Source organism: Massilia sp. Masssp93 (genome assembly GCF_059491295.1).
The window spans coordinates 6,925,218-6,982,888 of record NZ_CP168502.1; the positions used below are offsets into that span (position 1 = coordinate 6,925,218).

The window sequence follows — 57,671 nt, forward strand, 5'->3', positions numbered from 1 at the left end:
ACGACGCTGCTCGTCTACCTGACCTCGGTGCACGAGGACGTCGAGCGCGCCTACGACCTGGAAAAGATCCAGGCCGTCGTGCGCCAGGCCGTCGGCCTGCTGCTGGGCACGTCCGGCGCGGCGGCGATCCCGTCCGACACGCTGGCCGGATGGAGCGTCGTGCGCGTCATGCAGGAGGTCGATGCGCAGCGCGACGCCTGGAACGACGCCGACCGCATCGCGCTCTACGTCAACTGGCTCGCATCCGGCCCGCACGGTGACGCGGTCGCCGGCCATTACAACCTCGGCACGCTGTATCACAACAGCGGCGAGGCGACGGCGGCCGAAGCGCAGTACCGCGCGGCGCTGCAGCTCGCCGACATGGCGGAAGCCCGTTACGCCCTCGGCGTGCTGCTGGAGCAGAGCGGACGCCTGGACGATGCCGTGAACGAATGGGAGGCGCTGCTGCCGGCCCCGGGCGCCGACGCGTCGCCGCTGGCCCTGCAGGCGCTGGCGCACCTGATCGACGCGGCGCGCCGCCGGCACATGGACGCCGAACTGCTGCGCTACCTGGCGCTGGGTGTCGCGTTCCAGCCGGACCAGCCGGCCCTGCGCGCGGAACTGGACGCGCTGCGTGCCGCGGTCGACGCACCGGCGGCCGGCGCGCACGATTCGCACGACGGCGCGGTGATCTACGTGGTCGCGGTCTGCTTCAACGAGGCGGCGATCCTGCCGTTCTTCCTGGACCACTACATCAACTTCCTCGGCGCGAAGAAAGTGGTCCTGCACGACGGCGGCAGCACCGACGGCACCGCGGAGATCGCCGCCCGTTATCCGGAGGTGGAACTGGTCGTCAAGGTCAGCGAAAAGCTGGACGACCGCGAACTGATGGCGATCCGCAACGAGGAATGGAAGAAATACCGCGACGATTGCGACTGGATGGTCGTGTGCGACGTCGACGAATTCGTATACCACCCGCAACTGCGCGCCAAGCTCGCCGAGTTCAAGCGCGACGGCGTGACCTTGCCGATGGTGGAAGGGTTCGAGATGCTGTCCAAGGAGCACCCGCGGCACGTCCCGGGCCGTTATATCTGGGAGCGCATCCAGACCGGCACGCCGAATCCGCAGTACTACAACAAGAACCTGATCTTCGATCCGAAGATCGAGATCAACTACCTGCTGGGCTGCCACACCTGCGCGCCGACCGGTCCGGTCAAGCGCAGCGAAGGCTTCGTATTCAGGAACCTGCATTACCGCATGCTGTCGCACGACCACATCGTGCAAAAGTCGCTGCGTGCCGCGGCGCGCCTGAGCGACTGGAACAAGCAGACGAATGCGGGCTTCCACTATCGCCAGAACGCGGTCATGCCGCGCGCGGACTACAACCGCATGTTCGTGCCGGCGTTTAACGTGGTGGCGCCGCGCCGGCGTCCGGCCCTGCAGCGACCGGTGTTCGCGCCGCTGGTGCAGCACCTGATCGCGCTCGACCATGATGCCGTCTGCGTCGAACTGGGCACCGATCCGGCCAACGGTTCGACCGAACTGCTGGCCTGGTACGTGCACAGCTATGGCGGCAGCCTGGTGACGGTCGAGCCGGAGGCGCTGCTGCGCCGCGACGCAGCCCATGGCCTGCGCACCCGCCTGCTCGGCCGCAACGTGACGGTGGCCGCGCCCGGCGAGCCGGTGCCGGCATCGATCGACCTGCTGGTCTGCAATGCCGCCGACTACCGCGGCGATGCCGACGACCGCGCCCGCTGCCGGCAGGCCGCGCTGGACGCCTTTGCCGCCATCGAGCCGCAGCTGTCCGCCGAGGCGGTGGTGGTGCTGGACGGAATCGAAGACATCTGGTTCGGCGGCAAGTTCCAACTGCTGGTGACGCACCTGCGCACACGCGGCTATGCGGCACGCAACAGCGGCCGTATGATTGCCTTTTCCAAGACTCCATTGAAAACCAACTGAAGAGGTGCTCGAGTGAACGAAGAAAAACAAATTCTGAACGCCGCCTGCCAGGCGCTGGCATCCGGCCTGCCGGAAAAGGCCGTGTTCCTGGACATCGGCGCCATGGGCGGCCCCCAGCAGGCCAGCTTCCAATACCTGGCGAAGCACAATCTCATCCACTATGTCGGCATCGAGCCGCAGGAAGACGAGTGCGAGAACCTCAGGCGGATGTTCCCGCAAGGTACGTTCCTCACCGATGCCGTCGGCAACGTCGACGCGGACGTGCCGCTGCACATGACGGTCTCGACCGCCTGCAGCTCGATCCTGGAGCCGAACTTCGAGGTGTTGAACGAATATCCGATCTCCACCTGCTTCGGCATCAACAGCCACCTGTCGGTGCACGTGACGCCGATCGAGACGCTGGTCAAGTCCGGCCGCATGCCGGCGCCGCACTTCATCAAGTGCGACGCGCAGGGCTACGACTACGAAGTGCTGGAAGGCTGCGGCGACGTGCTGGAGCACGTGCTGGGCATCGAGGTCGAGTGCCAGTTCAAGCAGATCTACAAGAACCAGAAGACTTTCATCGAGGTCAAGGCGCTGCTCGAGAAGCACGGCTTCATCCTGCGCGACCTGAAGCACCAGGGCGCGTTCGAGTACGAAGTGGTCGAGGTGAATGCGTTCTTCTCGAAGCGGCCGCACGAAGTGGGTGACAAGCTCCAGGCGCTGAAGCTGTGGGAATTCGCGACCGGCATCAACTCGCCGATTTCGTTCGCCCAGCTGAAAGCCAGCAACGGCCCGAATGCCATCTTCTCCAGGGTGACGCCGGAGATGGACAAGACGGTGATCTTCCAGTACTGATCAAACTGATCGCACGATCGACAAACGGGCCACTGGCCCGTTTGTTCTTTATGCGGCGAGCGCGCGCACCAGGTATTGATAGGGCAGGGCGTCCTGCTCGGCCAGCAAAGGATCGGCGCCGCCGGCTTCGGCCAGCTGGCGGATCGCGGCCACCACGGCCGGCGGCGGCTGCTGCGCGGTCACGGTCGTCATGTCGATGATCACGAACCCGCATTCCTGCAGGAGCGCGGCCAGCGATGTGCGGGTGAACAGGTGCAGGTGGCGGCGGTCGTGCAGGACGTCGTCGCGCTGGTTCAGGTTGCCCGACGCGAGCAGCAATTGCATGACCCAGTGCTGGGCGTTGTTGACGCAGGCGACCAGCTCGACCTGGCCCAGCGCCTGGCGGCGCAGGCGTCGCAGGAATGCCCACGGGTCGCGCAGCCGTTCAAGCGTTTCGGGGAACAGCCAGCATTGGGCGCTCGCCAGCTGCTGCCAGTCGCCGTCGTCGAGCTGCTCCGGGTCGCGCGTGATCCTGGATGTGCTCCAGCCGGCCGCCGTGCCGGCCAGGGGCGCCGGGCCGATCTCGATGAAGTGCGAGTTCGGCGTGCGTGCGCGCCACGCCTGGGCGAGCGTCGCGCCGCCCACTTCGGCGACGCTGTGCATGCCGGGACGCATCAACGCGAGCATGGTGCTTTGCTGCAGGCTCAAGTCGCCGGGCGCCGGCTCGGGCACGGCATGCGCCTGGCGGGCATGCGCGTCGTCGGCGGGCATGACGCCCGCGGGACGCTTGACCACGGTCTCCAGCTTGTCCTCGAAGTCGCGCACGAAGCGCGGCGTGTCGAACAGCGCGCTGGTATCGCGCTCCGCGCCCAGGCGCGCGCGCAGGCCGGCCAGGCGCGTGCGGTCGTGGGCCAGGGCCACGGCCAGCGCTTCGTAGTCGCGCAGGTCGTGCGTCACCAGTTCGGGCAGGCCGACCGCGTTCAGCAGGCTGCCGGCCATGCGCGAGCAGAAGGTCCGGCCGGCGCAGGTCAGCACGGGCAGGCCGGCCCACAGGGCGTCGCTGGCGGTGGTGCCGCCGTTGAACGGATTGGTGTCGAGGAACAGGTCGGCCACGCGGAACCTGGCCAGGTAGTCCGCGGGCGCCACGCGCTGCGCGAACAGCAGGCGCGATCCGTCCACGCCGCGCGCTTCGGCTTCGCGGACCAGGTTGGCGCGCGTGGCGTCGTTGTCGGCCACGATCCACAGGACGCCGTCCGGCACCTGCGCCAGGATGCGCATCCAGACGTCGAACACCTCGGGCGTGATCTTGAAGGTGCTGTTGAATGCGCAGAACACGAATTTGTCGTCCGGCAGGCCGCTCGCCGCGCGCGTGGGCGTGGGGCCGATCGCGCGGCGGCGGTCGTTGATCTGGAACGTGTGCGGCATCCGCAGCGGCTGTTCCGTGAAATACGGCTCCAGTGCGAAAGGCAGCACGAAGTCGTCGGCCACCACGTAGTCGATGTCGGGGATGCCGGTCGGGCCGGGAAACCCCAGCCACGTCAGCTGCACGGGCGCGGGACGCCAGCCGAGGATGTCGGCGCGCGCGCCCAGCGTGAGGCCGTGCAGGTCGACGAGCACGTCGATCTCGTGCGCGCGGATGCAGCGCGCCGCCTCCTCGTCCGTCATGCGGTCGATGCGGATGTAGTGGTCCATCGCGCCGACGACGCGCGCGCGCAGCGGCGAGTTGTCCTCGCGGCTCCAGGAGAACGCGTAGACCTCCACGCGCGCTCGGTCGTGCAGCTCGTACAGCTCGGCCGTCAGGATCGACACCGCGTGCGAGCACAGGTCGGACGACAGGTAGCCGATGCGGATGCGCTTATGGGCGTAGCCTTCCGCCGGCGCGAGCCGTTCGGGCGCCACCTGCACCTTGCGCTCGACGAAGTGGCGCGACGCGGCCAGCTGCTCGGCCGGGTCGGAGGACGCGCCCAGCGTCGCGAGGGCCGACGTGTGGCGGCGCTGTTCTTCCACCGTGACGCCGGCAAACGCTTCGTAGATCGGCCAGATGCACAGCTTCTGGCGCAGGTGGACCCAGTGCGTGATGACCTTCGACTGGTCCGGATCGAGTTCCAGGCTGCGCGTGAGGTAGTCCAGCGCTTCGGTCAGGCGCTTGCGGATCTCGCACAGGCGCCCCAGGTTGTTCAAGGTCTGCACGTGCAGCGCCGGCTTCGTCGCCACGTCCGGCACGTCGGACAGGATGGCCTGCCACGCCGCCAGCGCATCGTCCGGGCGGTTCATGCGTTCGTACAGGGTGCCGAGATTCAGGCGCGCCTCGACGAAGGCGGGGGCGATCGCGATGGCTTTCAAGTATTCGCGCTCGGCGCCCGCCTCGTCGCCCACGCTGCCGCGCGCGACGGCGAGGTTGAAGCAGGCCGCATAGGCTGCCGGCGACGTCGTGTGCGCGAGCCACGTTTCGTACAACCGGATGGCTTCCTGCGGCATGCCCAGTTCGGCCATCGTCTGCGCGCCCTGGAACAGCTCGCCGAGCGGCAATACGCCGCGTTCGGCCTGGCGGAACAAAGCATCGGTGTGCGCGGGAACATTCATCCTGGATTGATCTCTCGAGTCGGCTTCGGGAAGCGACATCATACTCTGTCGCTCCGGGCAAGCGAAGGTTTGTAGCCTGTGAGCAACCGCTTGCCGATGACTAGCATGCGTTTTGATGCACGTCTATCAATATTTGAATCTGCAACAACTTGTAATTAAAAAACGACAATTTTTTTCCCGCATTGATGGCCAGTTTCATAGGGAAAGCAAAATTTTGTTCAATTTCATATCTTTAACACAATAGTTAATTCGGGTGCTTTTTTTCGAAAAGGAATTGTTTTCTTGCTAAAGTGAAAAATCGTGCAGTTGGTAAAAAAACACGAAAGCACCGTACCCGTCGATGCTTCCATTTCAAGGCGAGAGACAATGACAACCCATCCGACTTCTTGCGTTTCCCATGCCCGACCCGGGCTGAATCAACTCGTTCTCGGTGTCGCCGCGGCGTTCGCGCTGCTGGCGACGGCACCGGCCATGGCCACCGTGGTCGACTTCGAATCCCTGAGCCCCGACGCCTTCTACCTCGGCGGCGACACGTTCACCGACGGCGGCTACACGCTCAAGGCGCTCGACAATCACGGCCCCAGCGGCAGCAGCGGCGCCGTCGGCCTGCTCGCCAACGGCATGGACCCGACGACCTGCTGGACGGGCGGTTGCCCGACCAACAACACGAGCCATTTCTACCTGGGCGTCAATGACGGCGGCGTCACGATCAAGAAGAACGACAGCGGCGCGTTCAACCTACGCAGCCTCGATTACGGTTTCGTCGCCCCCGTCGGCGGCCAGCCGAATTTTTCCTACGGTCAGCTGATGCTCACCGGTAACCTCGCGAACGGCACCTCGGTCGACGCGGCGTTCGACTTCGCGGGCACCGACGCCAGCGGCAATCCGCTGTTCGATACGGCCACGCTGCCGACGGCCTTCGGCAACGCGGCGCTGATGAGCCTGACGATCCGCGCCTGCCTGTTCGACGGTATCGGCGGCTGCACCGTCGCGCAGGACTGGTCCGATCCGACGATCTACCAGGCCCAGTTCGCCATCGACAACATCACGCTGGCCACGGTCCCGGAGCCGGGCAGCCTGGCGCTGCTGGGTCTCGGCATGGGCGCGCTCGTCCTGCGCCGCCGCAAGCCGGCTGCCTCGTCCAACCTCGCCTGATCGCCGGAGCCGACCATGAAACTGCGTCCCATCACTTCGGCCGTCCTGTTCGCGCTGACCGTCGCCGCGGCCACCCACGCCTATGCCGACGGCGAAATCCGCCGTTCCTACATCGTCCAGCTGGCCGACAAGCCGGTCGCCACCTATGACGGCACGGTCAGCGGCCTCTCGGCCACCAAGCCGGCCGCCGGGCAGCGCCTGAACGTCGACGCGTCGACCGTCCAGAACTACATCACCTACCTGGAGACGAAGCAGGCCGACGTCCTTGCCACCGTCAACAAGGCCCAGGTCACCAACGAATACAAGGTCGTCTTCAACGGCTTCTCGGCGATGCTGACCGACGCCGAGGTCCGCGCCCTCAAGAAGAATCCCGGCGTCGCCAACATCTCGGCCGACTCGATCCTGCAGCTCGACACGAGCTACACCCCGACGTTCCTCGGCCTCGACAAGCCGGGCGGCCTGTGGGACCAGGTCGGCGGCCAGGACAAGGCCGGCGAAGGCATCATCATCGGCATCGTCGACGGCGGCATCTGGCCGGAGCAGGACAGCTTCGCCGACCACGTCGACGAGAACGGCAACCCGAGCCGTGCCGGCAGCAAGCTGGCCTACGATGCGCCGCCGGCGACCTGGAAAGGCATCTGCCAGACCGGCGAAGGCTTCGCCGCCAGCGACTGCAACAACAAGCTGATCGGCGCACGGTATTTCAAGCAGCCGACGCAGACACTGCACTGGACCGAATTCCTGTCGGCGCGCGATTCCGTGGCCGGTGCCGAAGGCCATGGCGGCCACGGCGACCACACGGCCAGCACGGCCGGCGGCAATGCGCACGTGACGGCCATGACCAACGGCCTGTCGCTGGGCAAGATCACCGGCATGGCGCCGCGCGCCCGCATCGCCGCGTATAAAGTCTGCTGGACCGACGGCGTGACGGGCCTGAATGGCTGCGCCACCTCGAACAGCGTGGCCGCGATCGAGCAGGCCGTGAAGGATGGCGTGAACGTCATCAACTTCTCGATCGGCCCGAACGCGGGCGGCGGCGCGTTCAACGAACCGACCGAAGTCGCCTTCCTCGGCGCCGCCGCGGCCGGCGTGTTCGTGGCCGCATCGGCCGGCAACTCCGGCCCCGCGACGGCGCCGGTCGCGCACATCAGCCCGTGGCTGACCACCGTGGGCAACTCCACGCACAACCGCACGTATGCGGGCGACGTCGCGCTGGGCAACGGCGTGACCGTCACCGGCGCGTCCGGCAACGCCAACACGCCGTCGGCGCCGCTGATCCTGGCGAAGGATGCCGGCCTGGCGGGCGTCGACCCGGCCAGCGCGAACCTGAACCTGTGCTTCGGCCCGGCAGACGGCATCGCCCCGCAGCTGGACCCGGCCAAGGTGACGGGCAAGATCCTCGTCTGCGACCGCGGCAGCAACGTGCTGGTCAACAAGAGCGCGAACGGCAAGACGGCCGGCGCCGTGGGCGTCATCATCGCCAACACGCCGACCAGCGCTACGACGATCCTGAACCAGGCCCACACCGTCTCGACCGTCCACATCACGAGCGCGGACGGCCAGAAGGTCAAGGATTACTATGCCGCGACGCCGGGCGCCACCGCGGCGCTGAACAACCTGCGCGGCATCGTCGATCCGAACATCGTGGCGCCGCAGATGAACAGCAGTTCGTCGCGCGGCCCGAACGTGGCCAACGCCAACATCATGAAGCCGGACGTCACGGCGCCGGGCACGGACATCCTGGCCGCCGTCAGCGCCGACCTGACCCATGCCCAGCGCGATGCGGTCGCCGGCGGCGAGCCGGCACCAAGCAAGGACTTCGCGTTCTACACCGGCACCTCGATGGCGTCGCCGCACGTGGCGGGCATCGCCGCGCTGCTGAAACAGCGCCATCCGGACTGGAGCCCGGCCATGATCAAGTCGGCCCTGATGACGACGGCCTACGACACGTTCAACGATGGCCAGAACGGCGCAGTGCCCTGGGACAGTACGGCCCGGACCACCGGCACGCTGCCATGGGGCCAGGGCGCCGGCCACGTGGCGCCGTCCGTCGCCTCCGACCCGGGCCTCGTGTACGACCTGGGCACGATCGACTATGCGCGCTTCCTGTGCGGCCTCGGCATCACCAACGTGTTCAGCCCGGGCACCTGCTCGGCCGTCGGCTCGATCCAGCCGTACAACCTGAACCTGGCCTCGCTGACGGCGGCCAGCGTGCTGGGCATCCAGACCCTGACCCGCACCGTGACGAACGTCGGCACGGCGGCGGCGACGTATAACGCCAGCGCCGCGCTGCCGGGCTTCACGGTCGCCGTGCAGCCGGCCACGCTGAACCTGGCGCCGGGCGCGAAAGGCACGTTCACGGTCAAGCTGACCCGCACCACGGCCCCGCTGAACACCTGGGTGTACGGCAAGCTGACCTGGAGCGACGGCACGCACATCGTGCGCAGCCCGCTGACGGCGCGCGCCGCCACGATCGCCGCGCCAGCCACGGTGTCGAGCGAAGCGACGTCCGGCACCAAGCTGGTCACCGTCGGCACCGGATTCGGCGGCGCGATGTCGGTCGCCAGGTCCGGCCTGATCCCGGCCACCGAGTTCAACTCGACGGTCGTCACCGCGACGGACACGAGCAACAGCGCGTGCACGGGCGGCGGCGCCACCGGCGTGAACGTGCATACCGTCACCATCCCGGCCGGCACGACCGCGGCCCGTTTCGCCCTGTACGACAGCGACACGAGCGGCGGCGGTGCGTCCGACCTGGACCTGGTGGTGGCGCGCGGTACGACCGTCGTCGGCTCCAGCGGCGGTTCGACGGCGAATGAAATGGTCACGCTGAACAACCCGGCGGCAGGCGACTACAAGGTCTGCGTCGTCGGCTACGCGCCGGTGGGCGGCAGCGCCACGTACAAGCTGTCGACCTGGGTGCTGAGCCCGACCGCGACCGGCGGCAACTTCAAGGCCGTGGCACCGAGCATGGTCGCCGTCGGCGGCACCGCGTCGGTGGTGGTCTCATGGTCCGGTCTCGCGACCGGCAAGCGTCATCTGGGTTCGCTCACCTACCTGGCCGGAGCGACCCCGGTCGGAACGACGATGGTCGAAGTCGACACGACCGACCCGATCCCGTTGTTCCAGAACGCCGGCAACAAGCAGGCGAAGGTCGAGTAATCGTCGGATTACTGCTCGACTTGAGGCCGCCACGAGCGGCCTTTTTTTATAACGTCGTCCCGTAGGGTGGGCGGCCCGCCGCCCACGCGTGACGCAGCATGAACGCAGACGTCCGCGCGGGCTCGGGGAGCCCGCCCTACCGGGATAGATGTTTAGTGCGCCCTGTGTTTCAGCGCGCCACGGGCGCCATGCCGCCCGGACCGGCGCCGGCGGCGCGCAGCACGCAATGGCCGGCGGTGCACGCCGCGCCCGGATCGGGGACGACGGAGCAGGTCGACATCATGCCCTTTTTCGTGTCCTCGGCGCTGCGCGCGGCCGCGTGTGCGGCCACGAGCGCGCGCAGGCGCGAGCCGTCGCTATTCTTGCTGGACCAGGCCAGGTAGCGCTCGGGACCGCCGCAGGCCTTGTGGCCGACGCCGATCGTGTGGCACTGGGCGTCGGTGTCGCACGCGGCATCGCCGCGCTCGGCCTCGATGCGCGCCAGCAAGGGCGCGCTGCCATTGGATGCGGCGGTAGCCTGCGGCGCATCGCTGCGGCAGGCGCTGCTCGCCAGCAGCAGGGCCAGGCCGGCCAGGCGGGCGAGGGTGCGGGATGGGATGAGCGGGTTCATGGCCCATGATCGCGTGCGCGGCCGCGCTTGGCAAGGGGCGCACGCCTGGCGTCACGGCGAAGTCATAATCGGCAGCCGTAGGGTGGGCACCCCGTGCCCACGTATACGCCCGTCACGGCGAAGTCATAATCGCCAGCTACAGTGCCAGTCATCGATATGGCCGGCGGGACAAGCGCGATGGGTGGGCGTCTGGTGGAGCAGGAAGGCAGGACGGGCAAGCGCATCCTCGTGCTGAGCGTGCCCGCGGGCGCCGGGCATACCCGCGTCGCGGAAGCGATCCGTGCCGGGGCCGAGGCCCAGCCGGGCGGCGCCGAGGTGATCCACCTGGACGCCACCGCGTACGCGACGCCGCGCCTGCGCAAGGTCTACGCCGACCTCTACATCATGCTCGTGCGGCGCGCGCCGATTGTATGGAGCTGGATCTACCAGTACACCAACGGCGCCGCGCCGGACGGCTGGGCCCACCGGCTGCGGCGCCGGATCGAGCGCCGCGACAGCGCGCCCCTGCTCGGAAAGATCGCGGCGCTGCGCCCGGACGCCATCGTCTGCACGCATTTCCTGCCGGCCGAGATCCTGTCGCGCGAAGCCGCGGACGGCACCTTGCCGTGTCCGGTGTGGGTGCAGGTGACCGACTTCGACCTGCACCGCATGTGGGTGCACCGGCACGTTGCCGGCTATTTCGCCGGCAACGACGAGGTCGCCTTCCTGATGTGCAAGCAGGGCATCCCGGGCGACACGATCCACGTCACCGGCATCCCCGTCATGCCGGCATTCACGCGCCAGCTGGAGCGCGCCGAATGCGCCCGCGCGCTCGGCATCGACCCCGGCCGCATGACGTTCCTGCTGATGGGCGGCGGCGCGGGCCTGGGCGGCCTGTCCATGCTGGCGCAGCGCTTGCTGGCCATTCCCGGCAATTTCCAGCTGATCGTCCTGGCCGGCCGCAATGCCGACGAGCTGGCGGTGCTGCAACGCCTGGCGGCCGCGCATCCGGGCCGCCTCGTGCCGCAGGGTTTCACCGATCGGGTCGAACGCCTGATGGCGTGCGCCGACGTGGCGATTACGAAGCCGGGCGGGGCGACGACGGCGGAATGCCTCGCCATGGGCCTGCCCATGATCGTGAACGCGTCGATTCCCGGACAGGAAGAACGGAATGCCAATTTCCTGCTCGAGTATGGCGCGGCCATGAAGGCGTTCGATGCGCCGTCGCTGGAATACCGCGTCCGCTACCTGATGGCCCATCCGGACGAGCTCGAGACGATGCGCCTCCGCGCCCGCGCGCTGGGACGGCCGCACGCCGCCGCCGCCGTACTTGCCACCGTCCTTGCCGCCGCCCCGAAACGACCCGAACCCATTGATGCCTTTGTTTGAACTCTCCCATGCCGGCCAGTTCGTCGCGACGCTGGCCGCCGTCGTCGTGGCCGCCTATTTTTTCGCCCGGGTCGAAGTCGAGATCGAAGGCGAGGCGGGCTGGGCGGCGAATCTGCCCACCTGGCGCATCGACGACCATCCGTTGCTCGACATCTTCTGGGGCGGCCGCACGCTGACCGGCTACCACGCGTGGATGTTTTCCTTCATCGGCGTGATCTTTCATTTCCCGCTGGCCTTCATGGGGCAATGGTCGCTGGCGCTGGAAGCGCGCGCGCTGGGCGCCGTCATGCTGTTCTGGATCGTCGAGGACTATCTCTGGTTCGTCGTCAACCCCGCCTTCGGCTGGCGCCGCTTCAAGCGCGAACTGGTCCCGTGGCACAAGCGCTGGTTCGCCGGCGCGCCCGTCGACTACTGGACATTCGGCGTCGTCAGCGCGCTGTTGTTCTGGTACGCGTACTGATCGTTCCCGCGCCGCGCCGCGTGCCGAGGTCGAGCGCGTGGCGCACGCGCTGGCACAGTTCGCCCGGCGTGCGCGCAATCAGCTCGTGGGGAATCTCGAATTTTTCGGTCAGCCGGTCGAAGTCCTCGAAACCGTACGACACCATGAACGGATGCATGCCCGTGCCGATCGCGGCCGCGAAGTCCTTGTGCTCGTCGCCGCAGACATAGGCCCGTGCCGGATTGATGCCGAACTGCTCGCGGAGCGCGCGGAACTGGCTCGTCTTCTTTTCGGAGAGCGGAATGTGGACGAGGAAGTCGAGCGCGTCGATGTCGACGTCGTGGCGCTGGAACAGCTGGCGCAGCGTCTCCAGCGGTTCGTTCGTGATGTTGCGCGTGACCATGCCGACGACGACGTCCGGCGCCGCGACCAGTTCCCGCACGAGATCCGGAATGCCTTCGTACATGGCCGCTTCCTGCCGGTAGACTTCCGTGAGGCTGTCGACCAGCCTGGCGCGGCTGTTCTTGCGCAGGTTCTTCTTGATGATCGACGGGAATTCCTTCAACCCGCCCAGGTATTTGAAGAGGTTGTGGCGCTTCTGGAAGCTGGCTTCGTCGCCGATGTCCAGCCCGTGCCGCGCGAAGGCCGTCTCGATGGCGGAAAAAGCGTCGATGGTGGTGCCGTCCGCGTCGAGGATCAGCAGGCGTTTCCTGGATTTGTACATGGGGGTCGTGGCCGGATTCCGTTGCCTCATCATACCCGTGGGCATGTTACCGGCGTATGACGCGGTGCCGGCCGTGCGGTCCGGAATCGCCGTTCGTGGTGAAATGGCGCGTCGCCCACGGCCATCAAGCAGCACGAGGTGGCCGCGTCGCCGGCGCATCCGGAATATCTCGTCGTCAGCGACAAGACCGGGGCGGAGGCGGCCCACAAGGGGAGTGCGCTCAAGAAGGTCTGAACGACGGCATCATCGCGGGCGTGTCCTCATTCAGTCGCGCTCGATGTCCGCGTTCGCGTCGTTGCGGATGAACCCGGCGTCGTGGATCGCGAAGACCCGGTCCGGGATCGCCTTGTGGTCGACGCTCGTCACGCGCCACACGATGCGGCCGTCGGCGGCCTGGATCAGCAGCGGCAGCTTCGCCGTCGCGCTCCAGCATACGTGCGTCGTCTGCGTGCCCTGGACGAGGGCGACCCATTCGCAGGCGCCGATGGCGTGCGCGGCGCCGTGCGGCGTGGCGGCCGGCACGAGCCGGTAGTCGCCCTTGGGATGGCGCAGGCCGTGGCCGAGGTCGAACCAGTCGGTGAACTGGCCGATGCGGTACAGGTTGTCGCGGTCGATGTCGGTGCGGATTTTTTTACCGAGGTCGAGCACGGACAGCCGGTAGTCCGGACTGCCGGCCGCGCGCACCGCGAAGCTTTCGGCCTTGTCGTCCGTGCGGCGGCGGATGCGGCGCTCGCCGTCGCGCCAGACTTCCACATGGTGTTCGGCGCCGCCGGCGAGATAGGTGGCCTGGAAGTGGGTGGCGGGCGGCTCGCCGCGCGTGCTGAAGACGTGCTCGAAGTCGGGCGCGGCGGCGTGGGACAGGGGCGCGGAAAACACGGCCGCGGCCGCCGTGCAGAGCACGAGCGACCGCGACGCGCGCCTTCCGGCGTGGCCGGGAAGGGCGTTATTCAATGAGGACTCCTTGGGTCGTCAGTTGCGCACGGCGCGGGCCGAGTCGAAGTAGCGGTACGACTTGCCGCCCACGGTCAGGTCCTTCACCGACAGCTCGATGTTGTACGTGCCTTTGGTCAGCGTCGTGTCCTTCGCGGCGCCGGTCGGATCCGTCGGCAGTTCGAACGTGAGACCGGTGGCCGCGGCGGCCGGGGTCACCGTCGACGGGGTCACGGTCGGCACGTCCTTGGTGGCCGGCGTCGCGAGGCCCTCGTTCAGCACGCGGCCATCGGCTTGCGGCATGGACAGGCCGAGCAGGTACGCCACGGTCGGGGCCACGTCGACGTTGCCGGACGGCGTCGTGACGACTTTATTCGCCAGGAACGACGGGCCGTTGGCGATCAAGGTGTTGTGCACGTCCGCGATGCCGAAGCTGCCGTGCATGCCGCGCTGGCCGCCGAAACTCTCGAACTCGATGCCCGGCATGCCCTGCACCGACGTGTTGTAGTCCCACGAGAACGAGACGACGACGTCCGGCTGGCCGTTGTTCTGGCGCTTGGCGTTTTCCAGGTTGACCTGGGCCAGCGCGAGCGTGCCCGGGATGCTGCCGTAGCGGCTGTCGACGAAGATCGCGCCGTATTCCTCACGCTGCTGGAGGAACGTCACGAGCTTCTGGACCGTGGCCGCATCGTGGCCCGGCACATAGAAATAGTCGGACCCGCCGTTCGCGGCGACGACGATGCCGTTGGCCGGCAGGCTGCCCGGCGCCGGCACCTTGAAGCTGGCGACCGGTTTCGCCAGGCCCGCGCTGATGGCCTGGTACTTGGCGTTGGCGCTGCCGCACAGGCTGCCGGTCGCGTCGACCTTGACCGGCATGACGGGCTTGCCGTCGGCGGTGAGGCCGACCATGGCGCTCGTCGAGCAGCCCGCGCCGTCATAGGCTGCGAAGCCGCGGTAGGTCAGCAGGTCGGCCGAGCGCACGTCGCCCGAGAACGAGAAGCCGTTGGCATCCACTGCGCCGATGGCCGCGCCGCTGACGCCGCCGCTCGGCACCGTCGCCGACGCGGTGATGGCGCGCAGCGGGAAGGTCGACACCGGCCCCGAGACGCTCGAGTGGCCGTGGTCGGACACGACGACGATATTGGTCGCGCTGTCCATGCCGTTGGCGCGCAGCGCGGCGATCAGCTCGCCCAGGCGCGCATCCTGCGAGCGCAGGCCCGCCTTCATGTTGGCGCTGCCGGGGCCATAGCCGTGCTCGACGTTGTCCGGCGTGCGGAACCAGATCAGCGACAACATCGGCTTCTTCTGCGGCAGGATGTATTGCGTGTACACCGACATCATGTACTTGTTGGCCGCGTCTTCCGGCGCGCCCTGCGTGGTGTCGGCCGAATCGCGCGCGGCGACGGTCACGTTGCCGGCCGGGTCGAACGCGGTCGTGTTGAAGGTGACGTAGCCGGCGCGCGCCGTCGGATTGCCGTTGGTGGCGGCGAGCGTGACGGCGTCGGCGCCGGCATAATTCTTGACGACGTTGGCCGGCACGGCGAAGCCCGCGCCCTGCAGCTCGGTAACGAGGCTGCGCGGCTGCACGGTGTTTTCGTCGAGGAAGACGCCGCCCTTGCCGAGATCCTGCAGGTAGGCCGCGCCCGACTTGCCGATCGTGGCCGTCGTCAGACCGGCCGCCTGCGCCGTGGCGAACAGGCTCTTCACGTGCAGGAGCTGGCCGCCGTAGTAATCGTTCAGCGTCGTCAGCACCGCATAGTCTTCGGTGAACACGGGGTCCTGGTAATCCTGGGCCGCGCCGCCGGCGCCGCTACCGGCCGGGATTGCGTTGGCGCTGCCTTGCGGCGGCGTCCAGAACGTGTTGCCGTAGAAGCCGCTGGTCTTGGGGAACGAACCCGTCGCGAACGACGACGAGTTCATCATCGTGAAGGTCGGGTAGGTCGAGTGGTTGTCGCTGAAGTTGACGCCGCTCTGGCGCAGCGCGTACAGGTTCGGGGTGTCCGTCGCATTGACGGAATCGGGGCGCAGGCCGTCCCACACCATGATGATCGTGCGGGTGGCGGCCGGAGCCGCCGGCGTGGTGGTGCCGGAAGCGCTGCCCGGCGTGGTGGCCGCGGTGGTGGTGCGGTTGCTGTCGCTGCCGCAGGCGGCCAGCAGGATGCCGAGCGCGAGCGGGGTAATCAAGGTCTTTGCTAACCTCACGAGGAGTCTCCTGGTCAGAGTCGGGAATACGCGATCGATGGATCGGGCCGCGCACAGAATCGTCCAGGGGCGTGACACGTTCGTGACAAAAATGGCAATGGCCAGGTTCTGTTACAAAGTTAATGTTCCGGTAATGTTGGTGGGTGCTTTGGGGTAGACGGCACTGTCTGACATTTCGCACGGAAATGCTTCTAGTGCTCCATATCATTAAGTGGGCTCAAGCACTTGGAGGCGTCATGAAGCACGAAGGACACGGTGTCATAGGCATCGATGACGATCCAAGGCTCGGCGATTCGCGATCCACCGCAGTCGCAACACGGATCGCGCTCGCCGGCGCCGCGTTACTCATGTTCCTCTCCGGCCCCGATGGCGTAGCTCGTGCAAACGAGCGATCAACTGCAGTGATCAGCCTGCACTTGCAAAAAGACGCATCGTTTGTAAGCGTCCGTGCGCGTCTCATTCAATCCGGATGGAAGCCGATTCGCATCCATGCCGACGATAGCTATGAGTACGATGGCACGGAAAAACGCCTCGCTGACCGAAAATTCCTTGAAGTCGATTCTTGTTCCACCGACAGGGGAAGTCTTTGTATTTTTTACTATGCTAAGGACGGCACTTGCTTGCGCGTTGATACTGTAGGCGAACAAGTGGACGCGATGCGAGTGACGAGATGGGACAACGCCTGCCCGAACGAGCCGCCAAGGATCTCCAACGCAGGCGCGCAGCGCGCGATTCAATAAGTCAGCGTAATCAGCGACACCGCCTGCCGCGGCAACTGCATCCTGACCGTGGCCGTACCGTCCCGCGTCTCCACGGTCGCATCCGCCCCCAGTTGCGCGAGCTCGCTCGCTGTCTGCAGCTCGGCCACTTGTGCCGCCGTCGGATGCGAAGGCGAGCCCATGCGCTTCCAGGCGCTGTACGAATTGCTGTGCTCCTGGTCGATGCGGAAGTGCCGCAACTGCACCTGTCTGGCGGGAATGCCGGCGATGTGCAGTTCGACCGGGGAGCCGGCGTCGATGATGTCGTCGTCGTGGTAATTCCAGACCATGACGGCGATGTGGTGCGCATCCTTCGCGGCCAGCGCGTCGATGTCGGTGCGCGCGCCGCGCACGCCCGCGGCCTGGATGCGCGCCGCGTCGTAGGCCTGGTCGCCCGTCACCGCCACGCGCTCGCCGCGCAGCTTGCCGAGCATGCGGAACACGTTCAGCACCGGCTTGTCGACGCCGTTGGTCGCCAGGTCGCGGAAGCCCGCGAACCACGGCTGGTCCTCGAACTCGAACGACCAGTTCACCGCGCCGATCAGGTTCACGCCGCGCCGCGCGGCCAGGTCGTACTCGCGCGCGATCGAGGCGGCCGTGTAGCTGGCGTACGGCGTGCCGTTGCGGTAGGCGTTTTCGGGGTTGGTCTGCATGCCGCAGGCGGCGCAGCCTTCCGGGTCGGATTCGCCGATGATGACGGGGATGTTCTTCAGTTCCGGGTATTTTGCGACGAGCGCGAAGCCTTCGTCGAGGTGGCGGAAATGCGTGTCCATGCCCATCCGCACGATGCCGTCGACGACCTTGGGCGCGCCCTTGGCGTGGAAGGCGACGAAGTCCAGCGGCGAGCCGGTCTTGCCGGTCGCGTAGTTCGTCTCGTGCAGGCAGTGGCGCAGGAAGTCGTCCATGAAGCGTCCGGCGGCGGCCGTGTGGGGCCCGCCGATGCGCGCCGTCGGCAGCGCGCGTTTCACCGCGTCGGCCGCGTAGTCGTACATTTTGAAGTACTCGTGTTTCGTGTCCGGCGCGATCAGGTACAGGCCGTCCGGCTCGTTCCACACTTCCCAGTACCAGCTCTCGACTTCCTTCTGCCCGTAGCGCGCCACGCTGTGCTTGACCCATTGGTAGATCAGCTCGGACCACTTGCCGTAATCCTTCGGCGGCGTGGCCCAGCCGGTCATGATGTCCTGGTAGGGCGTGCCGGGCTTCCAGTGGTGGCGATACGGTTGCGGGCGTTGCGACAGCGCTTCCGGCATGAAGCCGATCTGCGCCAGCGGCTTCATGCCGCGTTCGATGTACGTGTCGAAGATGCGGTCGACGATGGTCCAGTCGTAGACCGGCCTGCCGTCCTTGTCCTCGGTGTACATATTCGTCGAGCCCCACTTGAGCGCGTAGCTGCCGTCGCCCGACGTCATGAGGTTGTGCGTGCGGACGTGGACGGGGACCGGGCTCAGGGCGGCGATCTCGCTCAGCAGCTTCTTGCCGTTGGGCGCCGTCGTGTAATTCGGTTCATCGTAGCCGAACCACGCCCAGATCGGCGTCATCGGCCCTTTTATCCGGGTGGCGTCGACGGTGAGCTTGACGGGCGCCGGGGCCGCCGGTTCGGCGGCGCACAGCGGCGCGCAGGCCGCGAGGAGGAGGGCGGCGAGATGTCTCTTCATTGTTGTTCTCGTGGATCGGACAGATGACCCAATGCTAGGCCGAACCCAAGGGGGCGTCCAATCATGGTTTTGACGATTTCTATATCGAATCGAATATCGGACCGGCGGGAAAGCACGGCCGGAAATGAAAACGCCACCTCGCAGGTGGCGTTCATGTCCGATGGTTGCCCGCTCAGCTCTTGCGGACGAACTCCGATTTCAGGCTCATCGCGCCGAAGCCGTCGATCTTGCAGTCGATGTCGTGGTCGCCGTCGACGAGGCGGATGTTCTTGACCTTGGTGCCCTGCTTGACCACGCCGCCGCCGCCTTTCAGTTTCAGGTCCTTGATGACGGTGACGGAATCGCCGTCCTGCAGCACGTTGCCGGCCGCGTCGCGCCATACGCGGGCCGCCTCGTCCGCGGCCGCTTCGGCCTTGACCGGCCATTCGTGCGCGCATTCCGGGCAGACGTAGTTGCCCGAGCCGTCTTCGTAGGTCAGTGCGGAACCGCAGGCGGGGCAGGGTGGAAGGGTCGTCATGGCAGTATGTGGATGAAAGGAACGGTGGAATGCAAAACGCCAACCGGATGGGTTGGCGCTCTGTTCTGAATCTTGGTGGCCCGGGGCGGAATCGAACCACCGACACAAGGATTTTCAATCCTCTGCTCTACCAACTGAGCTACCAGGCCAAGGCGGCGCAGTATAGCACGGGTTACGCGAAATCCATAATTTTTGTCGCGCCGGCGGTTCAGGAACGCGCCGCCGCCCGTTCCTCGTGCTGGCGGTCGAGCGCCATGCGCAGCTCCTTGCGGCCCTTGGCTTCCTCGTAGCGGCGCTGCTCGTCCGGCCCGAACGGACGCAGGGGCGGGACGGGGACCGGCTGCTTGTCGTCGCCCACGGCCACCATCGTGAAGAAGCAGCTGTTCACGTGGCGCACCTGCTGGGTGCGGATGTTCTCGGCCACGACCTTGATGCCGATTTCCATCGACGTGCGGCCCGTGTAGTTCACGGCGGCCAGGAACGTCACCAGCTCGCCCACGTGGATCGGCTGGCGGAACGTCACCTGGTCGACGCTCATCGTCACGACATAGGTGCCGGCGTAGCGGCTGGCGCAGGCATAGGCCACCTGGTCGAGCAGTTTCAGGATGTTCCCGCCGTGCACGTTACCGGAAAAATTCGCAGTATCCGGTGTCATCAGGACCGTCATGGTGAGTTGGTGGGCGGGCAGGTTCATGGCGTCGTGCGTAAAGAGGAAGGATAGGGACGATGTTGCCTGAGAAACCCACTGACGGCAACCGCCCCTTCTTTTGCTCAGAACTCTTCCCAGTCCGCGTCGATCGTGGCGGCCGGCTTGCGGACGGGCGCGCGCACCGGGGCGGGCGCCATCCGTGCCGGCTTCGCCGTAGCGGGCCTCGCCGCGGGCGCCAGCGCGGGGGCGGTGCGGCGGGCCGGCGGCAGCGCGGGCTTCGTCGCGGTCGGCGCCGGCCGCGCCTTCGCCTCGACGCGGAACAGCGCCACCCGCTCGGCCAGCGCCTGCGCCTGCTCGTGCATCGACTGGGTCGCGGCCGCCGATTCCTCGACGAGGGCCGCGTTCTGCTGGGTCACGCCGTCCATCTGCACGATGGCCTGGTTGACCTGGCCGATGCCGCCGGCCTGTTCGCGGCTGGACGCGACGATCTCGTTCATGATGCCGGTGACGCGTTTGATGCTGTCGACGATGTCGTGCATCGTCTGCCCGGCCTGGCCGGCCAGGGTCGCGCCGTCGGCGGCGCGCTGGGTCGACGCATCGATCAGGTCCTTGATTTCCCTGGCCGCGGCGGCCGAGCGCTGGGCCAGGGCGCGCACTTCGGCCGCGACGACGGCGAAGCCGCGTCCCTGTTCGCCGGCGCGCGCCGCTTCCACGGCGGCGTTCAGCGCGAGGATGTTGGTCTGGAACGCGATGCCGTCGATGACGGCGATGATGTCGACGATGCGCTCCGACGAGGCGTTGATCGCGCCCATCGTGTCGACCAGCTGGCCGACCATCGCGCCGCCCTGCTGCGCCACGCGCGCGGCGTCGCCCGCCATGCGGTTTGCTTCGTCGGCGTTGGTCGAGTTCTGGCTGACCGCCTGCGTCAGTTCTTCCATCGACGCCGCCGTCTCTTCCAGCGCCTGCGCCTGGCTTTCGGTGCGCTGCGACAGGTCCTGCGTTTCGCCGGCCATCGCGGCCACGGCGGCAACGATCGTGCCGGTGCCTTCGCGCACGTCGGCGACGATGCCCGCGAGGCTGGCGCGCATGCGTTCGAGGGCGGCCATCAGGCTGTCGTTGTCGCCCGGCCTGAGGGGTACGGCCACGCACAGGTTGCCGTCCGCGATCTCGGCCGCCACCAGCGCCGCGGCGGCCGGCTCGCCGCCCAGGCGCCGGAACAGGACACGCCCGAACACGGTGCCGGCCGCGATGCTGAAGGCGAGCGTGGCGAGGCACAGCGCCGAGAGGACCTTGCTGCTGCGGTCCGCGCTGCCGAGCACCGCGGCGACGCGCGTGTCGATCTCCTTTTGCTGCAGTTCCAGCAGCGCCTTGACCCGGCCGAGATACGCCGTCACGGCGGGCACGAATTCGTCGTCGAAGTACTTGCGGGCTTCCGCGTCCTTGCCGCCGGCCTTGAGGGCCATGACGCGGTCGCGCGTGGCGATGTAGCGCTGGCGCGCCGTGCCGATCTGCCCGAACACGGCATGCTCCTCGGGCGTGTCGAGCAGCGCGCCGACCTGCTGCTGCAGCGCGGTGGTGCGCGTCGTCGAGTCTTGCGTTTCGGGCGCGTAGTACGTCGCGAGTTCCGGATCGGCGGAGCGCGCGATGGACCCCGTGCGCTTGGCGGCGACCGACGTGTTCAGCAGCCAGCCGGAAATCAGGCGCTCCTTGGCGAGCGGCCGCCGGGTGAGGGCCTGGGTGTCGTCCGACAGGACTTGCAGGCGCCAGATGGCGATGGCCGTCGCGAGGAACGACAGGGCGATGACGATGGCGAACGCGAACCTGAGCTGGTTGCGCACGCTGACGCTGACACTGAAGGTGGCGGATGGTTTCATGGGGCTCCTTGGTTTCTCGGACAACAAGAACCAATGAAAGTCGCATCGGAGCCGGTCCGCCTTGAGGCGACTCAGGACAGTGCACTATATGTCGGCACGCCTATCCGGCGCGGGTGAAAATCGGGAGCGGCAGGGCCGGCGCCCGTCTGCTAGGATGACGGGATGGCTCTCCTGCTCGTCCCCGGCTTCATGGCCGACGAAACCCTGTGGGACGACATGCTGCCGGCGCTGGCGCGCTTCGGCCCCGTCGTCCACGCCGACCTGCGCCACGACACGTCGGTCGAGGCGATGGCGCGCCGCGTCCTCGAGACCGCACCACCTTCCTTTTTGCTCGTGGGTTTTTCGATGGGCGGCTACGTCGCCCGCGCGATCGCGCGCCAGGCGTCGGCACGCGTGCGCGCGCTCGTGCTGATTGCCACGTCCACCCGCGGCGACACGGCCGCGCTGCAGAAGCGCAAGGGCGCGATCGCGAGCGCGGCGCCGTCCATCGCCTTCAGCGGCTTGAGCCGCACAGCCGTCGCCACGTCGTTGCACCCGGACCGCCGCGACGACGACGCGCTGATCGAGCGGATACGCGCGATGGGCACGCGTCTCGGCGGCGAGGTGTTCCGGCGCCAGTCGATGCTGGACCGGCCGGGCGACCTCGAACGTTCCGGCGAGATCCGCTGCCCGACGCTCGTCGTGGCCGCCGCGCAGGACCAGTTGCGCAGCCTGGCGGAGGCGCGCGAGATGGCGGCCGCGATCCCCGGCGCCACGCTCGCCGTCATCGAGGACACCGGCCACATGATCCCGATCGAGGCGCCGCGGCGCCTGCTCGACGTGATCGTGCCCTGGCTGGCGGCGCACACGGCCGGTTGATGCGCGGCGTCAGCCCTGCCAGGGCGTGAACAGGATGCCGTTCGCGATCAGGTCCGCCACCGCGTCGTGGTTCTCGCCGCTCTCGCTGAACGCGGCCAGCACGTCCGGCAGGCTCGCCTGCCTGGCGTCGAGGACGTGCAGCCAGTAGTCGTACCCGGCCTGCTCCGGTGTCCGGTGCAGCACGTTGTGATACAGCCGGTTCACGAGGTCGGCATTGCTCGCCCCGCCGTACATGTCCTTGAACTCGTTCGACGTCGCAAAGCCGGCCGCCAGGTCCTGCACGGACGAGCCCTTGTCCATCGCACCGATCCAGTAGCCCAGTCCGGGCAGGTCCGGCGTACGGTCGAACGCGGCACGATAGAAGCGGTAGGCCGCGCCGGCGCCGCCGTCCGTGTCCAGCGCCAGCGTGGCGTCGGCGAAGGTCACGCGTTCGATGCCCTGCAGCGTGTCGGTGCCGTCGGTGCCGCCCGTTCTCTGGTCGGCCACGTGCCAGCCGGCGGCGTCGTGGCTGATCTTGTAGTCGCCTGACTTGCCGTCGTAGCTGGCCGTATCGCGGCCGGTGCCGCCGGCAAGCACGTCGTTGCCGGCGCCGCCGTGCAGGACGTCGTCGCCGTCGCCGCCGTCGAGGGTGTCGTTGCCGGCGGTGCCGGCCAGCTGGTCGGTGCCGGCGGTGCCGGTGTGGGTTTCGCCGGGTGTCGGCGCCGGTGGCGTGGGTGTGGGTGTGGGTGTGGGCGTGGGTTCCGGCGTCGGCGCCGGGGAGGGCAGCGGCGTGGGCGTGGGCGCCACGTCCGGATGCGGGTTGACGCCGCCGACGATGTTGTCCGCGACGAGCGTCGATGCCTGCACGTTCTTCAGCGTCAGCGCGGTCTGGAAGCCGGATGGGCCGCCCGGGCCGTCGGCGTCGAACTGCACCAGTGTGTCGGTGCCGTTCTGGTCGAGGCGCAGGTAGCCGCTGCCGAACGGATTGGCGCCGTGGCTGTACGCTTCCAGCAGGGTGGAGAGATCGAGCTTGTCGCCGTCTTTGCCCGCCTGGAAGTCGGTGACGAAGTAATTCGCCCCGGCGCTCGCGCCGGCCACGAACACATCGTGCCCGGTGCCGCCCGTCGCGACGGCCTCGTTGGGGCCGGCGAACGCGGGGTCGACGGTGAACGTGTCGTCGCCGGCGCCGCCGTCGAGGACGACGTGAAAGGCCTGCGTGGCTTCCCGGTTGGCGCTGACGGACAGCGTGTCGTTGCCGCCTCCGCCCTGGAGCAGGTCGTTGCCGCCCGAGGTCTGGAGCGTGTCGTCGCCATCGCCGCCGACGAGCGTGTCGTTGCCGTTGCCGCCGACGAGCATGTCGTCGCCCGCGTCGCCCATGAGGAGGTCGTTGCCGTCCTGGCCGTCGATGTGGTCGTTGCCGTCGCCGCCGTGGATCGTGTCGTCGACGCTGGTGCCGGTCAGTATGTCCTTGCCCGCCGTGCCTTCGAGCAGCGAGCCCTTCGTCGAACCGTCGGTCGGCCAGCCGCCCGTGTTTTCCGGCACGAGTTTCGTCATGTCGACGTTCTTCAGGATGACGATGTCGTGATAATCGTCCGGACCGTTCGCGCCGTCCCGGTCGAGTTGCAGGACCGTGTCGGCGCCGCGCTGCAGGAACCGGTAGTAGCCGCCCGAGAACGGCGTGGCGCCGCTCGGGGCGCCCGTCCAGTACGAGGAGGACGTCAGGACGTCGCCGCCCGCGCCGGCCTGGAAGTCGGTGATGGTGATCGCGATCGGGTCATCGAAGCGGTTCTGGTCGACGCGGTAGGTATCCTTGCCGGCGCCGCCCGACAATTGCACGTCCGCGGCGTTGTCCCCGAACAGGTCGATGTAGAAGGTATCGTCGCCGTCGCCGCCGCTGGCATGGATGACGTCGCCGTCGCGCACGTGGCCGCCTGCCAATATGATGTCCAGCACGTCGTTGCCGCTGCCGCCATCCAGCGTGTCGCTGCCGTACCAGCTGTCCAGCACGTCGTTGCCGGCGCCGCCATGCAGCACGTCGTTGCCCGTCATGATGGTCGAGGGCTGGTTGCCGACGCGGTCGCCGTCCAGGTTGTCGTCACCGGCGCCGCCGTCCAGGGTGTCGTTGCCGATGCCCCCGTCGAGTGTATCGTTGCCGAGACCGCCGCTGAGCGTGTCGTCGCCGGCGCTGCCGATCAGCCAGTCCGCGCCGGTCGTCCCGGTCAGCACGTGGCCGCTGCCGACCACGTCGTAACCGCTCCAGAAATTGTCCGCGCCGAGGGCGGTGTGGTCCACGTTCTTCAGGATTAGGAGGTCGGTGAAGCCCAACGGTCCGCCGCCGTCGCGGTCGGCCAGCACCACGGTGTCGGCACCGCGCTGTTCGAGTCTCAGATTGCCTTGCGGGCCGAACACCGAATCGTTCGTGGCGCGCGCGATCGCCGACAGGTCGATCCGATCGCCGCCGCTGCCGGCCTGGAAATCGGTGATGGTGACGAGGCTCGTGTCCGTCGCCACTTCGATGATGTAGGTGTCGTGGCCGGCACCTCCGTGCGCCATCACCTGGCCCCCCCAGCCTCCCAGCGCCAGGATCATGGTATCGTCGCCGTCGCCGCCTTCGAGGTGGAGCGGGCCTGTCGACGGCGTCAGGCCGAAGTCGGTACTTACCTTCAACACGTCGTCGCCGCTGCCGCCGTCGAGTGTATCGTTGTAGCTGTTGCTGTCCAGGGTGTCGTTGCCCAGGCCGCCCAACAGGACGTCGCCGTCGCCATGGTAGACGGTGAGCACGTCGTCGCCGTTGCCGCCGTCGAGGGTCGTGTGGCCATGTTCTCCTCGCAGCTGGTCGTTCCCGTCGCCGCCTTCCAGCGTGTCGTTATACATGCCGGCGAGGTTGTCGTTGCCGCTGCCGCCGAACAGGTGGTCGTTGCCGCTGCCGATCAGCACGTCCTGGCCATCGTCGCCGTACAGCAGGTCGGTGCCGCCTTGCCCGCCCCACAAATAGTCGTTGCCGCCGCCGCCGTGCAGGACGTCGTCGAGGAAGTCGCCGACCAGCGAATCGTCGCCGGCGCCGCCCTGCAGGTCCAGGCCGGCCGGCGAGCCGTCCGGGTGGATACCTATCGGGAAGTTGTCGCTCGTGAGGGACGCCGCGGCGACGTTTTCCAGCACGGCCATCGTCTTGCCCGTCGTGTCGGATGGGTTGGCGAGCAGTACGAGCCGGGTATCGTTGCCGTCCTGGACGAGGCGCAGCACGCCAGCCGCGCCAAACGGATTGCCGAGAAATTCAAAACCGTGAAACAGCGGGACGACATCGAGCACATCACCGCCCTTGCCAGCCTGGAAATCCTTGATGACGAGCGTGTCGGATGGCGTGTCGGTCACGGTGAAGCCGAACGTGTCGATGCCGGCGCCGCCGGTGACGTCGACGACGGCATGCGCGACGTCGTTGGTGCGGTCGATGGTGATGGTGTCGTTGCCGTCGCCACCGTCGACCGTGAAGTGCCACGTCCGGCCCGGCGTCGTGTCGTTCAGGACGATTCGGATCGTGTCGTCGCCGGTGCCGCCGTGCACGACGTCGTTGCCGTTGCCGGCCGTGAGGACATCGTTGCCGGCGCCGCCATCGAGGGTCGAGTCGCCGCGCTCCGCATTGGTCGGCACGCTGGAGCCGTCGATGGTGTCGTTGCCGGCGCCGCCGTCCAGCACGTTGGCGCCGAAGCCGTCCACGAGCGTGTCGTTGCCGTCGCCGCCGGCGAGGGTGTCGTTGCCCGTGCCGCCGGACAGGCTGTCGTTGCCGGTGCCGCCGTCGAGGCTGTCGTTGCCCACGTCGCCGCGCAGTACGTCGTTGCCCGCGCCGCCGTGCACGACATCGTCGCCATAGCCGCCGTCGACAGTGTCGCCGCCGGCCGGCTCGTTGCCGCCGTCGATGACATCCCGGCCGGGTCCGCCGGCGATGCTGTCGCTGCCGGTGCCGCCCGAGATCGTGTCGTCGAGCGCGGTGCCGCTCAGCGTGTCGTTGCCCGGTGTGCCCGTGAGCACGTGGCCCGCATCCGTGCCGGAAGGATCGTAGCCGCCCACGAAGGCGGCCGCCGTCAGGGACGCCAGCTTCGTACCGGCCAGCGTCGCGAGCGGCGTCCAGTCGTGGGCGGTGCCGGCGGCGCCGTCGAGGTCGACGTACAGTTTGACGTCGCTGCCGTCCTGCTCGGCTTTCACATAGCCGGCACCGAAGGGATTGCTGCCCAGGCTGGCCGGCAGCAGCTTGCCGATGTCCAGCTTGTCGCCGCCCGCGGCGGAAAAGTCCGTGATGGTGACGCTGCCGCCCGTCAGGCCATTGCCCAGCACGAAAGTATCGGCGCCGGCGCCGCCGCTCGCGCTCACGCTGGCGCTGCTGTCGTGGCCGAATACGAGCACGTCCTGGCCGTCGCCGCCGCGCACGAGCACGGTGTGCGGCGCGCTGCCCGCGGCGGTGATCGTGATGGTGTCGTTGCCCGTACCGCCATCCACCGTGTCGTTGCCGTCGCCGGCGCCGATGATGTCGTTGCCGCCATCGCCGTAGACCTGGTCGTCGCCGTGGCCGGCATCGATGACGTCGTTGCCGTCGCCGCCATGGATCGTGTCGTTCAGCGGCGTGCCGGTGAGCGTCTCGGCTGCCGCCGTGCCGGTGATGGCCTGACCGGTGATCGATCCGTCAGGCCGGTATCCGGCCAGGTTGTCCGCGACGAGCCTGGCCGCATCGATGTCCTTGAGGATGACGACGTCCTGGAACGACGCGGCGGTGCCCGTGCCGTCGGCATCGAATTCGAGCACGGCATCGCTGCCGCGCTGCTCGATCTTGTAATAGCCGGCGAATGGCGTCACGCCTTGCCAGTTACCGGTACTGAACGCGTCGAGCACGTCGCCGTTCGTACCGGTCAGGAAGTCGGTGATCGTGACGACGGCGGCGTCCGGCTCAGCCGCGCTGCCGGACATCGCGCCATTCTGAACAACGGTCACGGCCCCCTGCCGCAGGATGAAAGTGGTCATGGTTGCATCTTATTATTCTAAAGAAACAACTATTACCGAACTTGTCCATAATGTCCAGAAGCCCTTGAAAATGAAGGGCTTGGGTGATTTTCTGTGAGAATTTACGCCTGGTTCTGCAGCTTGCGAACCGCCTCCGCCACCCCCTGCCCATACGCCGGATCCGCTTTCAGGAAATGGCCGATCTGGCGATCCTGGATGACGGCATCCGCCCCGGACAGCGAACCCGCGATGTTCTCGATCAGGTTGCGCTTGCCGTCGTCGGACAGCAGGCGGAACAGGTTGCCCGCCTGCGTGAAATGGTCATCGACGGCGCGGGTGTCGTAGCGCGCCGCGTTGCCTTCCACGGGCCAGCCGGCGTCGCCGTGGCCGAAGCCCCCTTGCGCCGGGACGTCCGCATGCACCGGATCGTAATTCGCCGCCGCGCCGCCGTTGGCGACCGCCATCGCGCCGTCGCGCTGCTGGTTGTGGAACGGGCAGCGCGGACGGTTCACCGGCAGGTGCTGGTGGTTCGTGCCGACGCGGTACAGCTGGGCGTCGTGGTAGGCGAACAGGCGTGCCTGCAGCATCTTGTCTGGGCTGTAGCCCAGGCCCGGCACGATGTTCGACGGCGACAGGGCGGCCTGCTCGACGTCGGCGTGGTAGTTGTCCGGATTGCGGTTCAGTTCCAGGATGCCGACGGGGGTGCGCGGGAACTCGCCCTGCGGCCACACCTTGGTGAGATCGAATGCGTCCCAGCCGGTCTTCGCCTCCCAGGCGGCGCGCTGGGCGTCGTCCATCACCTGGATCTCCACGCTCCAGCGCGGGAAGTCGCCCTGGGCGATGGCGTGGAACAGGTCGCGCTGGGCATAGTCCGGGTCGACGCCGGCCAGGCGCTGGGCTTCGCTTGCACTCAGGTTCTTGATGCCCTGCAGCGTCTTGAAATGCCACTTGACCCAGACCCGTTCGCCCGCGTCGTTGATGAGGCTATAGGTGTGGCTGCCGAAGCCGTCCATGTGGCGGTAGCCGTCCGGGATGCCGCGGTCGGAGAACAGGATCGTCACCTGGTGCAGGCTTTCCGGTGCGCGGCTCCAGAAATCCCACACGTTCTGCGCCGATTTGAGGTTCGTCAGCGGGTCGCGCTTTTGCGTGTGGATGAAGTCGGGGAACTTGATGCCGTCCTTGAGGAAGAACGTCGGTGTGTTGTTGCCCACCAGGTCCCAGTTGCCTTCTTCGGTGTAGAAGCGGACGGCGAAACCGCGCGGATCGCGTGCCGTGTCGGCCGAACCCTTTTCGCCGCCGACGGTCGAGAAGCGCAGGAACGTCTCCGTCTGCTTGCCGATGGCCGAGAATAATGCCGCCTTCGTGTACTTGCTGACGTCGTGCGTGACGGTGAAGGTGCCGTAGGCGCCCGAACCCTTCGCGTGCACGACGCGCTCGGGGATGCGCTCGCGGTTGAAATGCTGCAGTTTTTCGATCAGGTGGAAGTCCTGCAGCAGCACGGGGCCGCGCGGGCCGGCCGTGATCGAATTCTGGTTGTCGTCGACGGGGATGCCGGAGGCGGTGGTGAGTTTGGTCATGGCGGCTCTTTCAATGGTTGAGCTATCGATGTTTTTTATTCGATAGCTGCGATCTATTCACAACCATGGTAGAGCGCGACGGGCATCCATGCAAACTATCTGTTTATATGGATCTCATAGGAAAAATTAATCCCATGAAGCTGCTTAGTGAGCGAAAGCTATTGACCCGGTCGGGAACCGGGGCAGTCGACCGGGGTCAGAGTCGACCGGGGTCAGAGCCCGATTTTGGGCAATTGCCCAAATCGGGGCTCTGACCCCGGTTTGTGTTAGATCAGGCTCAGCGTGACGTCGATGTTGCCGCGGGTGGCGTTCGAGTACGGGCACACGATGTGGGCCGCGTCCACCAGGTCCTGCGCGACGGCGCGGTCCAGGCCCGGCAGGCTCACGGCCAGTTCCACGGCCAGGCCGAAACCGTTGGGGATCGGGCCGATCGAGACGCTGGCGTCGATGGCGGCATCGGCCGGGACGACGACTTTCTTTTGTGCGGCGACGAACTTGATGGCGCCCATGAAGCAGGCCGAGTAGCCGGCGGCGAACAGTTGTTCCGGGTTGGTGGCGTCACCCTTGCCGCCCATTTCTTTCGGCGGAGCCAGTTTCACGTCCAGCAGGCCGTCGTCGCTGCGGGATTGGCCTTCGCGGCCGCCGGTGGTGTGGGCCTTGGCGGTGTACAGGACTTTATCGAGTTTGGTGGTCATCGGATTACCTTTCAGTGGTTGGGTTCGTACTGCACATAAATCGTTTTACATCGCACCGCCGGCGAGCCTGTCGCGCATGGCCTTGATCTCGCCGGCGAGTCTCACAACTTCCTGCACGTCGCAGCCGGTGGCGCCCAGGATGCACGCCGGGATGCCGGCCGCGTCATCCTTCAGCGCGCGCGCCTGGGCCGTCAGCCGGATCACGACGCGGCGCTCGTCCTGCGGATCGCGGGAGCGGTCGACCAGGCCCTGGGCCTCGAGCCGCTTCAGCAGCGGGGTCAACGTGCCGGAATCCAGGTACAGGCGCTCGCCGATGTCCGACACGCTCAGGCCGTCGCGCTCCCACAGCACCAGCAGCACCAGGTACTGCGGATACGTCACGCCCAGCCTGTCCAGGTGCGGCTTGTACACCTTCGTCATCGCCAGCGATGCCGAGTGCAGTGCGAAGCACAGCTGGTTGTCGAGCAGGAGAGCAGCGTTTGCGTCGTTCGTTTCCATGGGCTGAACTATAGCGCGCAATTCAATTGCGCACAATATGTTTATTTTTATGCAGGCTATAGCTTGAATCAATTAACGCGGTGCGCCGAAGACCTGGGTCCAGTACGCGGTGCGGTTGCGGTTCCGCGGATCGATGGCGTAGGCCGCACCCATTTCCGTGAAGGCCGGGTTCATGATGTTGGCGCAGTGGCCCGGGCTGTCCAGCCAGGACGCGACGGCTTCGTCGACCGTACGCTGGCCCGACGCGATGTTCTCGCCCACGCGGACCCAGCGATAGCCGGCCTTCGTCGCGCGGTCGGCGGGGAGGCTGCCGTCCGGCTGCTTGTGGTTGAAATAGTGTTGATGAGCCATGTCGGCGCTGTGGGCGAGGGCGGCCTGGCCCAGCAGCGGGTTCCACGTGAGCGGTCCGGCGGGGCCGAACGCCTGCGTCCCGCACGTGCGCGGCCGGGCGCGCGCGGCGTTCACGAGCGCGAGGATGTCCTGGCCCGCATTCGGCCAGTCCGGCAGCGGCGGAATGACGACGGGCTGCGCCAGCACGATCTGCCAGTCGTCGCCGACGTGCGCCGTGCCCACCGCGGCGAACTCGGCGGCGCGCAGCGTGCGGCAATATTTTTGTCCGATGACGTCCATCGCCGCGCGCGCATCCGGCGGCCCCGTGACCGTGATCGCCTCGGCATGCTCGGCCTCGTAGCCGGCGTCGCGCAGGGCCGGTTCGAGGAAGGTGCCGGGGCCGATGCGGATGCGCGCCAGAGCCGGCTCGACGGCCAGGCGTCCTGCCGGCGCGGCGGGCCGGCCGTCGCAGTCGGCGGGTGCGGCGCGGTACGCGTTGATCAGGTCGGCGAGTTCGTCCGCGCGCGCGGGCACGGCGGCGGCCAACGTGGCGACGAACGGGACAAGACGGGCGAAGGCGGGCATGGGAACGATGCAGGAAAGGCTGGAGCATAGATGGGGACAGCGGCGCGGAATTCCAGCCGGCCTGGACGCTTGGCAGCGGGCAATGGTTCCTTTAGCATCGCAAGCTCACCCAACCGTGGAGACACCCATGAAGCGTACTCTGTGCAGCGCCCTCATCACGGGCCTGCTCGCAGGCCAGGCCTACGCGGCCCCGGCCGACACCGCCGCATCCGCAAACGCAACCGCAACCGCAAACGCATCCTCAACCGCAACCGCCGCCGCGACGTCGTCCGGCGTCGACCGGGCCGCCGTCGATCCGGCCGTCCGCCCGCAGGACGATTTCTTCCGCTACTCGCAAGGCAAGTGGCTGCACGACGTCGACATCCCGGCCGACCGTTCCAGCTGGGGCGCGTTCAATGTGGCGCAAGAAAAGGTCGAGGCGCAGATCCGCACCTTGATCGAACAGGCCGCGCAGGACCCGGCCGCCAGGCCCGGCTCGGACGCGCAAAAGATGGGCGACTACTACGCCAGCTTCATCGACCGAGCGCACCGCGACGCGCTCGGCCTGGCGCCGCTGAAGCCCGAACTGGCCCGTATCGCGGCCTTGCGGGACAAGCGGCAACTGGCCGCGCTGGCCGCCCACGTCAGCCGCATCGGCGCGGGCGGTCCGCTCGCGCTGTCGGTCCAGCAGGACAGCAGGCACTCCACGCGCTACCTCGTGGACATCTCCCAATCCGGCCTCGGCATGCCCGACCGCGACTACTACCTGCAGGACGATGCGAAACTGGCCGACACGCGCGCCGGCTACCGGGCGCACGTGGAAAAGCTGCTGGCGCTGGCCGGGCAGCCGGACGCCGCCGGCCAGGCCGCGCGCGTCGTCGCGCTCGAGACGGCGCTGGCGCAGGCGCAGTGGAGCGCCGTCGAGAACCGCGACCCCGTCAAGACGTACAACAAGGTGACGGTCGCGCAACTGGAGGCGCTGGCGCCCGGCTTCGACTGGAGCGTGTGGATGAAGGCGCAGGACATCGCCGGCAAGGCGGATGCCGTCAACGTCAGCCAGCCGGGCTATCTGCGCCAACTGGACGGCATCATCGCCGCCACGCCGGTCGACACGTGGAAGGCATACTTCACGTTCCGCGTCCTGAGCGCGTACGCGCCGTATCTGTCGCAGCCGTTCGTCGACGAGAGTTTCGCGTTCCGCGGCACGGTGCTGTCCGGCGCGAAGGTCAACCGCCCGACGGAGAAGCTCGCGATCGCCCAGATCAACCGCGACCTGGGCGAGGTCGTGGGCAAGGTCTATGTGGAGCACTACTTCCCGGCCGAGCGCAAGCGCCAGGTCGAGGAGATGGTCCACAACTTCCTGCTGGCCTACAAGGAGAGCATCGAGACGCTCGACTGGATGACGCCCGACACGAAGAAGCAGGCGCAGGCCAAGCTGGCGAAGATCGCCGTCAAGGTCGGCTACCCGGACAAGTGGCGCGATTATGCCGGCCTCACCGTCAGGCGCGACGACCTCGTCGGCAACGTGATGCGCTCGCGCGAATTCGCGCACCGCTACGCCGTCGCCAAGCTGGGCAAGCCGGTCGACCGCGCCGAATGGCATATGACGCCGCAGACCGTGAACGCCTACTACAGCCCGGAGATGAACGAGGTCGTGTTCCCGGCCGCGCGGCTGCAGGCGCCGCTGTACGATCCGGATGCGGAGCCCGCGATCAACTACGGCGCCGTCGGCATCTCCATCGGCCACGAGATCAGCCACGCATTCGACGACCAGGGCGCCCAGTACGACGGCGACGGCAACCTGCGCAACTGGTGGACGAAGGAAGACGGCGAAAAATTCGCCGCGAAGGGCAAGGTGCTCGTGGCGCAGTATGCCGGCTACAGCCCGGTCGACGGCTATCACCTGAACGGCGAGCTGACGCTGGGCGAGAACATCGCCGACAACGCCGGCGCCGTCATGGCCAGCCGCGCCTACCGGATCTCGTTGCACGGCAAGCCCGCACCCGTGATCGACGGCTTCACGGCCGAGCAGCGCATCTTCATGGGCCTCGCGCAGGCGCGGCGCGGCAAGGCGCGCGACGCGGCGCTCATCGCGCAGGTAAAGTCCGATCCGCACTCGCCGGCGGAATTCCGCGTCAACGGCAGCCTGCGCAACCACCCGGGTTTTTACGAAGCGTTCGGCGTCAAGCCGGGCGACAGGATGTACCTGGCGCCGCAGGACCGCGTCGTGTTCTGGTAAGCGCCGATCGACACTTTTCAGCAAGGGGAAGCGAATGAACACCGAAGAATCGGGACCGGAGAGCACGGCGGCGCGGGTCGCGTTGTGGCGCGCCCTGCACGTGCAGGCCGACCCGCCGCCGCACGTCTTCACGGACGACGTCGGCCTCGCGCTGCTGGCGCCGGGCGCCGGATGGCGCAGCCGTGACGACATGGCGCCGCAGTTCACGCGCCCCTTCCGCGCGTCCATCGTGGCGCGCGCACGTTTTACCGAGGACCTGGTCGTCGAGCAGGCCGGCCGCGGCGTCGGCCAGTATGTGATCCTGGGCGCCGGCCTCGACAGCTTTGCCCAGCGGCGGCCGGAGATCGCGTCGCGCCTTCGCGTCTTCGAGATCGACCGGCCGGGCCCGCAGGCGTGGAAGCGGCGGCGGCTCGTCGAACTCGGTTTCGGCGTGCCCGACTGGCTGCATTTCGTGCCGGTCGATTTCGAGCGGGGCGCGTCGTGGTGGGATGAACTGGCGGCGGCCGGGTTCGACGCGGGCAAGCCGGCCGTCGTCGTGTCCACGGGCGTCAGCATGTATCTGACCCGGGATGCCAACATGGCGACGCTGCGCCGGCTCGCCGCGCTCGCGCCCGGGTCGACCTTTGCCATGACGTTCCTGCTGCCGCTGGACAAGCCCGCTCCGGCGGACCGCAAGGAACTGCAACAGGCGGACGAGGGCGCGCGCGCCAGCGGCACGCCCTTCCTCAGTTTCTTCACCCCGGCCGAGATCCTCGCGCGCGCGCGCGAGGCCGGCTTCGGGGACGTGCGGCATGTGTCGGCCGTCGACCTGACCCGGCGCTATTTCGCGGACCGGACCGACGGCCTCCACCCGCCCGCCAATGGCGAGGAGTTCCTGGTCGCGACGACGTGACCGTTCGGTGGCGCAGCGCGTGCGCGGCCGTGGGGATTACAATCAGGACATCAACCTGAAGGAATTACCCATGCGTCTGATCCGCTTCGCCGCCTTGTTCTCGCTGGCCTGTGTGCCCGCCGCCCACGCCCAATCGCAAGTCAAGATCGGCAGCGCGTCGCCGCTGTCCGGCCCCAGCGCGCACCAGGGCAAGGACATCGAGAACGGCGCCCGCCTGGCGATCGACGACCTGAACGCGCAGGGCGCGACCATCGCGGGCAAGAAGGTCAAATGGGTGCTGCAGGCCGAGGACGACGGCAGCGATCCGAAGCTCGGCACGGCCGTCGCGCAAAAGCTCGTGGACGGCGGCGTGGTGGCGGTCGTCGGCCACCTGAATTCCGGCACGACGGTGCCGGCCTCGAAGATCTATGAGAGCGCGGGTATCCCGCAGATTTCTCCGGCCGCCACGACGCCGCTGTACACGCACCAGGGCTACAAGACGGCGTTCCGCGTCGTCGCCAACGACGACCTCGTGGGCCGCGTGCTGGCGAATTACGCGATCAACACCCTCAAGGCGAACAAGATCGCCGTCATCGACGACCGCACCGCGTTCGGCCAGGGCCTCGCGGACCAGTTCGCGAAGGACGTCAAGAGGATTGGCGGCGCGCAGATCGTCAGCCGCCAGTTCACCAACGACCGTGCGACCGATTTCAACGCCATCCTCACGCAGATCCGCGCGCGCCGCCCCGACGTGATTTTTTATGGCGGCATGGACGCCACGGCCGGCCCCATGCTGAAGCAGATGCAGGCGCTCGGCATCGATGCGAAATTCGTGTCGGGCGACGGTGTGTGCTCGGAAAAGCTGCCGCTGCTGGCCGGCACGGCGCTCGGCGACGACAAGGTCATCTGCGTCGTCGCCGGCGGCGTCGATGCGCCGCTGGAGGCAGGCATGGCGGCCTTCTCGGCACGCTACAAGAAGCGCTACGGCATGGCATTCCAGAAGTACGCGCCGTACGCTTACGACGCCACGCTGGCGTTCGCCGCCGCGATGCGCGCGGCCGGATCGTCCGACCCGGCGAAATTCCTGCCGGCCCTCGCGCACATCAAGTACCAGGGCATCACGGGCACCATCGCCTTCGATGCGAACGGCGACCTGCGCGACGCGGCGCTCACGCTGTACACCTACCGCCGTGGCCGGCTGACGAAGCTGCGGGTCGTGCGCGACAGCAGCGGCAGCGCGGCCGGCGCGCACTGAGGCGCCGCCGGGGCGCTCAATCCGTCACGACGTGCCAGACGTTCATCTTCTTGTCGCCTGCGCGCTCGCCTGCCTTCTTGTCCTTGACGAACGTGTACAGCGGCTTGCCGTGGTAGGCGAGCTGCTTGGTGCCGTCGTCGCGCACGATGGTCGAATAGGGCGCGGGCAGGGCTGAGTCGCCCGCTTTCACGGCCGGCCAGTTTTCCGCGCACGGGCCCGAGCAGGCGCTCTTGCCGCTGCCGGCGACGTCCTTGTCGAAGGTGTAGACCGTCATGCCATGGGCATCGACGAGGATGCCGTCGACCTTCTTGACCGGCGCGGGACCGGCGGCATGGGCGGGCAGGGCGCACAGGGCGCACAGGGTGGAAAGGCAGGCAATACCAAGGTTCACGGCTTTCATGGAGAAGCTCCTTGTTGAAAACATCGGACATCGGTTGTCAGGACTGCCCGGCCATTCTAGACCATAGTGCAGGCTATAATGCGCGGTTCCGGCCGTCCCGCCCAACCTGATTCTCCCCATGTCCCTCGACTGGTTTTCGCCGGCGCAATGCGTCGGCTATATCGCGTTCGTCCTCGGCGTCGCCTGCGCCGTGCAAAAGGACGACCGCCGCTTCAAGCTGTTCATGGCCGGCGAATGCCTCGCCTACATCGTCCACTTCGCCCTGCTCGGCGACCCGACCCCTGTCGCCAGTACGACGATGTCGCTGCTGCGCTCCGTGCTGGCGCTGTACACGCGCTCGCTGTGGGTGGCGGGCGGCGTCGTCGCGATGAACCTCGTCCTCGGGTTGTCGCTCGCCACGCGCATGACGGACTGGCTGCCCCTGGCCGCATCCTGCATCGGCACGCTCGCCCTGTTCCTGCTGCGCGGCGTGCCCATGCGTCTCTTGATGCTGTGCGGGACGTTCCTGTGGATCGCGAACAACATCATCGCCGGTTCGATCGGCGGCACGGCGCTCGAGATCGTGATGGCTGTCGTGAACACGACGACGATCTGGCGCATGGTCCGCGCGGCGCGGGTGGCGCAGCCGGCCTGAGGTCCATCAACGCCGCTCGTGGAGGGCGGCGGGGCGATCGGGGATAATAACGCCTCGATTTGCTTACGATACACCCGCACATGGAATTCACCCGCGACGACATCAGGCGCCAGTTCGATCCCGGCACGTTTGGCCGGGGCGAGGAGTATGCGCGGAAAGGCCGGGTCCTCGGCATCGACCTGGACGGCGACAAGATCTACGGCGAAGTCGAAGGCAGCGGCAACAACGTCTACGAGCAGAAGATCCGCGTAACGAACGGCAAGCACGGCGTTCAGTTCAAGGGCGACTGCGGCTGTCCGATGAACTTCAACTGCAAGCATGTCGTGGCCGTGCTGCTGACCATGCTGGACCGTGCCGCGCCGGACGTGCCGATGGCGGCCGAGCGCTGGCTGCAGCAGCTGACGGCGCTGCAGGACTACCTGCACCGAGCCCAGGGACCGTCGGCGGACAACGCCTTCCGGATCATCTACGTGCTCGTCCCCGACCGTCATGGCAAGGCATTGAGCCTGCATTCGTACGTGGCGCGCATGAACGGGGACGGCAGCATTGCCGGCGCCGACATCATGAACGACCCACAGTCCCTGCTGACGATGCGGCCGTCCTACGTCCGGTTCGAGGACGAAGAGCCGCTGCTCCTGCTGGCCGCGATGCGTACCGGACTGGCGGCGCCCAGGCCGACGGGCGTGCTCGGCGCCCGGTTGCTGGGCATGCTGAGCGCCGAAGGCCGGCTGTGGCGCGCACGCTCGCAGCATGCGGCCTCGCGGGGCGACCTGCGGCTGATGGCGCCGGGCCCGCGGCGAGCCATCGACATCGCGTGGCGCCAGCATCCGGCCAACCGCGAGGCGGTCGTGCTGGACTGGCATCTCGACGACGGCGGGACGGTCGAGCAGATATTGCCGACCGATCCGATGACCTATCTGGACGATCTCATGCTCGGCGTACTGGCGGTGCCCGAGCAATTCGCAGGCATGCCGTCGGCGGCCTTGCTGGACCTGGTCGCGCAGGCGCCGATGCTGCGGGCGGAACAGCGCAGCGGGGTGGCCGCACGCCTGGTCGAACTGGGCCTGGACGGGCTCATGCCCACACCGGCAGCGCTCGAGGTGCGCGAGCGGCGCGACGTCGCGCCCGTGCCGTGCCTGCTGCTGGACAGCCTGCAGATGTCGACGCGCCGCGACTGGGTCTGGCGCGACGTGGCCGTCCTGTCCTTCGACTACGACGGCCTCTCCACGGACGGCGTCGACGAACCCGTCGTGCGTCGTGCGCTCGAGGACGGCATCGACGTGATCGTGCGCGATCAGAAGGCCGAAGCCGCCGCTGCCGCCTGGCTGGCCGCGTCCGGCTTCGCCTCGCCGCCGCCGGGGGACCCCTTGCTCGACGACTGGTGGGACGCCCTGGTATTGCCGGACGAGTCCGCGTGGCTGGCCTTCGTGCGCGATGAATTGCCGCGCCTGCGCGCGGCCGGCTGGCTGGTCGAGATCGATGACGACTTCCGCTACGCCGTCGCGGAAGTCGAAGCGTGGTATGCCGACCTGGACGAAGGCGGGCAGGACGGCAGCGGCTGGTTCGACCTCGAACTCGGCGTCATCGTGGCCGGCGAGCGCTATCCGCTGCTGCCGCTGCTGCTGGATATGATCCGCGAAGCACCGACGAAATTCGACGCCGCCGCCCTGGCCGCGCGCGCCGATACCGACGAACTCCTGGTCGAATTGTCCGGCCTGACGCGCGTAGCCCTGCCGTGGGGCCGCGTGAAACCCATCCTCGCGACGCTGGGCGAACTGTATTTCAGCGACCGCATCGGCGCGACCATCCGCCTGCCCGCGCTGGACGCGGCGCGCCTGGCGGAGCTGGAGCGGGCGGCGCGGATGCGCTGGCTCGGTGGCGACCGTCTGCGCGACCTGGGCCGCAAGCTGCACGATTTCTCCGGCATCCGCCCGGTGGACGTGCCGGCCGGCCTGTGCGCGCAGCTGCGCCCTTACCAGCGCACGGGTCTGGACTGGATGCAATTCCTGCGCGAATACGGCTTCGGCGGCATCCTGGCCGACGACATGGGCCTCGGCAAGACAATCCAGACGCTCGCCCACATCCTCGTCGAAAAAGAGGCGGGCCGGCTCGACGCGCCGGCGCTCGTCGTCGCCCCGACTAGCCTGATGGGCAATTGGCAGGCGGAAGCGGCACGCTTTGCGCCGGGCTTGCGCGTCCTGCTCCTGCACGGCAAGGACCGCAAAGCGTTATTCGACCAGGTCGGCGAGGCCGATCTCGTCCTGACGACCTACGCGTTGCTGGGCCGCGACGAGCTGGCGCTGCGCCAGCACCGCTACCACCTCCTGATTCTCGACGAAGCGCAGTACATCAAGAACAGCCGCGCGAAGGCGGCGCAGACGGTGCGCCTGCTCGACGCGCGTCACCGCCTGTGCCTGACCGGCACACCGGTGCAGAACCACCTCGGCGAATTGTGGTCGCAGTTCCACTTCCTGATGCCGGGCCTGCTGGGCGACGAAAAACAATTCAATGCCGTGTTCCGCAAGCCGATCGAACTGCAGGGCGACGTCCAGCGCCAGGACTTGCTGGCGCGGCGCCTGAAACCCTTCATGTTGCGGCGTACGAAGGACAAGGTGGCGACGGAACTGCCGCCCAAGACGGAGATCGTGCTGCCCATCGAGCTCGACGGCGCCCAGCGCGACCTGTACGAAACCGTGCGCGTGGCGATGGACAAGAAGGTCCGCGACGCGATCGACAGCAAGGGCCTGGCGCGCAGCCACATCGTGATCCTCGACGCCTTGCTGAAACTGCGCCAGGTCTGCTGCGATCCGCGCCTGCTGGACGCGGCCGCGAAGGCCGGCTCCGCCAAGCTGGACGCGCTGCTGGAACTGCTCGACACCTTGCTGAGCGAGGGGCGCAACGTCCTCGTGTTTTCCCAGTTCACCAGCATGCTCGCATTGATCGAGGACGCCTTGCGCGCGCGCTCCATCGATTATGCGTTGCTGACCGGCGACACGCTTGATCGCGCGGCGCCCGTGGCCGCGTTCCAGCGGGGCGACGTGAACGTATTCCTGATCAGCCTGAAAGCGGGCGGCGTCGGCCTGAACCTGACCGCGGCCGATACCGTCATCCACTACGATCCGTGGTGGAATCCGGCCAGCGAAAACCAGGCGACCGACCGCGCCTGGCGCATCGGCCAGGACCAGCCCGTGTTCGTCTACAAGCTGATCGCGCGCGGCACGCTCGAGGAAAAAATCCAGGAAATGCAGCGGCGCAAGGGCGAACTCGCCAATGCCGTGCTGGATGCGGAAGGCGGGCTGGCGGCGGCCATCGGACCGGACGATTTGCGGGTGCTGCTCGCGCACACCGTGCACTAACGTACGGACGCCCGCGTCCGCCTCCGGCATCCTGAACCCATGATCAATTCGCTGACGAAAGGAGAACGATCATGGGCAAATACTTCCTGGCCTGGATCCTGGGCGTTCCGGCAATCGTGCTGGTCATCCTGTACCTGTTTTTCCACTGATCGCGGAAGCTCGCGACGACGAACGACGACGCCACTAGCCGGTGGCGTCGTCGTTTCGGGGATCAGGCCAGCGTGATGGCGACGTCGATGTTCCCGCGCGACATTTTCGAATACGGGCAGCGCTGGTGCGCGGCCTCGATCAGCCCTGCGGCGACATCGCGCGGCACGCCGGGCAGGCTCACGGCCAGGCGGGCCTGCAGCGCATAGCCGTCGGCGCCGGTGCCGAGGTCGACTTCGGCATCGACCGCCGTGTCCGCCGGCAGGGCGACATGCCGTTCCCGCGCCGCCAGTCCCATGGCGCCGATGAAGCAGGCCGACCAGCCGGCCGCGAACAGCTGCTCCGGATTGGTGCCCGTGCCGGCGCTGCCCGGCGGCGACAACGTGATGTCGAGACGCCCGTCTTCACTGCGCGCGCCGCCTTCGCGACCGCCGGTGGTGCGGGTTTTACCGGTGTACAGAACCTTGTCGATCTTGCTCATGATATCTCCTTGGGATTACAGGTGGTTGACGGCGATGACGGCATCGGCAAAGGCGCGCGGCGCTTCCTGCGGCAGGTTGTGGCCCACGCCGCCTTTGATGAGTTCATGCTTGTATTTGCCGGTGAAACGCTTGGCGTACGCGGCCGGTTCCGGGTGCGGCGCGCCGTTGGCGTCGCCTTCCAGCGTGATCGTCGGCACGGTGATGGCCGGGAACGTCGCCAGGCGGGCTTCCAGCTTCTCGTATTTCGCTTCGCTTTTTTCCAGGCCGAGGCGCCAGCGGTAGTTGAAGACGGTGATGGCGGCGTGGTCCGGATTGTCGAGGGCGGCGGCGCTGCGGTCGAAGGTGCGGTCGTCGAAATGCCACTGCGGCGATGCCGTTTGCCAGATCAGCTTGGCGAAATCGTGGTGGTTCTTTGCGTAGCCGGCCGCGCCGCGCTCGGTGGCGAAGTAGAACTGATACCACCATTGCAGCTCGGCCTTCGGCGGCAGCGGTTGCTTGCCGCTTTCCTGGCTGCCGATCAGGTAACCGCTGACGGACACCAGGCCCTTGACCCGCTCGGGCCACAGCGCGGCGACGATGTCGGCACTGCGCGCGCCCCAGTCGTAGCCGGCCAGCGTCGCCTTGTCGATCTTGAGGGCATCCATCAGGTCGATGACGTCCTGTGCCAGCGCCGCCGGTTCACCGTTGCGCACGGCGTGCGCGTCGAGGAAGCGCGTCGTGCCGTAGCCGCGCAGGTAGGGCACGATCACCCGGTAGCCGGCCTTCGTCAGCTGCGGCACGACCTCGTCATAGCTGTGGATGTCGTAGGGCCAGCCGTGCAGCAGGATCACGACGGGACCGTTGGCCGGACCGGCGTCGACGTAACCGACGTTCAGCACGCCGGCATCGATCTGCTTGATGGCCGGGAACGCGGCCGGGGCCTGGCCGGCCGTCTGTGCATGGGCCGTGCCGAGCGCGGTGACGGCGAGGACGGCGGCGCCGAGGACGTTGCGAAGCTTGCGGCTCATGTGCTGATTCATGTGCTGATTCATGTGATTTCTCCGGTGAAGGTCAGATGGTCTGCTGTAAATTACTTATCGCGATAATCATTATGTCGATAACTTTATCCGACGACACCGGGCTTTGCAAGCACAAAATCCATTATTTCGATAATTATTTTTCCTGCAGCGATCCGGGCACAAAGCGGGGCCGCTAGAATGATCATTTCGACAAGCAAAGAGGAGACACCATGGGAGCTATGCGGACCACGGCCCTGGTCGCCGGATGCCTGCTGGCCTGCGTGGCCCAGGCGGCACCGGTGACGGACCCGGTGAAAGTGACGGGCGGACAGATCGTCGGCACCTCCGCCGACGGCGTGAAGGCATATCTCGGCGTCCCGTTCGCTGCGCCGCCGGTGGGCAAGCTGCGCTGGCGTGCGCCGCAGGCCGTCGCGCCGTGGCAGGGCGTGAAGCAGGCGCGCGAATTCGCGCCCGCCTGCGCCCAGACGGCGCCGTGGGTGCCGAATCGGAAAAGTGAAGACTGTCTCTATCTCAACGTCTGGACGCCCGCCAAGGCGCAGAAGCTGCCGGTCATTGTCTGGATCCATGGCGGCGGTTACTACGGCGGCACGGCCGCCATGCCGATGTTCGACGGCGGCACGCTGGCGCGGCGCGGCGTCGTCGTCGTCACGATCAATTACCGCCTCGGCATCTTCGGTTTCTTTGCCCACCCCGAGCTGACGGCGGAGTCGCCGGACAAGGCGTCGGGGAACCAGGGCATCGAAGACCAGATCGCGGCGCTGCGCTGGGTGAAGGAGAATATCGCGGCCTTCGGCGGCGACCCCGGACGCGTCACCATCATGGGCGAATCCGCGGGCGGCGAATCCGTCGCGCTCCTCATCGCGACGCCGCTGGCGAAAGGCTTGTTCCAGCGCGCGATCTCGCAAAGCGGCAACGACGCCATTCCCATCGACGCGAGCGAAAACGCGCTGTTCTACCGCCGGACGGCGGAAAACGAAGGCCTGGCGTTCGCCAAGGCCGTCGGTGCGGCGCACCTGGCGGACTTGCGCGCGCTGCCCGTCGACGCGCTGCAAAAGCCGGCGTGGGCGCCGCACCCGATCGTCGACGGCCACGTGCTGCGCGAAGACATGACGACGCTCTATCGCAACCACCGCCAGAACGACGTGCCGCTGCTCGCCGGCTGGAATGCGGAAGAGGGCAAGGATCTCGCGCCCGAAATCCTCGGCACCGACCAGTTCACGGCCGCGCATCACCGGGCGCTGGTGACGAAGCTGCTGGGCCATGCGCCGTCGGCGGCCGTGCTGGCGGCGTACCCGGGCGCGACGGACGCCCAGGCCAAGGCTTCCATCGACCGGCTCACGAACGACTGGTGGGGCTGGCGCACCGTGTACTGGGCCGGACTGCAGGCGCGGTACGGCCGGGCCAGGCCCTATGTCTATTATTTCGCGCACCGGCCGGCGGAACCCGTGACGCCATGCGGCTACGGTTGCGGGGCAGGACACGGCGCGGAGATCCAGTATGTCTTCGACCATCTCGGCCAGGACGCGCGGCCGTGGTCCGCCTACGACCGGCAACTGGCGACCCGGCTGGCCGATACCTGGGCCAGCTTCGCGCGCACGGGCAGTCCGAACGGCAAGGGATTGCCGGCCTGGCCGGCGTTCGACGGGACGCCCGCGTCGATCGTGCGCATCGGCGACAAGGCCGACCTGGATGCGCGCGGCAAGCTGCCCGACTTTTCGTTGTTTCCGCAGCCTGTGACGAACCAATGACGCTGCGCTCGCCGTCAGGCCGGGTTGTACGCAACATGTTGTATTTGCGCTGAACTACCGCCAGCTCGCACCAACGTTGCGACTGCGCAAGGAGGGGACTGCTAAGATGATTTTCGGCGGGGAGATCCTTCCGCCGGAAATCGTATAGCAAATCTGTCAGGTGAATCAATGATGTCGCTCGTGGAGCGCATGAAACGAACACTCGGCCCGTACGGGGTGCCGGCCATGGTGTTCACGATCGGTCTTGCGCTCTCCGCTTATGCCTGCGTGGATGCCTTGAAACGGACCAGGGCGGAACGACTCGGCGAATTGCATGAGAGCGCCAAGAGCTACGAATCCCTGTTGCGGCACCGGCTGGATCTGTATGTGAGCGCAAGCCGGTCGCTGGGGGCTTTATTCAGCGCTTCGTCCGATATCGAGCCCGAAGAATTCGACAACTTTCTGACAGCCAGTCACCTGTTCGAACAGCTGCCAGGCGTCAGTTCGTTCGGCTATCTGCCCAAAGTGCCCGCGGCACAGGTCCGGCGCTTCGAGGCCGAGGCGCGCCGGCGCTTTGCCGGCTACCGCATCGTGAACCGGCGCGACGGTGTCGATGAGTACTTTCCCTTGCTGTATGGCCGGCATCGCACGGAGCCGAAGCGTGTCGATCAGCTGCGCGGCTTCGACTTTTCGGCGATCCCCGACCGCTGGGCTGCGATGCAGGAGGCCCAGGCGCGCGACGAGCCCGTCGCCACCAGGCACCAGACGGCGCTGCGCGACCCGGGCAACCGTCCCATCGTGCAGATTTTCGTTCCGGTGAGGAAGCTCCAGCGGGCCGCGGGCAAGGCAACGGACCGGAGCGGCGATCTGAGCGGATTCGTTTTTTCGACGTTGTACCTGAACCGCCTGTTCCTCGACTTCGACGAGGGGCGTCTGGCCCGGCGCTTCGACCTCGAAGTATTCGAAGACCAGGTCTCACCCGACAATATCGTGTTCGACGCCGACGGCGAGCCCCACGCCCTGCAGACGAGGATGGCCGGTCTGCTGGCGCACCGGGCCGACGTGCAGTTCGCCAACCGTAAATGGCTGATTTATTTTTATGCGAAAGATGGGGAGCTGGCGCCCAAATCCGCGCACGCCGCGACGTTGGTGTTCGCTGTCGGACTTTTGCTGAGCCTGATTGCCAGCTATGCCGCGGCGATCTGGCCGCGCTATGTGTCGCGCAAGCGGGCGATACTCGACTTCAACGAACGTTTTCCGGGCTTCTTCGAAAATCATCCATTCGCCGTCTATGCATTGGACCGCCGGCGGCGTTTCATCCGGGTGAACCAGCAGATGGTCAAGGAGCTCGGGGTGAGCCGTGAAGCGTTGATCGGCATGATGGCCGCCAGGTTCATCGTGGATGAACAGCGCGACGCGGCCGCACAGCGATTCGAAGAGGTCCTGGCCGGGAACGCGGTCGCCTACACCAGCCGGATCATCGCCGCCGACGGACGCAGTTCGGACCTCTCGATCGTGATGATCCCGATGAGTGCCGGCGACACGGTCACCCACGTGCTGGGTTTTGCCGAAAATATCACCGACCGGAAAAGGGCCGAGGCCGCGCTTTACGAGTCCCGGCAAATGCTGCAGCTGATACTCGACAATATTCCGCAAAACGTATTCTGGAAAGACATCAACAGCGTGTACGAGGGCGGAAACCGGTCATTGCTGGCGGAGGCCGGCCTGCAAAGCATGGACGAGTTGATCGGCAAAACGGATGTGGACCTGCGGTGGAAGGACCAGGCCAGGCAGTTCCGGAAGGTGGACCTGGAAGTCATGACATCCGGCGTGGCACGCATGCGCATGCAGGCCACCGACGTACGCCGGGACGGCACGGCCTGCTGGATCGAAACCAGCAAGATCCCGTTGAAGGACGATCAGGGCAGGGTGGTGGGCGTGCTCGGCGTCACCGAGGACATCACGGCACGCAAGTACATGGAGGAGACGTTGTTCCGCCGGGCGAACTTCGATTCGCTGACCGGATTGCCGAACCGGGGCTATTTCCAGAGCCAGCTGGACGAAGCGGTCAGGCGCGCGCAGCGTCGCGCCGGCCTGGCGGTGATGTACTTCGATATCGACCGGTTCAAGCACATCAACGATACGTACGGGCACGACGCGGGCGATGCCGTCATCCGCATGTTCGCCCAGCGGATCCGCTCGGTGCTGCGCGATGCCGACTTCATGGCGCGGCTCGGCGGCGACGAATTCGTCCTGATTGCGGAAGGGTTGAACGACAGGCACGATGCCGTCGTCATCGCAAAAAAACTCATCGAGGCCATGGGACCGGCATTCGATATCGGATCGGAACACCTGCAAGTGAGCACCAGTATCGGCGTCGCGTATTTCGAGGCCGGCATGACCCCGGACCAGCTGGTCAAGGCGGCCGACCAGACGATGTACGATGCCAAGCGCGCCGGCAGGAACTGCTTCCGGCAAGCCGGACACGATGCCGCCGGGGGCAAGACCGGATGAGTACGGAGCGCGCTCGGCGATGAGCCGGCCGTGACGATCGCGCTGCCGGACAACCGAAACGCCAACCTGCATGGGTTGGCGTTTTTGTTTATTTAAATTGCTACTTGTTGGAAATGTGGTCATACTGCGTCAGTTGAATTGGTCTGGCCAAATTTCAACAAACCAGCGATTCCCATACCAAATTGTGAAAACCGGCCTGACCAAATATCGGGCCCTGGCGATGGGGTCGCTCTGCAGCTGTTCTTGGGCACATCAGAAATTTCACCAATTTTTCCGGAGAAGAAATGACGATTTCCAAAAAGCAGTTATGTCAGGCACTATGCATCGGCGTCGTGATGGCCGGCGCCAGCGCGAGCGTCAATGCGCAAATTTCCTCGCTCGGCGCGACCGGCTGGGCGGCCACCGGCACCAATAACCTGGGCGGCACCGGCACCACCGGCGGCAACGGCGCGGCGGCGGCCAAGATCTACACCGTCTCGACCCGCGCGGGCCTGATCCAGGCTTTGTACGGCAACACCGCGACCATCAAGTCCGATGGGTCGTTCAGCGGCACGCTCGACAACAGCAAGAAGATCATCTACATCTCGGGCACCATCAGCCTGAACCAGAACGCGGCCGGCACCGAGCTGACGGCCAATAATTACGTGACCTATGCCAACGCGGCCAGCAGCACGTGCGCCGGCTACGGCTACACCACCTTCGACAAGATCTGGAGCGACTACCTGGCCGCCTACAAGCCGCCGTACGCGAAGGTGCCGCCGTCGACCGACAAGGTCGAGGCGGCGCGCGCCTGCGCCAGCAACCAGATGAAGAAGAACGTCGTCCTGACCGTGCCGTCGAACACCTCGATCATCGGCAATGGCTCGACCGCCAAGATCATCCACGGCAACCTCAAGATCAGCGGTACGAGTTCGAGCGCACCGGTCGACAATGTCGTGATCCGCAACGTGGCGTTCGAAGATGCGTTCGACTTCTTCACGGCGTGGGACCCGACCGATTCCGGCGGGCGCTGGAATTCGAACTACGACAACGTGTCGATCCTGTACGCCACGCACGTCTGGATCGACCACTGCACGTTCTCCGACGGCGCGCGTACCGACGACCAGTTCCCGTCCGTGTGGGCCGCACCGTACGACGGCGACCTCTACCACGTCCAGCACCACGACGGCCTGCTCGACATGACCAAGTCGGCCAACCTGATCACCGTGTCGTACAACCACCTGCATGACCACGACAAGTCCATGCTGATGGGCGGCACCGATACGGCCAGCCTGACGGCGGAAAACCCGGGGGTGCTGAAGACCACCTTCCACCACAATTATTTCCAGAACCTCGTGCAGCGCAAACCGCGTGTGCGCTACGGCATGGTCCACCTTTACAACAACTATTTCACTGGCAGCAACAGCGTCACGTTGTATAACTGGCTGGTGGGGATCACTTCGGGCCAGGGCTCGAAACTGTACATCGAGAACAATGTCTTTAACATCAGCGGCGGCGCGACGGCCAGCGACACGATCGGCGCTTCGGTCTCGTCCGGCAGCACGCTGACCAAGTGCGCTGCCCTGTCGGGCATGAGCACGGCGCGCTGCTCGCCGTATATCTTCGATAGCGGCAACCTGCTCAACGGTGCGGCCGTGAACCTGGGCGCGACCGCCCACAGCGCCAGTTCGCTCGTGACGGTCACTGCCACGCCGTGGTCGTCGGCGAGCAATCCGGCGGCCACGCCGTCGGCGACGCCGGCCAGCTACTATAACTACTCGGTCGACGCGACCAGCAATCTCGCAACCGCGGTGCCGGCCGCCGCGGGCGTCGGCAAGCTGTAGGCCGCTCCGGCGACGGACAAGCAACGCCGACCGGCACGGGTCGGCGTTTTCGCTTGATCGGCCGTCCCGTCCCGCGGCGGCAGGCTGACGCAAGTGCGCAACAATCCATCAAATATTTATTGCATATAAGAATCAAATATTGATCCATGGTAACATCAGCGCTCTAGGAAATTTTCCAGGCGGTGGCCGCGTGGCTGCCATATTTTCGAAGGTGGACAGGAATGTCCGAAATCACAGGCACCGCGAATACGACCGCTACGCAACCCGGCACGCACCGTGTTCACGCAACCACGGGTGCGCCTGGCGTACACGTCCCCGACAGCACGATGGATCGCTCGCGCTCGCGCCTGCGCTTCCGTCAGCCCCTGAGCGCCCGGCCGGCCCTGCTCCTCGCTTGCCTGCTTCCGGCGTTGTGGCTGGTCACCGCGCTGTTCCTGGCGCAGGTGCGGGACCATACCCTGGAGGATGCCAACACGGACGTCGCCAACCTGGCGAAAGTGCTGGCGGAAGAGACGCAGTCCTCGGTGTTCGCCGTCGACCGCATGCTGGTCGACCTGCGCGAACGGTGGCAGGAGGAACCGCAGCACTTTGGCGACAAGGTCCGCCTGCGCCGCTCGCAACTGAACCAGATGACCGGCTTTCGGATCGCCGTCCTGGATATTGATGGGAAGTTGATCTTTTCCAGCCTTGCGCCCGGCGCAAAAAACATCGATTACAGCGACCGCGAATACTTCACTGCGCTGCGCGAACGCCAGGCGGACGCGCTGTTCATCAACGGTCCGGTCCGAGGGCGGCTCTCCGGTCGGGAGGCGATCCAGTTCGCCCGTCCCTTGCTCGATGCGAACGGTCGCTTCGCCGGCATCATCGTGTTATCGGTGTCGCCCGAGTATTTCGTTCGCTTTTCCCACGATATCATGCTCGGTCAGAAAGCGGTTGTCGTACTGGCGCACTCGGGTGGCCAGGTGCTGACGCGCTCGCCCATGCCTGCCGACGGCGCGGAATATTCCCTTAGCAATTTTCCATTTGTCAATCCAGCCGCGCCGCACGCCGGCGTGCTCCGGGCGGCGGCGCGGCTCGACGGCGTGGACCGCCTGTATGCCTGGCATACCGTCGAAAAATACGGATTGACCGTCCTGATCGGCCACTCGATCGAGGACGTGCTGGCGTCGTACGAACACGTGAAGGACGCGGCGGTTTTTTTCTGCGGCATTTTCTCGGTGCTCATGGTCTGGGTCGGCATCATCGTGCTCATGGGGATTCGCGACCGCGCCGCGGTGCGCAAGGCGCTGGAAGAGAGCGAGTTCCGCTGGAAGCAGGCCGTCGAGGGGGCCGGGCAGGACGTCTGGGACCTCGACTACCGCACCGGGACCGACTTTCTTTCCGCCCGCTGCAAGCGGATGCTCGGTTATGGCGAGCACGAGATCCGCACCCTGGCGGAATGGGACAGCCGTATCCATCCCGACGACAGGGCCCATGTGCTGGCGGCGCTGGACGCTTGCCGCACGGGCGCCTGCGCTGCCTACGCGGTCGAGTACCGGATGCGCGGCGGCGACGGCGAATGGCGCTGGATCGCCAACCGCGGCACCAACGTCAGCGTCGACGGACAGGGCAGGCCGTTGCGCATGATCGGCACGCTGGCCGACATTACCGAACGCAAGGAGATGGAAGCGGCCGTGCGCGACATCCAGGTTGCCGAGAGCCGGGCGCACAGCGACCTGCGCTTCCGCCAGCTTGCCGATGCGATGCCGCAGATCGTCTGGACGGCCGACCCGGACGGCAGCATCGATTATGCCAACCACGTCATCACGGCGTATTCGGGTTTCGCGGCGCTGTTCGGGCCGGGACAGGGCTGGACCTCCATCCTGCACCCGGACGACGTGGAACCCACGCTGGCCGCCTGGACGCAGGCCGTGGACGCCGGCGGGGTGCTGGAGGTGGAATACCGGCTGTTCCGGGCCGCCGACCGCAGCTACCGCTGGCACCAGGCACGGGCCCTGCCGATCCGGGACGGGAGCGGCGCGATCGTCAAATGGTATGGCACGGCGACCGACATCCACGACAGCAAGCTGGCTAACGACGAGATCCGGCGCCTCGCCCGCGGCCTGTCGAACATCCTCGAGAGCATCACCGATGCGTATTACTCGCTCGATGCCGAATGGCGCTTCACCTACGTCAACAAGGAAGCGGAGCGCCTGATCAAACGGCCGCCCGCCGATCTGATCGGCAAGGTCCTGTGGGCCGAGTATCCGGAAATCGCCGGCGGCATCGCCGAGAGCGAGTTCCGCATGGCCGCGGCGACCGGCGACCCGGCATCGTTCGAGATGTTTCACGCGCCATCGAACAGCTGGTTCGAGACGCGCGTGTTCCCCTCGGGCGACGGGGTCACGGTGTATTTTGCCGACATCACCGAGCGCCGCCGGCTGCGTTTGTACAAGGACGAGCAGCTGGCGATCCTGGAAAACATCGCGGCAGGTGCGCCGTTGGGGGAAGTCCTGGTGGCGGCGACCCACATCATCGCGGAACTCAATCCCCTGGGAGGCTGCGCCGTGATGCTGATGGACGAGGACGGCCGGCGTCTCGGCCATGCCATGGCCGTCGGCCTCCCGGCCGCGCTCGAAGCGGCGCTGGACGGCATCGAGGTCGGCCCGGATGCCTTGCCGTGCGGCCGCGCCGCGTTCGGGCGGCGTCCCGTGATCGCCGCCGACCTGGATGCCGAGCCATGGTGGGAACGGGTGGGCAAGCCGGCGGCGCCCGCGATCCGTGCCTGCTGGTCGTATCCGATCCAGGCCGGCAACGGGGAAGTATTTGGTACCATCGACGTGTACACCGCTGCGAACCCGCACCCTGCCCAGGTCGAGCTCGAGATCCTGGGCTCGTGTGCGCATACGATCAGCATCGCGATCGGGCGCGGGCGGGCCGAACAGAAGGCGCGCCAGAGCGAGGAGCGCGTGCGCCTGCTGCAGCGCGCGATCGAAGCGAGCGCCAATCCGATCGTCATCCGCAGCGCGACCGGGCCCGATTTTCCCGTCGACTACGTGAACCCGGCGTTCGAGCGGATCACCGGCTACGAGGCCGGCGAAGTCGTCGGCAGATCGCTGTTGTTCCTGTGCGGCGAGGATGTCGCCCAGGACGCGCTCGTCGAGCTCGACGATGCGCTGGCCCAGCAACGCGAAGGCCACGCCGCGCTGCGCGCCTATCGCCGCGACGGCAGCCTGGTGTGGCTGGATACGTATTGCTCGCCGGTCAGGGACGACAGCGGCGCCGTTACCCATTTCCTGCACGGCATGTACGACATCACGGCGGCCAGGCAATATCAGGAAGAGCTCGAATACCGCGCCGATTACGATGCCGTGACGGGCCTGGCCAGCCGCAAGCTGCTGGTCAGCCGCGTCGGGGCCGCGATTGTCCGCGCGGGTGCGCAGGCGCGCCAGACCTGGATCGCGTGCCTCAACTTCGACCGCTTCAAACTCGTCAACGAAACCCTGGGGCACCGCGGCGGCGACATGGTGTTGCAACTGCTGGCGCAGCGCGTGCAGGGCGTCCTCGGCGCCAGCGACACGGCGGCCCGGGTGGGCGGGAGCGAGATCATGTTGTCGTTCGCCGAGGGCAACGACGAGCATACGGTCGTGACCAAGGTGCGGCGCATCATGGACGCGGTCGCGGCCTCGATGCCGGTCAACGGCCACGACTTCTTCATGAGTTCGAGCGTCGGCATCGCCGCCTACCCGGCGGACGGCGACAACCCCGAGACGCTGATGAAGAACGCACATGTCGCGATGCGGCGGGCGCGGGAAGTGCGCAGCAATCACCTCGAGTTCTTCACCAGCGCGATGAACGACCGCGCGACCGACCGGCTGCGCCTCGAGGGCGACCTGCGCAACGCGCTGGAGCGCAATGAACTCGAGTTGCACTACCAGCCGCAGGTCGATGCGCGGACTTGCCGCATCATCGGGGTGGAGGCGCTGCTGCGCTGGCGGCATCCCGAGCTGGGGCTGGTGGCGCCGGATCGCTTCATCCGGATCGCCGAGGAGACCGGGCTGATCGTGCCGATCGGCGCCTGGGTGCTGCGTACCGCGTGCGCGCAGGCCGCGCGGTGGCAGGGGCTGGGCGGCGGCACGCTGCGCGTGGCCGTCAACCTCGCGGCGGGCCAGCTTTACCATGCCGACCTGGTGACCATGGTCGAGAGCACCTTGCGGGAAAGCGGCCTCGATGCCAAGTGCCTGGACATCGAGCTGACCGAAAGCCAGGTGATGGACGATGTCGAGCAGGCGCTGGACATCATGCAGCGCCTGAAGGCACTCGGCGTGAAGCTGTCGCTGGACGATTTCGGCACCGGCTATTCCAGCCTGGCGTACCTGAAGCGCTTCCCCATCGACGTGCTCAAGATCGACAAGTCGTTCATCCGCAATCTCGCCACCGATCCCGACGATGCCGTGATCGCGCGCTCGATCATCACGCTCGGCCAAAGCCTGCAATTGCAGGTCATCGCCGAAGGCGTGGAAACCGAGGAGCAGTTTGCCTACCTGCGACGCCATCGCTGCGACCAGATCCAGGGCTATTATTTCAGCCGGCCGCTTCCCGCCGGCGAGTTCCAGCACCTGCTGGCGGCACCCCGGGGCGAGCATGCGCCGGCGCCCGGCGATGCCGGGCAGTCGACCCTCCTGATCATCGATGACGAGGAGCAGGTGTCGTCGTCGCTGTCGCGCCTGTTGCGCCGCGACGGTTATCGCATCCTGCGCGGCAAGTCGGGCGCCGAGGGACTGGCGCTGCTGGCCGCGCACGACGTCCAGGTGGTGCTGTCCGACGAACGCATGCCGGGCATGAGCGGCACCGAGTTCCTGTCCCGGGTGAAGGTCATGTACCCGAACACGATCCGGATCATGTTGTCGGGCTATACGGCGGTCGATTCGATCATCGAAGCGACCAACAGCGGCGCGGTATTCCGCTTCCACGTCAAGCCCTGGGACGACGACGTCTTGCGCAACAGTATCGCGGAAGCGTTCCGTTACCACTGGGTGATGCATGGCAACGGCGCTGCACAGACGCCGATGGAGGCGATCGGATAAGCCAGGGCGGGGCGCCCGACCCGCGCTACCTGCCGCCCCGGCAACCGGCGCGAATCTCCGAGGGCCCGAGTCCCACCAGCCGGCGCATCCAGCGCGCCATGTGGCTCGGGTGCGCGAAGCCGGCTTCCAGCGCGATCTCCGTGATGCTTTGCCGTCCCTCGAGCAGGCGCAGGCGCGCGCGCTCGATGCGCCGCTCGAGCACGAACCGGTGGACCGGCGTGCCGGTCGCCTGCTTGAACAGGGCCTTGAAATGCGACGGGCTGAATTCGGCGACGGCGGCCAGTTCGGCGAGGGTGAGGTCCTGGTCCAGGTGGGCATCCACGTACTCGATGACGCGGCGCAGGCGCCACGCCGGCAGCGCCCGTGCCGGCGGCGCGGCCCGCGCGGGGGCCTGCAGGGCGATCAGGCGCACGGCAAGTGCCGAGGCCAGGCTGTCGGCGAATATCCGGCCGCCCGGACAGGCGGCATGGTCCTCGGCCTGCATCATCCAGCCGATGCGTTCGATCTGCGGGTCGCGGATGTGGATGGCCGGCGCGAGGTCGAAGGTGCGCGAACCCAGTCCCATGTCTTCCGCCGTCGCGCGCACGTGCGCGGGGGCCAGCCGCAGCAGCAGCGAGGTGGCCGGCTGCGACATGGTCCAGCGCGTGCTCGACCCGCCCGGCACGACGCAGAACTGGCCATGCAAGCGCACGCCCTGGCGCTCCGCCTTGCCGGCGCGGTAGGACACGGGCACCGGCGCACCCAGGTGGAGGCACAGTACATGGCGCGCATCCACGGGCGAATCGAACCGCCCCGGCGGCACCGGTGACGTCAGCACGTCGAGGAGCGGCAGCGGGCCGCCGGCAGGGCTGGGATAGCAGGAAGGTCGGTCGATCATCGCATCCTCCGGGTACGCATCGCATTAATTTACAGGAAATCATCCGCCTGTGTCCGGGACCGGCCGATGATGCTCGCCGGGCCGCGACGGCGCCGCTAGCATCCTCGCATGCACCAACCCAACCAAGGAGAGGCTAGATGAAACGCAGGAATTTCTTGCAATTGACAGGCGCCGCCGCCGTCGCGACCTACGGCTTGAGCGCGGCGGCACGGCCGCCGGCGCCGACTGGCGTGAACGCCTATCGCCAGGCGCGGCGCTTCGCCGACCTGCCGTGCGGCCGCATCGCCTATGTCGAGCGCGGCACGGGCGGCGCGGCGCTGTTCCTGCACGGCGCCCCGCTGAACGGCTTTCAATGGCGCGGCGCGCTCGACCGCCTGGCGCCTTACCGGCGCTGTATCGCCCCGGATTTCATGGGCCTCGGCTACTCGGAGATCCCGGAACGCCAGTCGGTGGCGCCCGCTGCGCAGGTGGCGATGCTGGCGTCCCTGCTGGACGCGCTGCACGTCGGCCAGGTCGACATCGTCGCGTCCGACAGCGGCGGGGCCGTCGCGCAGATGTTCCTCGTCCGGTATCCGGCGCGCGTGCGCACGATGCTCCTGACCGACTGCGATACCGAACCCGACAGCCCGCCGCCGATGATCAAGCCGGTACTCGACATGGCGAACGCCGGCACGCTGGCCGACGACACCGCCAAATGGCTGACCGACAAGAACCTCGCACGCGCGACCTTCGGCGCGGCCGTGTACCACGATCCCGCCATTCTCACGGACGACGTCATCGAGTACTACGTCACGCCGATGGTGAGCACGCCGTTGCGGCGCAGGCAATACCACGAATTCCACAAGGCGCTGGCGCCGAACCCGCTGGCGGGGATCGAGGCGGCGCTCAAGCGGAGCACGGTGCCGGTGCGGATGGTGTGGGGTTCCGCGGACACGATCTTTCCCATGGCCGATGCGGCGTATCTGGACCGGACGTTTGCGCGGTCGCTGGGGGTACGCCAGGTGCCCGAGGGGAAGCTGTTTTTTCAGGAGGAGTTTCCTGATGTGATAGCCGACGAGGCGCGACGGTTGTGGCGCGTCGGTTGAGCCGCGGTCCAAAAACGACAACGCCGACCTGCATGGGCCGGCGTTGTTGCACGCGCCATCGGAATGAACGGGAAGGTCGCCGGTGCGAACCGCACCTCGAGTTTGGGCGAGGTCGAGCCGCCGAGCGGCCGCGCGGCATCTGCACCTTGCGCCTGTGCTGGCCTGCTGCCTATCCTGTCGCAGGTCTCGTGCACCTCAGCAACGAGGGCACGATTCCATCTCAGTCGAATGGCGTCGTCAGTTCTTTCTCGTTCGTGTCCACGACGAACACCGCGAGCAGCTTGGCCGGCGCCGTCTTGCTGGCATTGGCACTGACGCCGTGCCGGTCGCCAGGCATCTCGGAGAAATTCTGCCCTGCTTTGTAGATGGTCTCGGGGCCGTCGTTGACCCGACTGCGGATCGCCCCCTCCAGCACCGTTGCGTAGATGAAGGCAGATTTGGCATGGATATGCCCGGGCGAAAAGCCGCCCGGACCGTATTCGACCAGCACGCCCTTGAGGCTCTTGCCCGGAACATCAGGCAGTTCGTGTTGGTAGACCAGCGTTACCTTGGCGTTCTTCGCCTTCGGCGCTTCGGCATGGACACCGGCAAATGGCAGACTGGCGACCAGCAGGGAAAGAATGATGCGTTTCATGACGTTCTCACTTGGTTTGCGGACCTGGCGTTGCGCAGCCATTCGTCGAGACCGATGCGGCCGAGGCGCGCTTCGCCCAGAGGCACCAGCGAGTGTTCGCCGACCTTGCCGCCGAAGTAGCGGGCCTCGGGATCGCTGACGACCTGGCGCGGGTCGCCGATCGCCTTGAGGTAGCGGGCGATGAATTCGTTGAGCGGTGCGCGTTCCGGGCCGGCGATCTCGACAATGCCCATGCGCGGCGCCGCCAGCGCGACTTCGGCAACGTTCGCCGCGACGTCGTCCGATGCGATGGGCTGGAACTGGCCGGGCGCCAGCTTGACGACGTTGCCGACCATGCCTGAATCGGCGATGCCGCCGAGGAATTCCATGAACTGGGTCGCGCGGACGATGGTGTAAGGAATGCCGGAAGCCACGATCGCTTGTTCTTGTGCGACCTTGGCGCGGAAATAGCCGTTGTCAGGCATCCGGTCGGTCCCGGCGATGGAGAGCGCAACGTGGTGGCGAACGCCGGCTGCGGCTTCCGCCGCAAGGAGATTGCGGCTGGACGTCTGGAAAAATTCCAGTACGGCCTGGTCTTCCCATGAGGGCGAATTCGCGAGGTCGATCACGACTTGCGCGCCGGCCATGGCCTGCTGCAGGCCCTCGCCGGTGACACTGTTGATACCGCTTTTAGGCGAAGCCGCGACGACCTCGTGGCCGCCCTGACGAAGAATGGTGACGGTTTTCGAGCCGATCAGCCCGGTACCGCCAATGACGACGATTTTCATGATTTACCCTTCACGTTAAAGACGCACTTGCGGTCTTCCTGGCTATAAGTCGTTGTAGGCAGGCGATTTGTGACAGTCAATCAGATATTTTTGTGCGGCCGGCCTGAAGGCCGCAGGTCGCTTCGTTTAGCGGCGCGACCTGCGCGCGCAGGTCGAGGATGGGATCCCGTCAGTTGCACTGGGAGTCGAACCGAAACCGGTCGTCAGGACAGGGCGTGCCGCGATGGGGGAGGCGGGAAGGATCGGCAATGGACCGGACGCGGAGACGTTCTGCTTTCGGAAACAAAAACGCCGACCTGCATGGGTCGGCGTTTCGTTTGCTGCTGAATTCTTTGGTGGCCCGGGGCGGAATCGAACCACCGACACAAGGATTTTCAATCCTCTGCTCTACCAACTGAGCTACCAGGCCAAAGGAGGCACGATTATAGCGACGGGTTTGCGAAGTCGCAAGTCCTGTCGAGCAAATTTCCTGCGGCGGGAGGGCGAAATGTCCGTCCTGTTCGCCGGAAGCAGCCCACGGTGAAGCGTCTATAATGTGTGTCATGAGCACACAAACCACTTCCTCCGCACATCATCGCAACGTCGCCCGCCGCAGCGACGTCTGCATCGTCGGCAATGGCGCGATCGCCAAGACGGCGGCGCTCGGCCTGTCGCAGGCCGGGCACAGCGTCACGCTGCTCGTGCCGCCCGCGCGCCCGGATGCGCAGGCGGCGTCCGGCGGCGAGAAGCCGTGGGACGTGCGCGTGTACGCGCTCAACCACACGGCGCATACGCTGTTGTCGTCGCTCAAGGTGTGGGGCGCGCTCGACATGGCGCGCGTGGCGCCCGTCGACGCGATGGACGTGCAGGGCGACGGGGAGCAGGGCGGCCATCTCGGCTTCGATGCGTTCGGCGCGCATGCGGGGGCGCTCGCGTGGATCGTCGAGGACAGCAACCTGAACCAGGCGCTCGACGCCGCGTTGCGCTTCGCCCAGAACGTCGAGACCGTCAGCGGACGCGCCTGCCGGATCGTGAGCAGCGCGGACGACGTCGAGGTCGAGCTGGAAGATGGCACGGTGCTCGCGGCCCAACTGCTGGTCGGCGCCGACGGCCGCGATTCCTGGGTGCGCGGACAGTGCGACATCGGCATCGATTACCGCTCGTACCACCAGCGCGCCATCGTGGCGAATTTCTCGTGCGAAAAGCCGCATCACAACGTCGCCTATCAATGGTTCACCTGCAAGGATGGCGTGATCGCGCTGCTGCCGCTGCCGGGCAACCAGGTGTCGCTGGTATGGTCGGCGCCGGACACGCTGGCGGACACGATCATGGGCGAATCGCTGGGCGAGCTGGCGATCCGCCTGGGCGAGTATGCGGACAGCAAACTGGGCCTGCTGAAACCGCTGCAGCCGGAAGCCGTCAAGGCGATCCCGCTGGCGCTCGTGCGCCCGCATGCGGTCACGGCGCCGCGCGTGGCGCTCGTCGGCGACGCCGCCCACGCCGTGCATCCGCTGGCCGGACACGGCATGAACCTGGGCTTCGGCGACATCATTGCCCTGCTCGACACGGTCGCCGCGCGCGATGCGCATCAAGGGATCGGCGACGAGCGCGTGCTGGCGCGCTACGCCAGGGCGCGCAAGGAAGATGTGTTGCTGATGCAACTCGCCACGGATGGCCTCGAGCGTCTGTTCGGCGCAAATCTGGAGCCGGTGCGCGTGGTTCGCAATTTGGGATTAAACTTGCTGGATAAGTTGCCCTTGGTCAAGCGACGGCTGATCGCCCATGCAATGGGCAGGTAACGTGCCAAATCTTTAAGGAATTATCATTCATGGGTAAAACGAAGCTCGCCGTCCTGCTGGCGACCGGCTTGATGACGTCGTGCGTCGGCGCGCAGAATTCGGTCGAAGCCAACATCAAGAAGGCGAT

At 66.9% G+C, this 57,671-nt stretch carries 41 protein-coding genes and 2 tRNA genes (2 of these 43 cut by a window edge); 21 read left to right on the forward strand and 22 right to left on the reverse strand.

Annotation, left to right across the window (positions count from 1 at the left end):
- Both ACEN9Q_RS29090 and ACEN9Q_RS29095 read left to right on the forward strand, forming a co-directional pair.
- Positions 1 to 1,938: the 3' portion of a glycosyltransferase family 2 protein gene (locus ACEN9Q_RS29090; protein ID WP_495626902.1), read on the forward strand. 828 nt of this gene lie to the left of the window's left edge; 1,938 of the gene's 2,766 nt are visible here — the last part of the coding sequence; the start codon falls outside the window, past its left edge; the stop codon is at positions 1,936 to 1,938.
- Between the two features lie 12 nt (positions 1,939 to 1,950).
- Entirely contained in the window at positions 1,951 to 2,775 is an 825-nt protein-coding gene (locus ACEN9Q_RS29095; protein WP_056438258.1) for an FkbM family methyltransferase, read from the forward strand.
- Between the two features lie 48 nt (positions 2,776 to 2,823).
- On the opposite strand, the gene ACEN9Q_RS29100 is transcribed toward ACEN9Q_RS29095, so the two are convergent.
- Positions 2,824 to 5,337: an O-linked N-acetylglucosamine transferase family protein gene (locus tag ACEN9Q_RS29100; RefSeq protein ID WP_495626903.1), complete on the reverse strand. Its 2,514-nt coding sequence runs from the start codon at positions 5,335 to 5,337 to the stop codon at positions 2,824 to 2,826.
- 366 nt (positions 5,338 to 5,703) lie between these two features.
- Here ACEN9Q_RS29100 and ACEN9Q_RS29105 point away from each other — a divergent pair, with 366 nt between their 5' ends.
- On the forward strand, positions 5,704 to 6,492 hold the full coding sequence (locus tag ACEN9Q_RS29105) for an NF038120 family PEP-CTERM protein (protein ID WP_495626904.1): 789 nt from the start codon (positions 5,704 to 5,706) through the stop codon (positions 6,490 to 6,492).
- Positions 6,493 to 6,507: 15 nt separating this feature from the next.
- Positions 6,508 to 9,654 carry a S8 family serine peptidase gene (locus ACEN9Q_RS29110; protein WP_495626905.1) on the forward strand — a complete coding sequence of 1,049 codons (3,147 nt, stop codon included), beginning with the start codon at positions 6,508 to 6,510 and terminating at the stop codon, positions 9,652 to 9,654.
- A gap of 169 nt (positions 9,655 to 9,823) precedes the next feature.
- Here ACEN9Q_RS29110 and ACEN9Q_RS29115 read toward each other — a convergent pair whose 3' ends face one another.
- A complete protein-coding gene (locus ACEN9Q_RS29115; RefSeq protein ID WP_495626906.1) occupies positions 9,824 to 10,264 on the reverse strand; it encodes a hypothetical protein in 441 nt (146 codons plus the stop codon).
- 177 nt (positions 10,265 to 10,441) lie between these two features.
- Here ACEN9Q_RS29115 and ACEN9Q_RS29120 point away from each other — a divergent pair, with 177 nt between their 5' ends.
- Positions 10,442 to 11,632, forward strand: coding sequence for an MGDG synthase family glycosyltransferase (locus ACEN9Q_RS29120; RefSeq protein ID WP_495626907.1), 1,191 nt, complete (start codon positions 10,442 to 10,444; stop codon positions 11,630 to 11,632).
- Positions 11,619 to 12,092 (forward strand): hypothetical protein, encoded by a 474-nt coding sequence (locus tag ACEN9Q_RS29125; protein WP_056438247.1) that lies wholly within the window; start codon positions 11,619 to 11,621, stop codon positions 12,090 to 12,092. Before ACEN9Q_RS29120 ends, ACEN9Q_RS29125 begins: the two co-directional genes overlap by 14 nt.
- Here ACEN9Q_RS29125 and ACEN9Q_RS29130 read toward each other — a convergent pair.
- The gene (locus ACEN9Q_RS29130) at positions 12,061 to 12,795 is read right to left on the reverse strand and encodes an HAD family hydrolase (RefSeq protein ID WP_056438244.1); all 735 of its coding nucleotides are present in this window, start codon (positions 12,793 to 12,795) and stop codon (positions 12,061 to 12,063) included. The two genes, ACEN9Q_RS29125 and ACEN9Q_RS29130, sit on opposite strands and share 32 nt — an antisense overlap.
- 123 nt (positions 12,796 to 12,918) lie before the next feature.
- Here ACEN9Q_RS29130 and ACEN9Q_RS29135 point away from each other — a divergent pair, with 123 nt between their 5' ends.
- Positions 12,919 to 13,029, forward strand: coding sequence for a hypervirulence associated TUDOR domain-containing protein (locus tag ACEN9Q_RS29135; RefSeq protein WP_082547787.1), 111 nt, complete (start codon positions 12,919 to 12,921; stop codon positions 13,027 to 13,029).
- Positions 13,030 to 13,059: 30 nt separating this feature from the next.
- Here the strand turns inward: ACEN9Q_RS29135 and ACEN9Q_RS29140 are convergent, their stop codons facing one another.
- Both ACEN9Q_RS29140 and ACEN9Q_RS29145 read right to left on the reverse strand, forming a co-directional pair.
- Positions 13,060 to 13,746, reverse strand: coding sequence for a hypothetical protein (locus ACEN9Q_RS29140; protein WP_495626908.1), 687 nt, complete (start codon positions 13,744 to 13,746; stop codon positions 13,060 to 13,062).
- An 18-nt stretch (positions 13,747 to 13,764) separates the two neighbouring features.
- Complete coding sequence (locus tag ACEN9Q_RS29145; RefSeq protein ID WP_495626909.1) at positions 13,765 to 15,927, reverse strand: alkaline phosphatase family protein; 2,163 nt, start codon at positions 15,925 to 15,927, stop codon at positions 13,765 to 13,767.
- 236 nt (positions 15,928 to 16,163) lie between these two features.
- Here ACEN9Q_RS29145 and ACEN9Q_RS29150 point away from each other — a divergent pair, with 236 nt between their 5' ends.
- Positions 16,164 to 16,667: a hypothetical protein gene (locus ACEN9Q_RS29150; protein ID WP_495626910.1), complete on the forward strand. Its 504-nt coding sequence runs from the start codon at positions 16,164 to 16,166 to the stop codon at positions 16,665 to 16,667.
- On the opposite strand, the gene ACEN9Q_RS29155 is transcribed toward ACEN9Q_RS29150, so the two are convergent.
- The 5 genes from ACEN9Q_RS29155 to ACEN9Q_RS29175 form a co-directional block, all read right to left on the reverse strand.
- A complete protein-coding gene (locus ACEN9Q_RS29155; RefSeq protein WP_495626911.1) occupies positions 16,661 to 18,340 on the reverse strand; it encodes a GH39 family glycosyl hydrolase in 1,680 nt (559 codons plus the stop codon). The genes ACEN9Q_RS29150 and ACEN9Q_RS29155 overlap by 7 nt on opposite strands.
- 172 nt (positions 18,341 to 18,512) lie before the next feature.
- Entirely contained in the window at positions 18,513 to 18,857 is a 345-nt protein-coding gene (locus ACEN9Q_RS29160; RefSeq protein ID WP_056438235.1) for a zinc ribbon domain-containing protein YjdM, read from the reverse strand.
- A gap of 73 nt (positions 18,858 to 18,930) precedes the next feature.
- Positions 18,931 to 19,006: transfer RNA gene (locus ACEN9Q_RS29165), tRNA-Phe, on the reverse strand.
- 59 nt (positions 19,007 to 19,065) lie between these two features.
- Positions 19,066 to 19,551 (reverse strand): acyl-CoA thioesterase, encoded by a 486-nt coding sequence (locus ACEN9Q_RS29170; RefSeq protein WP_056438232.1) that lies wholly within the window; start codon positions 19,549 to 19,551, stop codon positions 19,066 to 19,068.
- Between the two features lie 77 nt (positions 19,552 to 19,628).
- Positions 19,629 to 21,380: a methyl-accepting chemotaxis protein gene (locus tag ACEN9Q_RS29175; protein WP_495626912.1), complete on the reverse strand. Its 1,752-nt coding sequence runs from the start codon at positions 21,378 to 21,380 to the stop codon at positions 19,629 to 19,631.
- Between the two features lie 162 nt (positions 21,381 to 21,542).
- On the opposite strand from ACEN9Q_RS29175, the gene ACEN9Q_RS29180 reads away from it, so the two are divergent.
- Positions 21,543 to 22,238, forward strand: a complete 696-nt coding sequence (locus ACEN9Q_RS29180) for an alpha/beta fold hydrolase (RefSeq protein ID WP_495626913.1) — start codon at positions 21,543 to 21,545, stop codon at positions 22,236 to 22,238.
- Positions 22,239 to 22,247: 9 nt separating this feature from the next.
- On the opposite strand, the gene ACEN9Q_RS29185 is transcribed toward ACEN9Q_RS29180, so the two are convergent.
- The 5 genes from ACEN9Q_RS29185 to ACEN9Q_RS29205 form a co-directional block, all read right to left on the reverse strand.
- Positions 22,248 to 27,227: a type I secretion C-terminal target domain-containing protein gene (locus ACEN9Q_RS29185; RefSeq protein ID WP_495626914.1), complete on the reverse strand. Its 4,980-nt coding sequence runs from the start codon at positions 27,225 to 27,227 to the stop codon at positions 22,248 to 22,250.
- A gap of 101 nt (positions 27,228 to 27,328) precedes the next feature.
- Positions 27,329 to 28,783 (reverse strand): catalase, encoded by a 1,455-nt coding sequence (locus ACEN9Q_RS29190; protein ID WP_495626915.1) that lies wholly within the window; start codon positions 28,781 to 28,783, stop codon positions 27,329 to 27,331.
- A gap of 266 nt (positions 28,784 to 29,049) precedes the next feature.
- Positions 29,050 to 29,478 (reverse strand): organic hydroperoxide resistance protein, encoded by a 429-nt coding sequence (locus ACEN9Q_RS29195; protein ID WP_056438217.1) that lies wholly within the window; start codon positions 29,476 to 29,478, stop codon positions 29,050 to 29,052.
- A 45-nt stretch (positions 29,479 to 29,523) separates the two neighbouring features.
- A complete protein-coding gene (locus tag ACEN9Q_RS29200) occupies positions 29,524 to 29,976 on the reverse strand; it encodes a MarR family winged helix-turn-helix transcriptional regulator (RefSeq protein WP_056438214.1) in 453 nt (150 codons plus the stop codon).
- Positions 29,977 to 30,048: 72 nt separating this feature from the next.
- Positions 30,049 to 30,891: a CAP domain-containing protein gene (locus ACEN9Q_RS29205; RefSeq protein WP_495626916.1), complete on the reverse strand. Its 843-nt coding sequence runs from the start codon at positions 30,889 to 30,891 to the stop codon at positions 30,049 to 30,051.
- A 127-nt stretch (positions 30,892 to 31,018) separates the two neighbouring features.
- Between ACEN9Q_RS29205 and ACEN9Q_RS29210 the strand changes: the two genes are divergently transcribed.
- The 3 genes from ACEN9Q_RS29210 (at position 31,019) to ACEN9Q_RS29220 (ending at position 35,235) form a co-directional block, all read left to right on the forward strand.
- The gene (locus tag ACEN9Q_RS29210) at positions 31,019 to 33,109 is read left to right on the forward strand and encodes a M13 family metallopeptidase (RefSeq protein WP_495626917.1); all 2,091 of its coding nucleotides are present in this window, start codon (positions 31,019 to 31,021) and stop codon (positions 33,107 to 33,109) included.
- A gap of 34 nt (positions 33,110 to 33,143) precedes the next feature.
- On the forward strand, positions 33,144 to 34,001 hold the full coding sequence (locus ACEN9Q_RS29215) for a class I SAM-dependent methyltransferase (protein ID WP_495626918.1): 858 nt from the start codon (positions 33,144 to 33,146) through the stop codon (positions 33,999 to 34,001).
- 70 nt (positions 34,002 to 34,071) lie between these two features.
- Positions 34,072 to 35,235 carry a branched-chain amino acid ABC transporter substrate-binding protein gene (locus ACEN9Q_RS29220; RefSeq protein ID WP_495626919.1) on the forward strand — a complete coding sequence of 388 codons (1,164 nt, stop codon included), beginning with the start codon at positions 34,072 to 34,074 and terminating at the stop codon, positions 35,233 to 35,235.
- A 16-nt stretch (positions 35,236 to 35,251) separates the two neighbouring features.
- Here the strand turns inward: ACEN9Q_RS29220 and ACEN9Q_RS29225 are convergent, their stop codons facing one another.
- Entirely contained in the window at positions 35,252 to 35,635 is a 384-nt protein-coding gene (locus tag ACEN9Q_RS29225; RefSeq protein WP_495626920.1) for a COG4315 family predicted lipoprotein, read from the reverse strand.
- Positions 35,636 to 35,753: 118 nt separating this feature from the next.
- On the opposite strand from ACEN9Q_RS29225, the gene ACEN9Q_RS29230 reads away from it, so the two are divergent.
- Both ACEN9Q_RS29230 and ACEN9Q_RS29235 read left to right on the forward strand, forming a co-directional pair.
- On the forward strand, positions 35,754 to 36,269 hold the full coding sequence (locus ACEN9Q_RS29230) for a YgjV family protein (protein ID WP_495626921.1): 516 nt from the start codon (positions 35,754 to 35,756) through the stop codon (positions 36,267 to 36,269).
- 80 nt (positions 36,270 to 36,349) lie between these two features.
- Positions 36,350 to 39,625 (forward strand): DEAD/DEAH box helicase, encoded by a 3,276-nt coding sequence (locus ACEN9Q_RS29235; protein ID WP_495626922.1) that lies wholly within the window; start codon positions 36,350 to 36,352, stop codon positions 39,623 to 39,625.
- A 211-nt stretch (positions 39,626 to 39,836) separates the two neighbouring features.
- Here the strand turns inward: ACEN9Q_RS29235 and ACEN9Q_RS29240 are convergent, their stop codons facing one another.
- Positions 39,837 to 40,253, reverse strand: coding sequence for an organic hydroperoxide resistance protein (locus ACEN9Q_RS29240; RefSeq protein WP_495626923.1), 417 nt, complete (start codon positions 40,251 to 40,253; stop codon positions 39,837 to 39,839).
- Positions 40,254 to 40,268: 15 nt separating this feature from the next.
- Positions 40,269 to 41,273, reverse strand: a complete 1,005-nt coding sequence (locus ACEN9Q_RS29245) for an alpha/beta fold hydrolase (protein WP_495629008.1) — start codon at positions 41,271 to 41,273, stop codon at positions 40,269 to 40,271.
- Between the two features lie 209 nt (positions 41,274 to 41,482).
- On the opposite strand from ACEN9Q_RS29245, the gene ACEN9Q_RS29250 reads away from it, so the two are divergent.
- From ACEN9Q_RS29250 to ACEN9Q_RS29265, 4 genes are all read left to right on the forward strand, one after another.
- A complete protein-coding gene (locus tag ACEN9Q_RS29250; protein ID WP_495626924.1) occupies positions 41,483 to 43,021 on the forward strand; it encodes a carboxylesterase/lipase family protein in 1,539 nt (512 codons plus the stop codon).
- Between the two features lie 168 nt (positions 43,022 to 43,189).
- Positions 43,190 to 45,514 carry a sensor domain-containing diguanylate cyclase gene (locus ACEN9Q_RS29255; RefSeq protein ID WP_495626925.1) on the forward strand — a complete coding sequence of 775 codons (2,325 nt, stop codon included), beginning with the start codon at positions 43,190 to 43,192 and terminating at the stop codon, positions 45,512 to 45,514.
- A gap of 284 nt (positions 45,515 to 45,798) precedes the next feature.
- The gene (locus tag ACEN9Q_RS29260; protein ID WP_495626926.1) at positions 45,799 to 47,337 is read left to right on the forward strand and encodes a pectate lyase family protein; all 1,539 of its coding nucleotides are present in this window, start codon (positions 45,799 to 45,801) and stop codon (positions 47,335 to 47,337) included.
- 326 nt (positions 47,338 to 47,663) lie between these two features.
- The gene (locus ACEN9Q_RS29265; RefSeq protein WP_495626927.1) at positions 47,664 to 52,403 is read left to right on the forward strand and encodes an EAL domain-containing protein; all 4,740 of its coding nucleotides are present in this window, start codon (positions 47,664 to 47,666) and stop codon (positions 52,401 to 52,403) included.
- Positions 52,404 to 52,428: 25 nt separating this feature from the next.
- On the opposite strand, the gene ACEN9Q_RS29270 is transcribed toward ACEN9Q_RS29265, so the two are convergent.
- Positions 52,429 to 53,280 (reverse strand): helix-turn-helix domain-containing protein, encoded by an 852-nt coding sequence (locus ACEN9Q_RS29270; RefSeq protein WP_495626928.1) that lies wholly within the window; start codon positions 53,278 to 53,280, stop codon positions 52,429 to 52,431.
- 137 nt (positions 53,281 to 53,417) lie between these two features.
- On the opposite strand from ACEN9Q_RS29270, the gene ACEN9Q_RS29275 reads away from it, so the two are divergent.
- Positions 53,418 to 54,365, forward strand: a complete 948-nt coding sequence (locus ACEN9Q_RS29275; RefSeq protein ID WP_495626929.1) for an alpha/beta fold hydrolase — start codon at positions 53,418 to 53,420, stop codon at positions 54,363 to 54,365.
- Between the two features lie 220 nt (positions 54,366 to 54,585).
- On the opposite strand, the gene ACEN9Q_RS29280 is transcribed toward ACEN9Q_RS29275, so the two are convergent.
- The 3 genes from ACEN9Q_RS29280 to ACEN9Q_RS29290 form a co-directional block, all read right to left on the reverse strand.
- Positions 54,586 to 54,999 (reverse strand): cupin domain-containing protein, encoded by a 414-nt coding sequence (locus ACEN9Q_RS29280; protein ID WP_495626930.1) that lies wholly within the window; start codon positions 54,997 to 54,999, stop codon positions 54,586 to 54,588.
- Complete coding sequence (locus ACEN9Q_RS29285) at positions 54,996 to 55,766, reverse strand: SDR family oxidoreductase (RefSeq protein ID WP_495626931.1); 771 nt, start codon at positions 55,764 to 55,766, stop codon at positions 54,996 to 54,998. Before ACEN9Q_RS29285 ends, ACEN9Q_RS29280 begins: the two co-directional genes overlap by 4 nt.
- A gap of 333 nt (positions 55,767 to 56,099) precedes the next feature.
- Positions 56,100 to 56,175: transfer RNA gene (locus tag ACEN9Q_RS29290), tRNA-Phe, on the reverse strand.
- A gap of 133 nt (positions 56,176 to 56,308) precedes the next feature.
- Between ACEN9Q_RS29290 and ACEN9Q_RS29295 the strand changes: the two genes are divergently transcribed.
- Both ACEN9Q_RS29295 and ACEN9Q_RS29300 read left to right on the forward strand, forming a co-directional pair.
- Entirely contained in the window at positions 56,309 to 57,544 is a 1,236-nt protein-coding gene (locus tag ACEN9Q_RS29295) for an FAD-dependent monooxygenase (protein WP_495626932.1), read from the forward strand.
- Positions 57,545 to 57,573: 29 nt separating this feature from the next.
- On the forward strand, positions 57,574 to 57,671 hold the 5' portion of the coding sequence (locus tag ACEN9Q_RS29300; RefSeq protein WP_056438158.1) for a DsbC family protein. 625 nt of this gene lie beyond the right edge of the window; the window shows 98 of its 723 coding nt (coding positions 1-98); its start codon is at positions 57,574 to 57,576; the stop codon falls past the right edge of the window.

Bases quoted from the DNA above. Each gene is read 5' to 3' on its own strand.
- ACEN9Q_RS29120 (WP_495626907.1), top strand. From the start codon at position 10,442: ATGGGTGGGCGTCTGGTGGAGCAGGAAGGCAGGACGGGCAAGCGCATC.
- ACEN9Q_RS29100 (WP_495626903.1), bottom strand. From the start codon at position 5,337: ATGAATGTTCCCGCGCACACCGATGCTTTGTTCCGCCAGGCCGAACGC.
- ACEN9Q_RS29245 (WP_495629008.1), bottom strand. From the start codon at position 41,273: ATGAATCAGCACATGAGCCGCAAGCTTCGCAACGTCCTCGGCGCCGCC.
- ACEN9Q_RS29235 (WP_495626922.1), top strand. From the start codon at position 36,350: ATGGAATTCACCCGCGACGACATCAGGCGCCAGTTCGATCCCGGCACG.
- ACEN9Q_RS29280 (WP_495626930.1), bottom strand. From the start codon at position 54,999: ATGAAACGCATCATTCTTTCCCTGCTGGTCGCCAGTCTGCCATTTGCC.
- ACEN9Q_RS29175 (WP_495626912.1), bottom strand. From the start codon at position 21,380: ATGAAACCATCCGCCACCTTCAGTGTCAGCGTCAGCGTGCGCAACCAG.
- ACEN9Q_RS29200 (WP_056438214.1), bottom strand. From the start codon at position 29,976: ATGGAAACGAACGACGCAAACGCTGCTCTCCTGCTCGACAACCAGCTG.
- ACEN9Q_RS29185 (WP_495626914.1), bottom strand. From the start codon at position 27,227: ATGACCACTTTCATCCTGCGGCAGGGGGCCGTGACCGTTGTTCAGAAT.
- ACEN9Q_RS29240 (WP_495626923.1), bottom strand. From the start codon at position 40,253: ATGAGCAAGATCGACAAGGTTCTGTACACCGGTAAAACCCGCACCACC.
- ACEN9Q_RS29130 (WP_056438244.1), bottom strand. From the start codon at position 12,795: ATGTACAAATCCAGGAAACGCCTGCTGATCCTCGACGCGGACGGCACC.
- ACEN9Q_RS29220 (WP_495626919.1), top strand. From the start codon at position 34,072: ATGCGTCTGATCCGCTTCGCCGCCTTGTTCTCGCTGGCCTGTGTGCCC.
- ACEN9Q_RS29285 (WP_495626931.1), bottom strand. From the start codon at position 55,766: ATGAAAATCGTCGTCATTGGCGGTACCGGGCTGATCGGCTCGAAAACC.
- ACEN9Q_RS29155 (WP_495626911.1), bottom strand. From the start codon at position 18,340: ATGAAGAGACATCTCGCCGCCCTCCTCCTCGCGGCCTGCGCGCCGCTG.
- ACEN9Q_RS29215 (WP_495626918.1), top strand. From the start codon at position 33,144: ATGAACACCGAAGAATCGGGACCGGAGAGCACGGCGGCGCGGGTCGCG.
- ACEN9Q_RS29230 (WP_495626921.1), top strand. From the start codon at position 35,754: ATGTCCCTCGACTGGTTTTCGCCGGCGCAATGCGTCGGCTATATCGCG.
- ACEN9Q_RS29160 (WP_056438235.1), bottom strand. From the start codon at position 18,857: ATGACGACCCTTCCACCCTGCCCCGCCTGCGGTTCCGCACTGACCTAC.
- ACEN9Q_RS29255 (WP_495626925.1), top strand. From the start codon at position 43,190: ATGATGTCGCTCGTGGAGCGCATGAAACGAACACTCGGCCCGTACGGG.
- ACEN9Q_RS29295 (WP_495626932.1), top strand. From the start codon at position 56,309: ATGAGCACACAAACCACTTCCTCCGCACATCATCGCAACGTCGCCCGC.
- ACEN9Q_RS29150 (WP_495626910.1), top strand. From the start codon at position 16,164: ATGAAGCACGAAGGACACGGTGTCATAGGCATCGATGACGATCCAAGG.
- ACEN9Q_RS29205 (WP_495626916.1), bottom strand. From the start codon at position 30,891: ATGCCCGCCTTCGCCCGTCTTGTCCCGTTCGTCGCCACGTTGGCCGCC.
- ACEN9Q_RS29210 (WP_495626917.1), top strand. From the start codon at position 31,019: ATGAAGCGTACTCTGTGCAGCGCCCTCATCACGGGCCTGCTCGCAGGC.
- ACEN9Q_RS29105 (WP_495626904.1), top strand. From the start codon at position 5,704: ATGACAACCCATCCGACTTCTTGCGTTTCCCATGCCCGACCCGGGCTG.
- ACEN9Q_RS29170 (WP_056438232.1), bottom strand. From the start codon at position 19,551: ATGAACCTGCCCGCCCACCAACTCACCATGACGGTCCTGATGACACCG.
- ACEN9Q_RS29180 (WP_495626913.1), top strand. From the start codon at position 21,543: ATGGCTCTCCTGCTCGTCCCCGGCTTCATGGCCGACGAAACCCTGTGG.
- ACEN9Q_RS29115 (WP_495626906.1), bottom strand. From the start codon at position 10,264: ATGAACCCGCTCATCCCATCCCGCACCCTCGCCCGCCTGGCCGGCCTG.
- ACEN9Q_RS29270 (WP_495626928.1), bottom strand. From the start codon at position 53,280: ATGATCGACCGACCTTCCTGCTATCCCAGCCCTGCCGGCGGCCCGCTG.
- ACEN9Q_RS29195 (WP_056438217.1), bottom strand. From the start codon at position 29,478: ATGACCACCAAACTCGATAAAGTCCTGTACACCGCCAAGGCCCACACC.
- ACEN9Q_RS29265 (WP_495626927.1), top strand. From the start codon at position 47,664: ATGGATCGCTCGCGCTCGCGCCTGCGCTTCCGTCAGCCCCTGAGCGCC.
- ACEN9Q_RS29225 (WP_495626920.1), bottom strand. From the start codon at position 35,635: ATGAAAGCCGTGAACCTTGGTATTGCCTGCCTTTCCACCCTGTGCGCC.
- ACEN9Q_RS29250 (WP_495626924.1), top strand. From the start codon at position 41,483: ATGGGAGCTATGCGGACCACGGCCCTGGTCGCCGGATGCCTGCTGGCC.
- ACEN9Q_RS29125 (WP_056438247.1), top strand. From the start codon at position 11,619: ATGCCTTTGTTTGAACTCTCCCATGCCGGCCAGTTCGTCGCGACGCTG.
- ACEN9Q_RS29190 (WP_495626915.1), bottom strand. From the start codon at position 28,783: ATGACCAAACTCACCACCGCCTCCGGCATCCCCGTCGACGACAACCAG.
- ACEN9Q_RS29275 (WP_495626929.1), top strand. From the start codon at position 53,418: ATGAAACGCAGGAATTTCTTGCAATTGACAGGCGCCGCCGCCGTCGCG.
- ACEN9Q_RS29260 (WP_495626926.1), top strand. From the start codon at position 45,799: ATGACGATTTCCAAAAAGCAGTTATGTCAGGCACTATGCATCGGCGTC.
- ACEN9Q_RS29110 (WP_495626905.1), top strand. From the start codon at position 6,508: ATGAAACTGCGTCCCATCACTTCGGCCGTCCTGTTCGCGCTGACCGTC.